This is a genomic window from Corynebacterium sp. HMSC075F02 (assembly GCF_001838335.1).
Taxonomy (GTDB): Bacteria; Actinomycetota; Actinomycetes; order Mycobacteriales; family Mycobacteriaceae; genus Corynebacterium; species Corynebacterium jeikeium_D.
The window spans coordinates 115,343-173,013 of sequence record NZ_KV836311.1; the positions used below are offsets into that span (position 1 = coordinate 115,343).

Annotated in this window: 48 protein-coding genes and 1 tRNA gene (2 of these 49 running past the window's edge); 22 read left to right on the forward strand and 27 right to left on the reverse strand. The window is 58.4% G+C overall.

Annotation, left to right across the window (positions count from 1 at the left end; all coding sequences use genetic code 11):
- The 4 genes in view from metH to HMPREF2920_RS05105 are tightly spaced (at most 49 nt apart) and all read right to left on the reverse strand, a layout consistent with a single transcriptional unit that may run on beyond the window.
- A protein-coding gene (gene metH / locus HMPREF2920_RS05090) for a methionine synthase (RefSeq protein ID WP_070567075.1) crosses the window boundary here: on the reverse strand, nt 1-1,037 show its 5' portion. Its footprint begins 2,623 nt before the window's first position; only the first 1,037 of its 3,660 coding nucleotides appear in the window; the start codon lies at nt 1,035-1,037; its stop codon lies off the left edge, out of view.
- Nucleotides 1,038-1,086: 49 nt separating this feature from the next.
- The gene (locus HMPREF2920_RS05095) at nt 1,087-1,494 is read right to left on the reverse strand and encodes a hypothetical protein (protein ID WP_016422788.1); all 408 of its coding nucleotides are present in this window, start codon (nt 1,492-1,494) and stop codon (nt 1,087-1,089) included.
- 2 nt (nt 1,495-1,496) lie between these two features.
- On the reverse strand, nt 1,497-2,852 hold the full coding sequence (gene mshC / locus HMPREF2920_RS05100; protein WP_070567078.1) for a cysteine--1-D-myo-inosityl 2-amino-2-deoxy-alpha-D-glucopyranoside ligase: 1,356 nt from the start codon (nt 2,850-2,852) through the stop codon (nt 1,497-1,499).
- Between the two features lie 18 nt (nt 2,853-2,870).
- The gene (locus tag HMPREF2920_RS05105) at nt 2,871-3,752 is read right to left on the reverse strand and encodes an undecaprenyl-diphosphate phosphatase (protein ID WP_040361409.1); all 882 of its coding nucleotides are present in this window, start codon (nt 3,750-3,752) and stop codon (nt 2,871-2,873) included.
- A gap of 132 nt (nt 3,753-3,884) precedes the next feature.
- Between HMPREF2920_RS05105 and HMPREF2920_RS05110 the strand changes: the two genes are divergently transcribed.
- The 3 genes from HMPREF2920_RS05110 to HMPREF2920_RS05120 all read left to right on the forward strand — a co-directional run bounded on the left by HMPREF2920_RS05110 (nt 3,885) and on the right by HMPREF2920_RS05120 (nt 7,193).
- Nucleotides 3,885-4,820, forward strand: a complete 936-nt coding sequence (locus HMPREF2920_RS05110) for an aldo/keto reductase (protein ID WP_070437473.1) — start codon at nt 3,885-3,887, stop codon at nt 4,818-4,820.
- A gap of 108 nt (nt 4,821-4,928) precedes the next feature.
- Complete coding sequence (locus HMPREF2920_RS05115) at nt 4,929-6,092, forward strand: hypothetical protein (protein WP_179078157.1); 1,164 nt, start codon at nt 4,929-4,931, stop codon at nt 6,090-6,092.
- On the forward strand, nt 6,093-7,193 hold the full coding sequence (locus HMPREF2920_RS05120; protein WP_016422783.1) for a quinone-dependent dihydroorotate dehydrogenase: 1,101 nt from the start codon (nt 6,093-6,095) through the stop codon (nt 7,191-7,193). It abuts the gene before it with no gap.
- 141 nt (nt 7,194-7,334) lie between these two features.
- Here HMPREF2920_RS05120 and HMPREF2920_RS05125 read toward each other — a convergent pair whose 3' ends face one another.
- A complete protein-coding gene (locus HMPREF2920_RS05125; protein WP_049170574.1) occupies nt 7,335-7,907 on the reverse strand; it encodes a YbhB/YbcL family Raf kinase inhibitor-like protein in 573 nt (190 codons plus the stop codon).
- 226 nt (nt 7,908-8,133) lie between these two features.
- Here HMPREF2920_RS05125 and HMPREF2920_RS05130 point away from each other — a divergent pair.
- Nucleotides 8,134-8,219 (forward strand) — tRNA-Leu (locus tag HMPREF2920_RS05130).
- A gap of 77 nt (nt 8,220-8,296) precedes the next feature.
- Here the strand turns inward: HMPREF2920_RS05130 and cls are convergent.
- Nucleotides 8,297-9,790: a cardiolipin synthase gene (gene cls / locus HMPREF2920_RS05135; protein WP_070854074.1), complete on the reverse strand. Its 1,494-nt coding sequence runs from the start codon at nt 9,788-9,790 to the stop codon at nt 8,297-8,299.
- Between the two features lie 186 nt (nt 9,791-9,976).
- Between cls and HMPREF2920_RS05140 the strand changes: the two genes are divergently transcribed.
- A complete protein-coding gene (locus tag HMPREF2920_RS05140) occupies nt 9,977-10,309 on the forward strand; it encodes an ArsR/SmtB family transcription factor (RefSeq protein WP_048734120.1) in 333 nt (110 codons plus the stop codon).
- Nucleotides 10,310-10,369: 60 nt separating this feature from the next.
- Here the strand turns inward: HMPREF2920_RS05140 and meaB are convergent, their stop codons facing one another.
- The 3 genes from meaB to HMPREF2920_RS05155 form a co-directional block, all read right to left on the reverse strand.
- Nucleotides 10,370-11,482, reverse strand: a complete 1,113-nt coding sequence (gene meaB, locus HMPREF2920_RS05145) for a methylmalonyl Co-A mutase-associated GTPase MeaB (RefSeq protein ID WP_048734122.1) — start codon at nt 11,480-11,482, stop codon at nt 10,370-10,372.
- A 66-nt stretch (nt 11,483-11,548) separates the two neighbouring features.
- Nucleotides 11,549-13,768, reverse strand: coding sequence for a methylmalonyl-CoA mutase (gene scpA / locus HMPREF2920_RS05150; RefSeq protein ID WP_005510731.1), 2,220 nt, complete (start codon nt 13,766-13,768; stop codon nt 11,549-11,551).
- An 8-nt stretch (nt 13,769-13,776) separates the two neighbouring features.
- Entirely contained in the window at nt 13,777-15,669 is a 1,893-nt protein-coding gene (locus tag HMPREF2920_RS05155; RefSeq protein ID WP_048734125.1) for a methylmalonyl-CoA mutase family protein, read from the reverse strand.
- A gap of 386 nt (nt 15,670-16,055) precedes the next feature.
- Between HMPREF2920_RS05155 and HMPREF2920_RS05160 the strand changes: the two genes are divergently transcribed.
- Together HMPREF2920_RS05160 and HMPREF2920_RS05165 are read left to right on the forward strand one after the other, a co-directional pair.
- On the forward strand, nt 16,056-16,727 hold the full coding sequence (locus tag HMPREF2920_RS05160) for a TVP38/TMEM64 family protein (protein WP_070601441.1): 672 nt from the start codon (nt 16,056-16,058) through the stop codon (nt 16,725-16,727).
- A gap of 127 nt (nt 16,728-16,854) precedes the next feature.
- Nucleotides 16,855-17,427, forward strand: a complete 573-nt coding sequence (locus HMPREF2920_RS05165) for a hypothetical protein (RefSeq protein ID WP_049190712.1) — start codon at nt 16,855-16,857, stop codon at nt 17,425-17,427.
- 4 nt (nt 17,428-17,431) lie between these two features.
- Here HMPREF2920_RS05165 and HMPREF2920_RS05170 read toward each other — a convergent pair whose 3' ends face one another.
- The 3 genes from HMPREF2920_RS05170 to HMPREF2920_RS05180 all read right to left on the reverse strand — a co-directional run bounded on the left by HMPREF2920_RS05170 (nt 17,432) and on the right by HMPREF2920_RS05180 (nt 20,276).
- Nucleotides 17,432-18,832, reverse strand: coding sequence for an SPFH domain-containing protein (locus HMPREF2920_RS05170; RefSeq protein ID WP_048734130.1), 1,401 nt, complete (start codon nt 18,830-18,832; stop codon nt 17,432-17,434).
- A gap of 91 nt (nt 18,833-18,923) precedes the next feature.
- Nucleotides 18,924-19,361 (reverse strand): NfeD family protein, encoded by a 438-nt coding sequence (locus tag HMPREF2920_RS05175; RefSeq protein ID WP_042388696.1) that lies wholly within the window; start codon nt 19,359-19,361, stop codon nt 18,924-18,926.
- A gap of 60 nt (nt 19,362-19,421) precedes the next feature.
- Nucleotides 19,422-20,276: a DUF3097 domain-containing protein gene (locus HMPREF2920_RS05180; protein WP_049170585.1), complete on the reverse strand. Its 855-nt coding sequence runs from the start codon at nt 20,274-20,276 to the stop codon at nt 19,422-19,424.
- Nucleotides 20,277-20,341: 65 nt separating this feature from the next.
- On the opposite strand from HMPREF2920_RS05180, the gene HMPREF2920_RS05185 reads away from it, so the two are divergent.
- Entirely contained in the window at nt 20,342-21,199 is an 858-nt protein-coding gene (locus tag HMPREF2920_RS05185; RefSeq protein ID WP_016422771.1) for a hypothetical protein, read from the forward strand.
- 40 nt (nt 21,200-21,239) lie between these two features.
- On the opposite strand, the gene HMPREF2920_RS05190 is transcribed toward HMPREF2920_RS05185, so the two are convergent.
- From HMPREF2920_RS05190 to HMPREF2920_RS05215, 6 genes are all read right to left on the reverse strand, one after another.
- Nucleotides 21,240-22,298 (reverse strand): ferrochelatase, encoded by a 1,059-nt coding sequence (locus tag HMPREF2920_RS05190; protein WP_070567084.1) that lies wholly within the window; start codon nt 22,296-22,298, stop codon nt 21,240-21,242.
- Between the two features lie 119 nt (nt 22,299-22,417).
- On the reverse strand, nt 22,418-23,410 hold the full coding sequence (locus HMPREF2920_RS05195; RefSeq protein ID WP_049190713.1) for a VWA domain-containing protein: 993 nt from the start codon (nt 23,408-23,410) through the stop codon (nt 22,418-22,420).
- Between the two features lie 115 nt (nt 23,411-23,525).
- Nucleotides 23,526-24,374, reverse strand: coding sequence for a DUF58 domain-containing protein (locus HMPREF2920_RS05200; RefSeq protein WP_070567087.1), 849 nt, complete (start codon nt 24,372-24,374; stop codon nt 23,526-23,528).
- The gene (locus tag HMPREF2920_RS05205) at nt 24,374-25,378 is read right to left on the reverse strand and encodes an AAA family ATPase (RefSeq protein WP_070601442.1); all 1,005 of its coding nucleotides are present in this window, start codon (nt 25,376-25,378) and stop codon (nt 24,374-24,376) included. Before HMPREF2920_RS05205 ends, HMPREF2920_RS05200 begins: the two co-directional genes overlap by 1 nt.
- Nucleotides 25,379-25,432: 54 nt before the next feature.
- Nucleotides 25,433-27,052, reverse strand: coding sequence for a DIP1281 family NlpC/P60 protein (locus HMPREF2920_RS11020; RefSeq protein ID WP_016422766.1), 1,620 nt, complete (start codon nt 27,050-27,052; stop codon nt 25,433-25,435).
- Nucleotides 27,053-27,686: 634 nt separating this feature from the next.
- Entirely contained in the window at nt 27,687-28,196 is a 510-nt protein-coding gene (locus tag HMPREF2920_RS05215) for an Rv1476 family membrane protein (RefSeq protein ID WP_049190717.1), read from the reverse strand.
- Nucleotides 28,197-28,563: 367 nt separating this feature from the next.
- On the opposite strand from HMPREF2920_RS05215, the gene acnA reads away from it, so the two are divergent.
- From acnA to HMPREF2920_RS05245, 6 genes are all read left to right on the forward strand, one after another.
- Nucleotides 28,564-31,350, forward strand: coding sequence for an aconitate hydratase AcnA (gene acnA, locus HMPREF2920_RS05220; protein ID WP_080971469.1), 2,787 nt, complete (start codon nt 28,564-28,566; stop codon nt 31,348-31,350).
- Between the two features lie 222 nt (nt 31,351-31,572).
- Nucleotides 31,573-32,139, forward strand: a complete 567-nt coding sequence (locus tag HMPREF2920_RS05225) for a TetR/AcrR family transcriptional regulator (RefSeq protein WP_016422763.1) — start codon at nt 31,573-31,575, stop codon at nt 32,137-32,139.
- 142 nt (nt 32,140-32,281) lie between these two features.
- Entirely contained in the window at nt 32,282-33,031 is a 750-nt protein-coding gene (locus tag HMPREF2920_RS05230; protein ID WP_049170598.1) for a glutamine amidotransferase-related protein, read from the forward strand.
- A 48-nt stretch (nt 33,032-33,079) separates the two neighbouring features.
- Nucleotides 33,080-33,826 carry a glutamine amidotransferase gene (locus HMPREF2920_RS05235; protein ID WP_080969614.1) on the forward strand — a complete coding sequence of 249 codons (747 nt, stop codon included), beginning with the start codon at nt 33,080-33,082 and terminating at the stop codon, nt 33,824-33,826.
- Between the two features lie 45 nt (nt 33,827-33,871).
- Entirely contained in the window at nt 33,872-36,148 is a 2,277-nt protein-coding gene (locus HMPREF2920_RS05240; RefSeq protein WP_049170602.1) for a sensor histidine kinase, read from the forward strand.
- A complete protein-coding gene (locus tag HMPREF2920_RS05245) occupies nt 36,141-36,899 on the forward strand; it encodes a response regulator transcription factor (RefSeq protein WP_224433497.1) in 759 nt (252 codons plus the stop codon). Before HMPREF2920_RS05240 ends, HMPREF2920_RS05245 begins: the two co-directional genes overlap by 8 nt.
- Here the strand turns inward: HMPREF2920_RS05245 and HMPREF2920_RS05250 are convergent.
- Complete coding sequence (locus HMPREF2920_RS05250) at nt 36,896-38,527, reverse strand: ABC-F family ATP-binding cassette domain-containing protein (protein WP_070567100.1); 1,632 nt, start codon at nt 38,525-38,527, stop codon at nt 36,896-36,898. The genes HMPREF2920_RS05245 and HMPREF2920_RS05250 overlap by 4 nt on opposite strands.
- A 20-nt stretch (nt 38,528-38,547) precedes the next feature.
- On the opposite strand from HMPREF2920_RS05250, the gene HMPREF2920_RS05255 reads away from it, so the two are divergent.
- Both HMPREF2920_RS05255 and HMPREF2920_RS05260 read left to right on the forward strand, forming a co-directional pair.
- The gene (locus tag HMPREF2920_RS05255) at nt 38,548-39,756 is read left to right on the forward strand and encodes a lycopene cyclase family protein (RefSeq protein WP_070567103.1); all 1,209 of its coding nucleotides are present in this window, start codon (nt 38,548-38,550) and stop codon (nt 39,754-39,756) included.
- 98 nt (nt 39,757-39,854) lie between these two features.
- The gene (locus HMPREF2920_RS05260) at nt 39,855-41,318 is read left to right on the forward strand and encodes an amino acid permease (RefSeq protein ID WP_070567106.1); all 1,464 of its coding nucleotides are present in this window, start codon (nt 39,855-39,857) and stop codon (nt 41,316-41,318) included.
- A 405-nt stretch (nt 41,319-41,723) separates the two neighbouring features.
- Here HMPREF2920_RS05260 and HMPREF2920_RS05265 read toward each other — a convergent pair whose 3' ends face one another.
- From HMPREF2920_RS05265 to HMPREF2920_RS05295, 7 genes are all read right to left on the reverse strand, one after another.
- Nucleotides 41,724-42,188 carry a metal-sulfur cluster assembly factor gene (locus tag HMPREF2920_RS05265; RefSeq protein ID WP_070438420.1) on the reverse strand — a complete coding sequence of 155 codons (465 nt, stop codon included), beginning with the start codon at nt 42,186-42,188 and terminating at the stop codon, nt 41,724-41,726.
- A complete protein-coding gene (sufU, locus tag HMPREF2920_RS05270; RefSeq protein ID WP_016422754.1) occupies nt 42,181-42,696 on the reverse strand; it encodes a Fe-S cluster assembly sulfur transfer protein SufU in 516 nt (171 codons plus the stop codon). The genes HMPREF2920_RS05265 and sufU overlap by 8 nt, the downstream gene beginning before the upstream one ends.
- 20 nt (nt 42,697-42,716) lie before the next feature.
- Nucleotides 42,717-43,970, reverse strand: coding sequence for a cysteine desulfurase (locus HMPREF2920_RS05275; RefSeq protein WP_016422753.1), 1,254 nt, complete (start codon nt 43,968-43,970; stop codon nt 42,717-42,719).
- A complete protein-coding gene (gene sufC, locus HMPREF2920_RS05280; protein WP_016422752.1) occupies nt 43,963-44,724 on the reverse strand; it encodes a Fe-S cluster assembly ATPase SufC in 762 nt (253 codons plus the stop codon). Before sufC ends, HMPREF2920_RS05275 begins: the two co-directional genes overlap by 8 nt.
- A gap of 92 nt (nt 44,725-44,816) precedes the next feature.
- On the reverse strand, nt 44,817-46,007 hold the full coding sequence (gene sufD / locus HMPREF2920_RS05285; RefSeq protein WP_070567116.1) for a Fe-S cluster assembly protein SufD: 1,191 nt from the start codon (nt 46,005-46,007) through the stop codon (nt 44,817-44,819).
- Between the two features lie 5 nt (nt 46,008-46,012).
- Entirely contained in the window at nt 46,013-47,479 is a 1,467-nt protein-coding gene (gene sufB / locus HMPREF2920_RS05290) for a Fe-S cluster assembly protein SufB (RefSeq protein WP_016422750.1), read from the reverse strand.
- A complete protein-coding gene (locus HMPREF2920_RS05295; protein WP_048734176.1) occupies nt 47,476-48,174 on the reverse strand; it encodes a helix-turn-helix transcriptional regulator in 699 nt (232 codons plus the stop codon). Before HMPREF2920_RS05295 ends, sufB begins: the two co-directional genes overlap by 4 nt.
- Before the next feature lie 185 nt (nt 48,175-48,359).
- On the opposite strand from HMPREF2920_RS05295, the gene mptB reads away from it, so the two are divergent.
- From mptB to HMPREF2920_RS05315, 4 genes are all read left to right on the forward strand, one after another.
- The gene (mptB, locus tag HMPREF2920_RS05300; protein ID WP_070854075.1) at nt 48,360-50,099 is read left to right on the forward strand and encodes a polyprenol phosphomannose-dependent alpha 1,6 mannosyltransferase MptB; all 1,740 of its coding nucleotides are present in this window, start codon (nt 48,360-48,362) and stop codon (nt 50,097-50,099) included.
- 25 nt (nt 50,100-50,124) lie between these two features.
- Entirely contained in the window at nt 50,125-51,093 is a 969-nt protein-coding gene (locus tag HMPREF2920_RS05305) for an ABC transporter ATP-binding protein (RefSeq protein ID WP_049193479.1), read from the forward strand.
- Complete coding sequence (locus tag HMPREF2920_RS05310) at nt 51,093-51,896, forward strand: ABC transporter permease (protein ID WP_049190730.1); 804 nt, start codon at nt 51,093-51,095, stop codon at nt 51,894-51,896. Before HMPREF2920_RS05305 ends, HMPREF2920_RS05310 begins: the two co-directional genes overlap by 1 nt.
- Before the next feature lie 93 nt (nt 51,897-51,989).
- The gene (locus HMPREF2920_RS05315; protein WP_016422745.1) at nt 51,990-53,003 is read left to right on the forward strand and encodes a COX15/CtaA family protein; all 1,014 of its coding nucleotides are present in this window, start codon (nt 51,990-51,992) and stop codon (nt 53,001-53,003) included.
- Between the two features lie 382 nt (nt 53,004-53,385).
- On the opposite strand, the gene HMPREF2920_RS05320 is transcribed toward HMPREF2920_RS05315, so the two are convergent.
- Nucleotides 53,386-54,300, reverse strand: a complete 915-nt coding sequence (locus HMPREF2920_RS05320; RefSeq protein WP_172954651.1) for a heme o synthase — start codon at nt 54,298-54,300, stop codon at nt 53,386-53,388.
- Between the two features lie 289 nt (nt 54,301-54,589).
- On the opposite strand from HMPREF2920_RS05320, the gene tkt reads away from it, so the two are divergent.
- Together tkt and tal are read left to right on the forward strand one after the other, a co-directional pair.
- Entirely contained in the window at nt 54,590-56,689 is a 2,100-nt protein-coding gene (gene tkt, locus HMPREF2920_RS05325) for a transketolase (RefSeq protein ID WP_070854076.1), read from the forward strand.
- Nucleotides 56,690-56,859: 170 nt separating this feature from the next.
- Nucleotides 56,860-57,671 carry the 5' portion of a transaldolase gene (gene tal / locus HMPREF2920_RS05330; RefSeq protein ID WP_070567121.1) on the forward strand. It continues 304 nt past the right edge of the window, so the window shows 812 of its 1,116 coding nt (coding positions 1-812); its start codon is at nt 56,860-56,862; its stop codon lies off the right edge, out of view.

A 57,671-nucleotide genomic window follows, 5' to 3' on the forward strand; every position in this document is an offset into this window, starting at 1 on the left:
GAGTACAGAGAAGCGACCTCATCGATTGGCTTTGCGTCCGGATCCGTCGATGGGCGTGCTGCCTGAACAGCAGGGCCCTGCTCAGCGTAAGCGCCTGCACCGGTAATAGCATCGCGAACAGCGGAAACATGCTCCGGTGTGGTACCACAGCAGCCACCGACCATCGCCAGGCCAAACTCTTCAACAAAGCCGCGCAGCGCTGTGGCCAGCTCTGGGGCGGTCAGCGGGTAGGTCGCACCGTTCTTACCCAGCACTGGCAGACCCGCATTCGGCATTACCGATACCGGGATGGAGGCGAAATTGGACAGGTAGCGTAGGTGCTCGCTCATCTCGTCCGGACCCGTTGCACAGTTCAGGCCAATCATGTCGATACCCAGCGGCTGTAGCGCTGCCAGGGCTGCACCAATCTCCGAGCCCATCAGCATGGTGCCTGTGGTCTCGACGGTCACGTGGACGACGATCGGAATCTTCTTGTCAGCCTGTCGCATGGCGGCCTTGACGCCGTTGACGGCCGCCTTTACCTGCAGCAAGTCCTGACAGGTCTCAATCAAAAACGCATCCGCGCCACCGGAAATCATGCCGAGTCCGGCCTCCGTGTATGCGTCGCGAAGCTGAGCGTACGGAGCGTGCCCCAACGATGGCAGCTTCGTGCCCGGGCCCAGCGAACCGAGGACAAAGCGTCGCATACCCTCGCGCCCCGGCCCCATTTCGTCAGCGACCTTGCGGGCGATTGCGGTGCCCTTGTGCGCTAGCTCCTGGATACGGTCTTCAATGTCGTAATCCGCGAGGTTCGGGAAGTTGCAGCCGAAGGTATTGGTTTCCACCAGGTCGGCGCCGGCCTCGAAATAACGCCGGTGAATCGTCTCGATGATGTCGGGACGAGTGTCATTGAGAATCTCATTACAGCCCTCGTAGCCGAGGAAGTCCGCGTCAACGTCGAGGTCAAAAGACTGCAGCTGGGTACCCATGGCGCCATCGCCAATGAGTACACGGCTGTGCAGTGCGGTGAGGAACTCGGAAGAGTGGCGATCAGTCATGAATAGACACCTTAGTCTACTTTCATAACCGCGCCGTTAATCGGGCTGGTTATTCCATCTCAAAGTAGCTTTCCGCCTTCACCGCAGGCAGGTCCAAACCGACAGCCTTCGTTGCGGAATTGATAATCGCGAGAATCTCGTCGAGCTCCTCATCAAAAATCGAGCCACCGTGCTCATGCTCAATCGCAGCCACGCGCTGTAGGCAGTTCTCTACCGCCTGCGTTGCGGCTTCTTCTCGCTTATCGACGGCCAGTTCCGCCGCCTGATCAATACCAGCGGCGGCCTCACGGAGGGCTTCCCCGACCTGGTCGGCTACCGATTCGTCAAAAAGTGGCTCCCAGAACTCGCGTTCCTCGGGCTGCAGGTAGCTGCCGGTGGCAAACATGCGCAAATCGGCAACTAGCTTATCGATGTTCTCTTGCGTTACTTCGACAGCAGACAGATCTGAGTTGCTCATGCTCAAATTTTAACGCCAAGCAGCGCGTCCAGCGCGGCGGCAACGAATTCTCCGGCACCCGCTGCGCCGGTTACTGTGCCAGCATCTGCCTTGTTGCTGGTATCCGAGGACCACTCCGCAGCCCAGGCATCGATAGCGGCCAGAGCAGCCGGCGTATCCAGGTCATTGGCCAGGCTTGCGCGCACATCGGCAACCAGTGCCGCTGCTGCGCTCACAGCCTTCTCATCGGTGGCAGTCTTTGTAGTTGCGCAAGCCGCACGCCAGGCCTCGTGACGTGCCTTGGCCGCCTCCAGCACCTCGTCCGACCAATCGCGATCAGAGCGGTAATGGCTGGCGAAGACGCCAATGCGAATAGCACTCGGGTCGACGCCGGCGGCCACCAGCTTGGAGACAAACACCAGGTTGCCCAGCGACTTGGACATCTTCACGCCGTCGAGCGCAATCATGCCAGCGTGAACATAATGGCGCGCCATACGTGCACAGCCAGTAGCGGCTTCAGCGTGAGCCGCCGAGAACTCGTGGTGCGGGAACGCGAGATCCGAGCCACCGCCCTGAATGTCGAAGCTCTTACCCAGGCGGTTGGTGGCAATCGCCGAGCACTCAATGTGCCAACCCGGCCGGCCCGCACCAAAAGGAGCCTCCCAGCTTGGCTCCCCGGGGCGAGCGGCACGCCACACCAGCGCGTCCAGTGGGTCCTCCTTGCCCGGGCGATCCGGGTCGCCACCGCGCTCCGCAAAGAACTCCGCCATCTGCTCTGCCGAGTAATTGGACTCGTAACCAAAGTTCTCAGTGGCACTCTTGCGGAAGTACACATCCGGGTACTCGTCATCGGTGAGCTGGTAGGCCGAGCCATTCTCCAGCAGCTTCTCGACCATTTCCACGACCTCGCCCACGGACTCAATGGCGCCGATGTAGTCGCGCGGTGGAATCACCGACAGGTTTTCCATATCCGAGCGAAACAAATCAATCTGCGAGGTGCCCAGCTCGCGCCAGTCCACCCCATCGCGCTCCGCACGTTCGAACAACGGGTCATCGACATCGGTGATGTTCTGCACGTAATGCACCGAGTGTCCATTATCCAGCAGCTGACGGTAAATCAGATCAAAGGTGAGGTAGGTTGCTGCGTGCCCCAGGTGCGTGGCGTCATAGGGTGTGATGCCACACACGTACATGGTCGCCTCCGGTCCCGCTTCCACCTGGGAGACCTTCTGATCCGCGGTGTCGTAGAGGCGTAGGGGTACCGATGTTGAGTTTTCGTCGTCAAGCGAATGCGCCTTACCTGTATTGCTGGCGCGGTTGAACACATCGAAACGCGCATCGCCGAGACTGGGAACCTGTGGTTGGGGCCACGAATGCATTAAATACTCACTACCTCACTAAACAGCGTTGATCGTGCCGAAGCCGAGCAACACCATAACAATCAAACCGACCGGGATGCGGTACGCGGCGAACCAAGCGAAGGAGTGGTTCGACACGAACTTCAGCAGCCATGCAATAGACGCATAGCCGACGACGAAGGCAATCAGCGTACCGATGGCCAATTGCGCTCCACTAGCGGCCTGTCCCGCCGCAGGGTCAAACGCGTCTGGAAGCGAAAAAATTCCAGCAGCGAAAACAGCGGGGATAGCCAGCAGGAAGGAAAAGCGCGTTGCAACCTCTCGGTCCAAGTGCAAGAACAGGCCGGCAGACACCGTACCGCCCGAGCGCGACACACCCGGAATGAGCGCCAGGCACTGCGCGAAACCCATGACGATGGCATCTCGCATGGTCAGCTCTTCATAGTTGCGCTCACGACGGCCGAACTTCTCTGCGGCGATAAAGACAAAGGAGAAAAGCACCAACACAGCGGCTGTAATCCAGAGATTGCGCAGGTTATCGCGGATGAGGTCCTTCCCCAGCACACCGATGATGGCAATCGGCAGCGTACCGACAATCACCATCCAACCCATGCGGTAGTTGAAACCGCGGGCTTCCTTATTGAACAGACCGGCAAACCAGCCAGTGAGGATCTGCCAGATGTCCTTGGCGAAGAACACCAACACAGCCAATTCGGTGCCAAGCTGCACCACAGCGGTGAAGGATGCACCGGCGTCCTGGCCCCACAGCAGCTCGGAGACAATCCGAAGGTGCCCCGAGGAACTCACCGGGAGAAATTCCGTCAGACCTTGCACTACGGACAGGATGATTGTCTGCGCCCAGGTCATACCGGTGCCGGCGGTATCGGCAGCGGTATCTGCTGAGGCGCTTAGTGTCGTCATGATAGTCACGGGTGTATAGGCTACTCGTCCGGTTTGTGTTGTGGCTATAGCGAGGTTTCGGTGCGGCGATAGCGAGACCTCTCCCGCGGAACTTTTCCCGCGACCGCACACGGGTGTCCTAAAGTAAAAATCGTGCAACAACGAATTCTGGGCAACAGCGGTTTACGCGTCTCCGCCTTGGGGCTGGGTACGGCCACCTGGGGTGCGGGTACCAGGCAAGACGAAGCCGGACGCATCCTGACGGACTTCCTCGACGCCGGAGGCAACCTTGTCGACGCTTCCCCACTCCACGGCGGCGACACTGTTGCCGACATGCTGGGTGCAGTCATCGCAAAGCGCGGTGTCGCCGACGAATTGGTGCTCTCGGTCGCATCTGGCATACACCCCGAGCGGCCCGTCGGCAGGCGCGTGGACTGCTCGCGTAAGACACTGCAAAAGGACCTCGACGATACGCTCGCACGCCTCGGCGTCGAACACATTGATCTGTGGTCGCCCGGCTACTGGGATGGGCTGACCCCACCGGAAGAGGTCGCCGATACCCTGGAATGGGCTGTGCGCACGGGGAAAGTACGTTACGCCGGAGTGCGTGGATACAGCGGTTGGCAGGCGGCGGTGACGCATGCCGCCGCGGATCGAATCGCTCCGGTGTTCGCACAGCATGAGTACTCGCTGCTCCAGCGAAGCCCTGAGGCTGAACTACTGCCCGCCTGTGAGCATTTGGGGCTCGGCTTTATCGGTGGCGCCCCACTGGCCCAAGGCGTTTTGACCGCCAAATACCAGCACATCATTCCCGAGGACTCCCGCGCTGCTTCCGAACACGCCGACGCAGAGGTACAGGACTATCTCGACACGCGCGGCGTCACGGTTGCAGGCGCGCTGACCACCGCAGCCAAGGGGCTCGGCGTCAGTGCTGCCGTCGCAGCGATTTCCTGGGCACGCGATCGGCCGGGCGTCACCTCGATCCTCGTTGGCGCTCGAGACCGCGCTCAGCTACGCGAAAACCTCACCGCCGAACAACTCACGCTGCCACCGCAGATTTGCAACGCGCTTGACGACGTCACGCTGTAATCAGTAACCGCATTCTTATAAAGACTTATAAGGCACAACGAATGCGAGAGCCTCCCACGGCTGGAGGCGTCCACAAAGTAATCAGGCCGGGGTGGTAGTTTCTATAGCGTGAGTGAAAACAGTCGTCGACGTGTCATAACCTCCCTTCTAGCGGGGCTTTCCGCTAGCGCAGTGGTCCTGGCAGGGTGCTCCTCCGATGTGGAAGGAGACATCGATGCCGGAATGGGCAACGCCACGCCAGTGCCGGCCGCTTCACCCGCTGCTCCCGATACTGCTATCGGGAGGGCCAAGAAGATTGATGAGGACGTTACCGATGCCGTGCTGGTCGGCGACCGAGTTGTCCTGAAGGCCGGGGACAAAATCTTTGCCGGTCCGCTGAATAACCCAATTGAGCGATCAATGAAGCTGGGCGCGAAGTGTGGTGAGCTCGCGCCGGGCGGCCCTAACGCTTTGCTGCCGTGTGAAGATGGCATCCACGTCATTACTGACCAGGCTACGGAAACGGCCGTTGTCGGCCGTGGCACCAACTACTCCGCCGCAGTTGGCCTGGAAGGCGGCCGCATCATCGGTGCCCATGCGGATAGCAATGTCGTCGATGTGTTCGGCGCTGATGGTGAGTTGGCCAGTGACTTCAAGGCTGCCAATAACGGGTCGCAGCTCGTTGAGATTCCCAAAGCGGACAATGACGCGGACGTCAAGCTGTTAGAGGTCAACCGTCCGGAGACTTCGGTGCATGAGCTCAAGCTCGATGAGTCCCGCGCTGGCTCTGCGCTGCGTGCGGGTATCGGCGTCGGCAAGGTAGCTTCCGGTGATCATGTCATTGCTGCCGCAGACACCAAGGGCAACCAGCTTCTTATTTACACTGCCACTGACGTCATTCGCCTCCACCAGGCAGCTCCGGCCCCGGAGGCTCCGTGGGCGGTAGCGGTCGATGAATCGCGCGGAATTGTCTGGGTGACTTCGACGAAGGTGAACAAGCTGACTGGCTACGACATCAGCTCGGGTACCCCAGTCAAGGTCGCGGACATCAACACGGTTGCAGATCCACAGTCGATTGTTGCCACCGAGGATGGCCAGATTGGCGTCTTCTCGGCTACCGGTGACGGGGCCCAGATTTTTGACTCCGCGGACGTCGATAAGGCAATTGCTGATTTCAAGCAGGATGCAGAGAAGATTCGTGAGGAGATGTCGGTTCGGGAACCAGCCGATAAACTACCGACCGGTGCAGGTGACACCAAGGGAGCAGACGACTCCGAGGGAGAGACTAAGTAGATGCCTTCGAAACTTCGCGCCAAGTCCTATCAACTCGCGCTAAAGGCAATGTTCCAGGTCCCACCGGAGCAGATTCACGAGGCCATCTCGAAGACCCTGAAGGGGCTGCAGAAGTCGGAGAGTCTACAGCGGGCGGTGAGCAAGCTACTCGTTGTTGACGATGCTGTGCTGCGTCAAACCGTGTTCGGTGTGGACTTCCCGCGTCCGCTGGGGCTCGCCGCGGGCTTCGACAAGGCTGCTATTGCCCCGGATTGCTGGGGGCCAATTGGTTTTGGCTACGCGGAACTGGGAACCGTGACTGCCAAGCCGCAGCCGGGCAACGATCGCCCGCGTCTGTTCCGTCTGAAGGAAGATCGCGCCATTTTGAACCGCATGGGTTTCAACAACCCCGGCGCCGCTGCTGTAGCGGAGAACTTGCGGGCGCGTCGCAGTGACGACGTGATTGGTATCAACATTGGTAAGACCAAGGTGACTCCGCTGGAAGAGGCCGTCGATGACTATCGAGAATCGGCTAGCCAGCTCGGCGGCTTGGCGGACTACGTTGTTGTTAACGTCTCCTCACCGAACACGCCGGGTCTGCGCGACCTTCAGGCGGTGGAGTCACTGCGCCCGATTCTGGCAGCGGTGACTGAGGAGACCGACTCGCCGGTGCTGGTCAAGATTGCTCCTGATCTCTCCGACGATGATGTCATCGCAGTTGCTGACCTGGCTGTTGACCTGGGGCTGGCAGGCATTGTGGCTACCAACACCACCATTTCTCGTGAGGGTCTGCGTACGCCCGCGGATGAGGTCGCGGAGATGGGGGCCGGTGGAGTCTCGGGTGCTCCTGTGGCAGCTCGGTCACTAGAGGTGCTGAAGCTGCTGCACGAGCGCGTCGGAGACAAACTAGTTCTCATCAGCGTCGGCGGCATTGAAACTGCTGAGCAGGCGTGGGAGCGGATTGCCAACGGCGCATCCCTGCTGCAGGGCTACACACCGTTGATTTATGGCGGTCCAGACTGGATTCGTGACATCCACCAAGGGTTGGCTCGCCAGATTCGAGCTCAGGGCTTCTATTCCATTTCGGAGGCTGTCGGCTGTGGTCTGCCGTGGCGTGGTTAACTGCTGAAAGCGGTTGAGGCTTCCTAACCCAAAAATAAACACGTGACCCCGGGTCCTGCGGCCATGAAGGCGCTGGCCCCGGGGTTTTCTGTATGAGTAGCGTGCCCGGTCGGTTGAGTTGCCCGTGTGGGCGCCGTATCCCTACTCCCCGACGTTCTCCCACCACGGCGTGATAATGGCACGCGCAATCGAGTGGAAGTACAGGTTGAAGCCAAGCACGGTCGGCGTCGCATCTTCCGGAACTTCAAGCTTCTCCACGTCGACCGCGTGCACCGCATACATGTAACGGTGTGGGGCATGCTGCGCTGGTGGGTTAGCTCCGTAGTGACCACGCATGCCCGAGTCGCCGACAAGCTGGATAGCGCCTTCTGGCAGCTTAGAGCCGTCTTCGGAGCCAGCTCCCTGTGGCAGACCCTTTTCGGTCGCTGGAATGTTGAAGACAGCCCAGTGCCAGAAGCCCGAAGCGGTCGGAGCATCCGGATCGAAGCAGGTCACGGCAATGGATTTAGTGCCCTCCGGCAGATTTGCCCAATCCAGTTGTGGGGAAACATTCGACGGAGCGCGGAATTCATCCGCAATCTTCTCGCCGTCCTTGATATCTGGCGAGGACAGCTCGAAGGTTGGCAAATCCTTCAGCGGTGCGTACGGATCTGGGCCCGGGAAAACCGGAGCATTTGCAGTGTCGTTTGCGGTGTCGTTGGAATTCGTAGTCATAACTACCAGTGTGCCTACTTTATGAGCGCGCTGCAGGGACTTCACAAGACTCCCTATCTGCAGGGCCTGATTCTCAGTGCGAATCCAAGGCGGATGCGGGGCTAACACCGCTGATGTAATTACACCCAGGTTTGGCGCGCTAATGCCCCGCTGACCTGCCAATTTGTGTTTCATTATGTAGTCGGGATAGAGTATCACAGGTCAGCACGGAAGTGCTTCCTACCCGGTCCGGGTGGCGGAATGGCAGACGCGCTAGCTTGAGGTGCTAGTGCCCTATTAACGGGCGTGGGGGTTCAAGTCCCCCTCCGGACACAAGATAAATCCCGAGAAACTGCAATTAGTGCAGCTCTCGGGATTTTTGCTTTGTCTGTCGGACCAATGGGACTGCCCTATTGCAGCGCCGAGGTCAAGCGGAAAACAGAGTCCAGGTAGCGCTGGCGAAGGGGCCTGTCATTCCATTCCTCCTGGGTGAGCAGGAAAGATTTGTCGCGGTACTCGTCGGCAAGCGTGATCAGTTTGTCCACGATGGAACCGGCGGCGGAAAGAAGCGTGATCTCGTAGTTGAGGCCGAACGAGCGCATATCCAGATTGGAGGAGCCGAACATGGCCATGCGGTCGTCGATAACCATGAACTTGGAGTGCAGGACCGCAGGTGCCGGATAGCGGTAAATCTTCACACCAGCGGTTAGCAGTGCCTGGTAGTAGGACTGCTGCGCGTGGCCGACCATGAACTGATCGGACTCTTCGTTGACGTAGAGTTGGACGTCGATGCCTCCATATGCGGCGGAGGTCAGCGCCATGAGCATGGATTCGTCGGGGACGAAGTACGGGCTGACGGCGATGATTCGCTTGTGCGCCTGGTAGATCATGTTATTGAAGACGCGCAGGTTCGGCTCCGTGCTGAAGCCCGGGCCCGACGGCAGCACCTGGACAACGTTGTAGTTGTCGTTGACTTCGGTGTTGTGGAGTGAATAGTCCCTGGTGGCGTCTGGGGTCTTGTATAGCTCGCTGGTCCAATCAACCGCGAAAATTGCGTCGAAGGCCAGCGCAATATCGCCCTCGAGCTCAATCCACGTGTCCACCCAGCGACGGCCGATCTTATGGTTCTTTTTCTTCTGATATTCGGGCTCAATCAAATTCTGCGAGCCCATGAATACAATGTCGCCGTCAACAACTACGAGCTTGCGGTGATTACGCAGATCCAGGCGGCGCCAGGTGAGCTTCAGCAAGCTCACGGGCAGCATCGGGTGCCAGGAGATTTTAGCCTGGTCCAGGCGCTTTTTCAGCTTGTAGTAGCCGGGGTACTTCCACGAACCAATTGGATCGACCAGTACCTTGACCTCTAGTCCCCTGTCGTGCGCGCGTTCAAGAGCCTGTATGAAAGGCTCCGTGCTGGAATCCAGTGCAAAGATGTAGGACTGCACGTGGATTGATTTCTGGGCCGCATCGATGGTCTCAATCATGCGGTCAATGGAGGCGTCGAATTCGGTGAAAAGTCCCTTTTCCGCGCTGGCAATTGCCGGCATTCCCGTGAGCTGGCGCGAGAGCTTGAATACGTTGACAACGTCATCTTCTATCTCGGCATCGTCCGGTACGTCGGGCAGATGCTCGGTACGTTCCGCAATGAGCTCCTGTGCCAGTGCCTGTACCTCATGCCGACGGCCCGTAATCTGCTGCGAGCCCAGGAAGAGGAACAGAGGTAGGCCGATAAATGGAATCAGCAGAATCAGCAGCAGCCACGCCGTCGAAGCCGATGGGCTTCGGTTTTCCGGCACCCATCCAATCGCGATGAACTTAATCGTGTAGTCGAGTGCGAAAAATAGTACTTGCCACCACGTTAAGTCCTCCACCAGCCACGGGAAGGTACCCATCAACCAATCCATGCAGATGATATTACTGAAGGAATTTTCAGTACCTTTGGTCGCGGCCCCTTAGGTGCACTCTCCCCTTTTCGTGACAGCCTATTGTGACATCTGAAATTGAATACTGGTATCAATACGTAGTAAGGTTCAACTCATTGAACATCGCAAGCGTTTGGCATGTCGACTTCGAAAGGACTACCCCTCCAAATGACTGAGAAGGCTCCTACGAGCACCGAGTTCGACGTTGCCACTAACGTACTGAAGTTGATGGCCGACAAGACGCGTCTCTCGATCCTGTCGCTCCTCCGTGACGGGGAGATGACCGTCACCGCCATCGCTAGCGCGCTCGATCGCCCCGTCCCCGCGATTTCTCAGCACCTGGCGAAGTTGCGCATGGCCAATATGGTGCAGACCCGCAAGGAGGGCACGTCTAGCTTCTACTCTCAGCCCGACGAGCACCTTACCAACCTCGTGGTCAACGCTCTCCACTTCGCCGAACACACGCTCTACAGCGATCCGCCCCATCACCGCGGTCAGTAGGCGCACACGGATACGCCCGCTTTACTCGCTTTACGACGAAAACCCCGCGCCTTTCTGAACCTAGTTGGCGAGCCCGGCGTTCGATGCCCTTCCCTGGTCAAATGCCTCCATGATGCGCTGGGCGGCGAGCGTCGGTGTGAGCAGCCCCGAGCGGAGTTGTTTTTCCACCAGGGTGCTCTCTGTCTGCACAGCCTCGTTGGTGTTGAGCCGCTGCAAGAGCGTCTCGTGAACCATGGACCACATCCACTTAATCTGCTGGTTAGCGCGGTTTTCATCAAAGAGATGATTCTCGTGCATAGCCTCGACATGGTCTTCGATGGCTTGCCAGAACTTGTCGATGCCGTCGTCCTCCAATGCCGACATAGTCAGTACCGGTGGCGTCCAGACTTGGTCTGAGGAACGAACCATCTTCATGGCCGTCATCAGATCACGCGCAGCGCGCTTTGCCGGGCGCAAGTTCTTACCATCCGCCTTGTTGATAGAAATCACGTCGGCCATCTCCAGCACACCCTTCTTGATGCCCTGGAGCTGGTCACCAGCGCCGGCGAGTGCCAGAAACGCAAACGTATCCACCATCTGGGCCACCGCGACCTCGGACTGACCGACGCCGACAGTTTCGACGATGACAATGTCGTAGCCTGCGGCCTCGAGCACCACCATGGCCTCACGCGTTGCCTTGGCGACACCACCGAGTGTGCCCGCAGAGGGCGACGGACGAATGAAGGCTTCATCCGCGGCCGAGAGTCGGGACATACGGGTCTTGTCGCCCAGAATCGAACCACCGGACTTCGTCGACGACGGGTCGATGGCCAGCACTGCAACGCGGTGGCCCTCCTCGATCAGCTTCAGTCCGAGGGTTTCAATCGTGGTTGATTTACCGACGCCGGGGACGCCGGTAAGGCCGACACGCATGGCCTTGCCGGAAAATGGCAGCAACTTCACCAGTAGCTCTTGAGCCAGCACCTTATGCGCCGGAGCAGTCGACTCCAGCAGCGTGATTGCCCGGGCCAACTTAGTGCGGTTTCCAGCCCGCACGCCCTCAAAGAGGTCGTCGACATCGATCCGTCGTCGCGCACGGCGGACGACTTCGGGGGCTACAGCGGTCTTTCCCTCAACGACCGTGCCAGCGGTAGTGACGAGGGTGCCCAGGTTTTCTTCAAGATACTCGTTCATCGCTAGTTCTCAATTCCGACAACGCGCTGAGCTGAACAGTCAGCCCAGCGCGGATGCGGTAGTTATTTAGGACTCTTCGTCAACGGCAAGGTCGAGGCCCAGCTCGTTAGAGAGCTTGGTCATCATGTCGATTGCCGAATCAGCGATGACAGTGCCCGGCGGGTAAATAGCCGCGGCGCCGGCATCGTAGAGTTCCTGGAAGTCGCCCGGTGGGATAACACCACCGACAACAATCATGATGTCCTCACGACCCAGTTTTGCCAGCTCATCGCGCAGGGCAGGAACGAGCGTCAGGTGTCCGGCGGCCAGCGAAGAAACACCGACGACGTGGACATCCGAGTCGACTGCCGACTTGGCGGCCTCCTCCGGAGTTTGGAACAGCGGTCCCACGTCAACGTCCATGCCGAGGTCCGCGTAGGCGGACGCGATGACCTTCTGGCCACGGTCGTGACCATCCTGGCCCATCTTGGCCAGGAAGATACGGGGACGGCGACCTTCCTGCTCTTCGAACTTATCGGCCATGGCGATGGCCTTGGAGACGTTGGACACGGCTCCCTCCTTGCCAACTTCGTCCTTGTAGACGCCGGAGAGAGTACGGATCTCGGCCTGATGGCGGCCAAAGACCTCTTCCATGGCGTCGGAGATTTCACCGATGGAGGCCATGGCGCGAGCACAGTCGACAGCGAGCTTCAAAAGGTTCTTGTCCAGGTCCCCCGGTTCACCCGGGTTACGGCAAGCGTCGGTCAGAGCGGCCAGTGCCTTCTGAACCTCTTCCTCGTCGCGCTCGGCGCGCAGGCGAGCCAGCTTGTCAATCTGCTCCTGGCGCACGCGGGAGTTCTCAACCTTGAGAACCTCGATGGCCTCGTCCTCTTCGACCTGGTACTTATTCACGCCGATGAGAGCCTGACGACCCGAGTCAATACGGGCCTGCGTACGAGCTGCAGCCTCTTCAATACGCAGCTTCGGAATGCCCTCGATGGTGGCCTGTGCCATACCGCCGGCCTCTTCGACCTCGTCGATGTGCTGGCGTGCACGCTTGACCAGCTCATTAGTCAGCCACTCGATGTAGTAGGAACCAGCCCACGGATCAACCGGACGCGTGGTGTTGGACTCCTGCTGAAGCAGCAGCTGAGTGTTACGAGCAATACGGGCTGAGAAGTCAGTCGGCAGTGCCAGAGCCTCGTCCAGTGCGTTGGTGTGCAGCGACTGGGTGTGGCCCTGTGTTGCGGCCATAGCCTCAACAGCAGTACGCGCGACGTTGTTGTAGACATCCTGAGCGGTCAGCGACCAACCAGAGGTCTGCGAGTGAGTACGCAGGGACTGGGACTTCGGGTTCTTCGGGCCAAACTTGCCAACCAGCTCGGACCAGAGGATGCGGCCTGCACGCAGCTTGGCGATCTCGGTGAAGGTGTTCATCGAGATGCCCCAGAAGAAGGACAGACGCGGAGCGAACTTATCAACTTCCAGGCCAGCGTCAATACCGGCCCGCAGGTACTCGATGCCGTCGGCAAGCGTGTAAGCGAGCTCAAGGTCGGCCGTCGCGCCCGCTTCCTGAATGTGGTAGCCGGAAATCGAAATCGAGTTGAACTTCGGCATCTTTGCCGAGGTGTACTCGAAGATCGAGGAGATGATTCGCATCGAAGGCTTCGGCGGGTAGATGTACGTGTTACGAACCATGAACTCCTTGAGAATGTCGTTCTGGATCGTACCGCGCAGCTGCTCGGTCGAAACGCCCTGCTCTTCAGCGGTGACAATGTAGAAGGCCAGAATCGGCAGCACAGCGCCGTTCATGGTCATAGACACCGAGACGCCGCCCAGGTCAATGCCCTGGAAGAGCTCACGCATGTCGTAAATCGAGTCAATTGCCACGCCGGCCATACCGACGTCGCCGGACACACGCGGGTTGTCCGAGTCGTAGCCACGGTGGGTAGCCAGGTCGAAAGCGACCGAAAGGCCCTTCTGGCCGGCCGCGAGGTTGCGGCGGTAGAAGGCATTGGACTCAGCTGCGGTGGAGAAGCCAGCGTACTGGCGAATAGTCCACGGTTGGTTGGTGTACATGGTCGGGTACGGCCCGCGCATGAATGGGGCGATACCCGGGAAAGAATCTACCGGGTGGCCCTCGGCAGCAGCGGCGTCGCGGTCAGCGCGATCGTAGACGCGCTTGACATCGATGCCCTCTGGAATGGTCCACACTTCACCAGCTTCCGCGGCAGCTGCCTTGTTGGTGGCAGCGGCTGCGTCGTCGGTGTTGCGGGAGATGTCAGCGAAATTTGGGATGGTGGTCATTACTTCCTTCACGCTCCCAGTTCGTTCAGCAGTCGGGACAGCTCCGCGACAGCATCGATGGTCATGTTCAGGTATCCGTCGGGGCGAGCGTCCTCAGCGGCATTGGCGAAGCTCTTCTCGGAGCCGGCCACCAAGACCTCCTTAGCGCCGGCGGCGCGGGCGGCCTTGACAGCGTCCTGGCCCGAGGCCTCGTACTCGCTGTCGGCTGCGCACAGCACGACAATCGGAGAGGCCTTCACTGCCTCTTCGAAACCTGCCTCGCCCGGCACAACCTGGCCGGGGTTGGCGACGGCGATACCGCCGGAAGCCAGCAGGTTGGAGGTAAAACCAGTGCGGATGTTGTGCTTGGCCAGCGGACCCAGCGGCAGCATGGCAATCAGCGGACGGTTGCCCTTTTCAGCCAGGAAGTCATCGGAGCGGTTGCGCAGCGCCTCGAAGTCGCTGGCCCAACGGCGAATCGGGTCGCCCTCCGGGCGGGCCTCAGGAGCCAGTGGGGCCTCAGCCAGGTTCGGGAACTCGTTGATGGCGGTGACCTTGGTGCGGCGGTGTGCGATGTCGGCGCGGCGCTTTTCCCAGGTAGCGTCCAGGGCGGCGCGAATATCGGCCTCCGCGGAGGCGAAACCGCCGCCGGCCTCAGTGCCGGTAAAGATCTCCCATGCCTTGTCGGCCATTTCTTCGGTCAGGTCTTCGACGAAGTAGGAGCCACCTGCTGGGTCGGCGACGTAACCAAGGTGAGACTCTTCCAGCAGCAACAGATTGGTGTTGCGAGCGATGCGAGCCTTGAAAGTCTTGGAGACGTTCGGCATGCCGCCGACAACTGCGTAATCAAACGGCAGAACCTCAACTGAGGAGGCACCGCCGACACCTGCGGCGAAGGAGGCGACAGTCACACGCAGCATGTTGACCCACGGATCGCGCTGGCTGAACATGACCGGGGCTGTCACGGCGTGCATCGGAGCGCGGCCAGCTTCAGGGGCGCCGATAACCTCAGCAACGCGGGCCCAGAGAACGCGAGCGGCGCGGAACTTCGCAATGGTGTCGAACTGGTCGTCGGTAGCGGCAAAGCGGAAAGCGATCTGGCCGAGGGCTTCTTCAGCGCTCAAGCCCGCGTCGGTCAGCGCACGCAAGTAGGCGACACCAACGGCGAGACTGTAGCCAATCTCCTGGATGTTGTTTGCACCCAGGTTGGAGAAAACAACGCCGTCGACAAGCAGGGCACGGACGTCGCCCGGCTGCTTAGCCGCCTTGACGGCCAGCTGCGTGGCCTCGTCGAGAGAAATATCGTCAATACCGGCAAAAGCGGAGGTCAGCGGAGCCGCGGAAAGCTCGACTGCGACGGCGTCCGGATTAGTCGGGTTTGCCTGCTCGATGTAGGACGTCAGTGCTTCCGCAACCTGCGCAGTCTTCTTACCGGCATGCACGGCAATCGGAGCAAGGTCGACGTAGACGTTGTTGAGCAGAGCCGGCACATCAGCGGCTTCGAGGGAGCCGGTGAAGTCCAGGCGGATGTCCGTGGTGCCGTTTTCCAGTGCAGTCAGCAGAGTCTCGTTGACGGCCTTTGGGTCAAGTGCATCCTCACCTGGGTACTGGCGACCGAAGGTTTCCCGAACGCCCCAACCGTTGGTGTTGTCCGAAGTGACCTTTGCGCCACGGACGAATGGGAACTGGCCCGGAGCTGGGCTTTCCGCGAGCTCGTCCGCGCGGGTGTAGAGCGGGCGAACATCGACACCGTCATAGGTGGTCTGAATCAGTCGTTTCCAAATATCGAGCGGTACATCTGCAACGTCTTGCTTGTGCACCCGCGCGAATACCTTGGCCACGCCCTGATACCAGGAATTCTGCAATTCCTCGAAGTTTGGTGGCAGCGTGGAAGGTGATTCGGGGGTCGTTCGGTCAGTCACGACAGACCTTCTCCCTTACATGTTCTAAGCAACGCCTCTATCAATCCATAACCGAGGAAATTCGGCTGCGACAATTTCCGAATTCTCCGCGACGGAAAGGGATTTAAAGGCGTTGGCTTCCTCCAATAGTCAATAAGAGCCACTAGTCAGACGCTAAGACTCACCCGAGTGTCCATGCACTGAACTTTTCAGCTATTTGTGCAATACCCTTACGTTCGGTTTTGTGCTGACGGGCACGTCAAGTGCTCGAGCCAAGGCATAGTGACCTTGATTCCCATCCTAGTGAAATAATGGGCAAACGCCTTTAGCCGCTGACTAGCCCTCCTCGCAGAGCCTCCAACGCGCAGGTCACACGCTTCCCCGCAATCCCCGGTAACCTCAAATGGGTGAACGTATCCGATGTGCGAATTACCCCTACACTCAAAAAGGTTCTGCTGGTGCTAGCCGTAGGTGTGGGGGTCGTCGTCACGCTGTACGTCGATGTTCCCACCGTCGCTACCATCCGGCAGTGGTCCATCGATGCCGGTGACTGGTTCCCGCTCCTCTACTTTCTCGCATACGTTGCACTGACTCAGTTCCCAATCCCCCGCACCGTATTCACTTTGGCTTCCGGAATTCTCTTCGGGCCAGTGCTCGGTTTCCTGCTGGCAATTACTGCGACGACGGTTTCTGCCCTTCTCTCCCTCTGTATTGTGCGGTTTTTGGGACGCGATTGGTTTCGCACGCACCTGACCAACCGCCGTCTTCTCAGTCTCGACCATCGGTTGGAGCAACGCGGCTGGCTCACAGTGCTCAGCTTGCGCATGATTGCTGGCGTGCCATTTTCGTTTCTCAACTACGCCTGTGGACTGTCGTCGATACGCATCGTGCCGTATATCATCGCCACTGCCCTAGGTTCGGCGCCGAACACACTCGCCGTCGTTCTGCTTGGCGACGTGCTGTTGGTCGGCTTCGACGTGCGCTTTGCGGTGGCCACGGGAATTCTGCTCGTGCTTGGCTTGCTGGGACTTCTTGCGGACGCCAAGTTCCCTGTCGTAACCGGTTCTTCGAAACGTTAAAACACCGCTTGGCGCTCTTGAGCTAGACGTGAGTTTTCGGCGAGTTGGTGTGGGGCGCCCGTGAGTGTGCGGAGGGAAGGAAAGTGTCTTAGCCCAACTGTCAAGGGGTGGGGCTAGACTAGAGCGTATGTATTCAGTCTTTGCCAGGTATCGCGGTCGATCTACTCGCAGGGCAGATCACGTTCAGGCCTCTGCGCAGGCACTTTCCGGCCTGGAAGGCGTAGGAACTGTTGAGGTTGCAGGTATCGAAGAGCTTCGCGCAGCTCCTGAAAATGCTGTGGGAGTCACCACGCTTGTGCTGGCGCTATTGGCCGCAGGTGACTGGGCGATAGGTATCGGTGTTTGTCCTCAGGACGACATTGAGCAAGCGCATCTGGCATCGAGCTCAGTCATCGGTAAGGGAGGCAGGGCCGGCACGGTAAAAACCCGCATTCGGACTAACAATCCGCGTGGTAAGGATTACTCGGAGGATATTGGTGCAGCATTCACATTGCTGCACCACGTTATCTCTCGCAGGTCCCCCGAAGGCCGCGAGGCAACTGGTTTGGTTCGCGCTGGTTATTCACAGGTAGAGGCCGCGGAAGAATTGGGAGTTTCAAAGCAGGCCGTCAATCAGCGCCTCGCAGCAGCTGGCTGGCAGGCGGAGCTGGCCGGATGGAACCTGGCCGTCCACCTGCTTCAGCGAGCTGATGAGTTATAAAAGCTTACTGCCCATTTTCTGGGGCGTAAGGGTCACGTGACCATCCTGAAAAATCTGGACGCTCGGCGGAGTGTGTACCGCCGCCTGCATTGGTATTGCCGGTGCCAGGAGCCGAGGGCAGGTCACGTTTGCCGGAAGGAACTGACGGCGCAGCCGGTGTGGCCGGCGCAGCGGGCGCAGCCGGTGTCGCAGGTTCAACCGCTGCCGGGCCGTTCTGGCCACCCAACTGTTCAGGCTGAGCGGGCTGAGCCGAATCAGCGCGGCGATTCTTCTTCCTCTCAGGGGTATTACCAGCTGCTGCAGCTACCGGATCATCAACCGGGCGGTTAGCGACCTCGTTCGCCGCGGCAACTGCACGAGCCAACTCCGGATTAGTCGACATGTCGAACCAGTTCTCGTCGCGGCCCTGCTCAGCCTCTTCCTTGGTCTCTCGGCTCACGGCCGGAGGCTCATAGCGGAAGACACCGTCGGCATCCTTCTTGCCGAAAGCCCTAGCGAAGCTCTCGAGACTGTCGCCAAACTGCGACGGAATCATCCAAACAGTATTGCCGTCCTTATTTGCCAGCTCAGGCAGCTTCTCCAGGTACTGCCAGGCAAGAATCTCAGGTGTCAACTGTGAAGCCTTAACAGCTGCGTTGACCTTCTGGATAGCGCGAGCATTACCCTGTGCCTCAAGGTAGGTAGCGGCGCGAGTACCCTCAGCGCGCAGAATGGTTGCCTGACGCTCAGCTTCAGCAGCCAGAATTGCTGCGTGCTTGTTACCTTCGGCGGCGAGAATCTGTGCCTGCTTACGGCCCTCAGCAGTTTTAATGTCGGCTTCGCGGGTACCTTCCGCAGTCAGAATCATGGCGCGCTTCTCGCGATCGGCCTTCATCTGCTTTTCCATCGACTGCTGAATCGACGGTGGCGGCTCAATGGCCTTCAGCTCCACACGAGCGATACGAAGACCCCACTTGGCAGTGGCCTCGTCCAGCTCGCCGCGCAGACGGCGGTTGATGTAGTCACGGGAAGTCAGTGTCTCTTCCAGTGTCAGGCCACCCACGACGTCGCGAAGCGTTGCGGTGGTGATCTGTTCGACGCCGAAGATGTAGTCGTCGATACCGTAAATTGCCCGATCCGGTTCGTTGACCTGGAAGGTCACGACGGTATCGATAGCCACAGTCAGGTTGTCTTCGGTGATCACTGCCTGTGGCGGGAAGGTAACCATACGCTCACGGGTATCAACCTTCTCGCGCACTCGGTCAATGATCGGGATGATGAAGTTCAGGCCGCTGTTCAGTGTCTGCGTGTATCGTCCCAGTCGCTCTACGATTGCCGCTTCACCCTGAGGAACCAGGACAATCGCTTTGAGAACCAAGGTAACAACCACGAGAATGAAAACGACGAGGATGATAAAGCCTTCCATGAGATTCCCCCGTAGCTAGAAACTGTGTGGTCAGTTATTTAATGGTCAGTAACTAAGAGTGCTCCGAGCGCCCTTTAAGTGAGTTGACTGCTCAGAGCAGCTTGTCCACTACTGCGGTATTGCCCGAAATCTCTACAATCGTGACTCTTTCCTTCGCATCGAAGGTCTGCGCAGTCAGAAGACTGCGCGCGCTCCACAACTCGCCGTTGACCTTAATCAGACCCGCTGACGAAGAAACTGGCTCGATGACCTCAGCATGACGGCCCGCTAGCAGTTCCGGACGCGACTCCAGTTCGGCGGACTTGTCCGGTTTTGCCATCTTTTTGCGCAACACAGGGCGAACTGTCAGCACAAGTGCGGCGGACACAACGGCGAAGATAACCACTGATAGCCAAAGCGGCGCTCCAAGCTGGCTCGCACCGGACGCTGCCAGTGCACCACCTCCGAGCATTAACAGTGCTAAATCTCCGACTGCGAGTTCACCGAGAACCAGTAGGAGGCTTGCTCCGAGCCAAAGGAGAGGAATCACGCCCTCACCCTACCTACTTTGCAGAACAAATGTGGGGCGAGTGGAGCCAGTATTCCGGGGTCAGTACTGCATATGTGGCTCAGTTACGAAGTCGACCAGGCGCTCAACTGCGCCAATCAAATCTGACTCCAGATCACGGTAGGTGTGTACACCTGCGTAGACACGTCGCCAGCCCTCCTTGGGGTCGTCTCCCCAGCCCAAGCGACGGCAGATTCCTGTCTTCCAGTCCTCCCCGTAGGGAACTTCCGGCCATGCCTCGATGCCTACCGACGAGGGTTTGACCGCTTGCCAGACATCGATAAACGGGTGGCCTGTGACCATCACGTGCGGGCCGAGCTGCTGAGTCATGCGGCTTTCCTTACTGCCCTCCACCAAGTGGTCTGCCAGGACTCCGACGCGGCGCTTCGGACCCGGACCAAATTCGGCCAAGCGTTCTGGAAGGTTGTCCAAGCCCTCCAGATACTCCACGACTACGCCCTCAACACGCAGATCGTGGCCCCACACCTTCTCGACGATTGCCGCGTCATGAATACCCTCGACCCAGATACGGCTGGGGAGAGCAACCTTGGCCTTGACGTTGTGGACCTTGCGCGAGCCCGATGCCGACAGATCCTGCGAGGGCTTTTTGGGTTGTGCTTTCGGACGCACCAGAGTCACAGGTTTGCCGTCGATGAGAAAACCGCGCTCGTGCATGGGAAACAGCCGAGACTTGCCGTGGCGGCCCTCCAGCCGGACGCACCAGCCGTCGAAAGTTTTCTCCAACCCGATAATGGCACCGACGAATCCGTCATAGGACGCCTCGACGACAACACCATTTTCTGCTGTCACCTCGCGTGCCGGCTGTGGGATACGGCGGCGGTGGCCACGTGCGCCAGCGAACACGTCCTGATTGCGGTACGGGTCTTGAAAGCTCATGGGTACTGAGATTAACAGCATCGGTTACGGGACCAACGACACGCTGCACTAGGATGAGCTGCACTATGCAGCGCAGTGTTCTCGACCAGGTCTGGAGTCCAACTCAGCACATCGCCCTTTGGCTGGGCGCGTGGTTGTCGGGTTTGGAAAACTACGATCATCTCCTCGACGCGCTAGACTCGCTCGGCGGACCCACGTCAGTTCCGGGGACGTTCGTGCTTGCCGACGCCACGGTTCCGAATGTCATCGATTGCGACGCTGATCTCGATCGAAGCGACATGCTCCGCCTTCTTCGAGCGGTTACTGAAGCGGGAGATTGGCACAGTGACCACCGTCCCCTCGTCCGCCTCATTCTCTCCGGGCCCGGTGATGCACCTGCACTGCCTGCGGGAACCGACGCCGCTGAAGCTGCACGCGCAGCAGGCTCGGCCATTGTGATTGCGGATGCGGAGCCGGGCTGGAACCATGTGCTCATACCAGTGACAACGCCGGTGCCAGGCCTACCGCAGTGGCATTGGTACACACTGGAAGGCCACATTCCCGAGCCGGCCTATCTCTCCCCTGGCGAGGCGGATTTACAGCTGGCAGATGCGGCGCGGGTTGCGGCTGCCACGATTGCGGCGATGCCGCGTTCACCGCTGACGTCGTCAAGCAGTGGTGCCCCGAAAGTGGATCCCCGGCTGATGGTCGGCATGCTCGATGACCACCTGGACATGGCCTTTGTGCCGGATGATGTGCCACGCCGTGCACTGGGAGTGCTCGCCAGAGCTGATCGGGTGTCGTCGATTCTGGCGGTGGCACAGGGCAGCGAGTCGGGGCACGGCAGCGCCGCGTTTGATGCGCAGCTCATCCCGCTGTGGCGGAAGATTCGGCAGGCGCGGATGAGCGCGGTGGAATACGCGATTCAGGAGTGGACTCGCTAGGGATTTGCCTTGCCCCGCGGCCCCATTGCCGCCAAAGGAATCAGTGTGGGCGGCGCTTTGCCGGGGTACAACAGGATGCGGCGCAGGGGGCGCCGTTGCAGGCCGAGCCGAGTAGCGGTTCACTTCCCAGACGGCGGGGCTTGACATCTGCGATGCGCTCTTCGATGAGCTCCACGAGCATGTCGGTGAAAGTAGCCGTCGGACCAGGCGTTGCGACCCGCTCGATGACGATGTCGTGATGAGCCATTTCATCCTGAAGCTCAGCATCCAAATCCCAGGCGACCTCAACATGATCCGAGATGAAGCCAATCGGGCACACTATTGCGGATCGGAGGCCGTTGGCGACCTTCGCTTCAACGTGGTCGACGATGTCAGGCTCCAACCACGGCACGTGCTCCGGGCCAGAGCGGGACTGCCAGACGACGTCAAAGTCGGTGATACCCACTGCGTCGGCGACGAGCCGTGCTGCTTCGTTGACCTGGCGGGAGTAAAGATTTCCGCCGAGCTCTACCGACCCGGATGCCTTGTCCGCAGAGACCGGAATAGAGTGAGCGGTGAAAATAAGCCGGGTGTCCTCACGGCGGTCATCCGGTAGCTTGGCAAACGCCTCACGCACTGCGTCTGCATAGGCTTTTATAAAGAGCGGATGATCGTAGAAGCTCCGGATTTTCTCCATGTCAAAAGCACGGTCGCCCAGAGATTCGCGCATCCGAGCAATGTCTTCGTGATACTGGCGGCAGCCGGAGTAGCCGCCCCAGGCGCTAGTGGCGAAAACGAGCGCTCGCTTAACACCGTCATCAGCCATCTTTGCCGCGGTGTCTTCAGCCATCGGATGCCAATTGCGATTGCCGAAATAAACAGGCAAGTCATAGCCACGGCGAGTGAGCTCAGCCTTAAGGTTGGAGACAATTTCGCGGTTTAAATCGTTGAGCGGGGACTTACCGCCAAAGTGCGCGTAGTGTGCACCGACTTCGTCCAACCTCTCCGGCGGAATTCCGCGGCCGCGGGTGACATTCTCCAGGAAGGGACGCACATCGGCCATCTTTTCGGGACCGCCGAAAGACAACAGCAAAATAGCGTCAAAATTATCAGAAGACATAGCTAATCATGTTAGTAGCGCAGTCTGAGGACTCCATAAGACGACTGCTCAATGCCCCCGGCGTCTCCTGCCAATCGGGTTCCATACAAATCGCTTTACGACGGCACCCTAACCCAGCCCTACTGCGGAATTCGACGATTGGTCACAAGCAGTGAGCCCACGGTCACTAGCAGCATCGCGAAGGCTGCGATCAGATAGGGCCTCGGATTCTCGGCCCGCTTGAGTTCGTAACCGATGTCATCTTCCAGTGAGCCATAGGCATCGCGGAGCTGCTCGAGGGAACCAGCGCTGAAGAACTCACCTTTTGTTCGACGGGCGATCTCTCGCAGCGAATCGTCGTCGTTAGGCACTGGAATTAATTCGCCCTGAACCGTGATTGCGCCTTGCGCGGTACCGAACGAAATCGTGTTGACTGGCACCCCGGCCTTGGCGGCTTCGGCGGCGGCGGTATATGCGCCGCGGGGATCGTCGAGTTCTTGTGGGACGGTCTGTTTGCCGTCGGAAAGCAGCACGATTGTAGCTGGTGGGGCGCCTTCTCCCCCGCCCTGAACTGAGTCGCTGAACTGATTGATGGCATCGAGCGCGGCTGCGATGGCATCACCGGTCGCAGTCGCCTGATCTAACTCAGCAGCCTGGAGCGCTCGATTCACGGTGTCATGGTTGGTAGTCGGGCTAACAGCAGTGCGAGCGCGACCAGAGAACGTCACCAGGCCGATATTGAGGTCGTCGGGAAGGTTCTCCACGAACTCTTGGCCGGCTTCTTTAGCGGCAGTGATGCGGTCTGGCGCAACATCTGTCGCCGACATAGACAGCGAAACGTCGACCACCAGCATGACCGTCGCTCGGTTGCGGGCGACTTTGGTCTCCGAAATCGGACCAGCCAATGAAATGATGACCAGAACTAGCGACAACAGCGCACTGATAGCCACGACATGGCGCAGGCGTGCCGACGACTTATTCCCCAGTGACCCAACGATGGTGAAGTTGCCAAAGGCAATGGCACGTTGCTTTCGCTGCTTAGTGCTGATCCAATAGGCCACGGCTGCCACGAGAGGCAGAGCGAGTGCGAGCAGCCACCCTGGGTGCGCAAAAGTTGAGTTTAGGAACGTCATCGCGGTATCAGTTTCCTCACATCCAGTCGCCTAAACAGCCGCGTATAAACCAGTGGCTATAGCCGGTTAGTCGGTGGCCCAAAAAAGATAGCACTAACAAACGGTTACTCAGACGCTAATGTTGGCCAATTTGTCGAGCAAAATCCAGTACCCAATCGGAATCCGTACGCAAGGTAATAACGCGAGCACGGCATTTGCGCAGTTCATTGATTACACGCTCGTGGTGGGCACGAGCCTGAGCCGCATACTCGGCGCGGGTCTTGTCGTTGATGTTGAGTTCAATGGTCTCGCCGGTTGCTGAATCCGCCATGACCACCGGGCCTTCGCCGGGTAAGGCTTCATCGGCTGGATCTACCAGGCGAATCGCCATAATCTCTGTCGAGGCCGAGGCAACGCGCAGCGGGCGCGCCCAATCGAGTGATCCAAGGAAATCCGAGATGACAACCAACAGCCCAGCGCGCGGAGCCTGAGTCATTACTGTGTCAATATCCGCTGCGAGGTTATGCTCAGCAGTCGCGTCAGCCAACTGCTTGAGCAGCATCAAGCTGTGGGCACGGCCCTGGCCCGCGGGCACTGGAGTGCCGCCGGCGATTAATCCAGTTCGGGACCCCGGGGCGTCGTTAAGCATCGTTACAGCGCCGGCAGCGGCGGTGAGCAGATGTCGTTTGGTGGTATCGGCCAAGCCCGTGGACAGACGTGCGGCGGGTTCGGCGACAATCCAGCACTCCAGCTCGCGCTCGGCCTCGGAGGTGCGAACATGCGGCACTCCAGTACGGGCTGTCACTGCCCAGTTCATCTGGCGAACATCATCGCCGATGACATATTCGCGGGAGCCAACCGGCTCAGAGCCATCTCCAGTAGCGGTGGAGAGAAAGCTGCCGCGCAAAAGTCCGTTGAGCTTACGCGTAACAGTTAGCTCTAAGTACGCCAGGACGCGTGGAAGATCGTCTTCACGAGCTGACATTAGGAGGCAGTGCCCTCATCGGAGCCAGTGCTCGCGCCTTGGGGAAGGCGCACGTGAGACAACACGATGTCAATAATCCGTTCGGGAGTAACGCCATCGGCCAGGCCCTCATAGGACAGGACCAAGCGATGACGCAGCACGTCGGGAAGCACGGAAACCACATCGTCCGGCACGACATAGTCGCGACCGGAAAACAGCGCGTGGGCGCGGGCAGCCGCGACAGCACCAAGAGTTGCACGCGGTGATGCGCCATAGGAAAGCCAGCGGTCGACATCCTTCAACTCCGCCCGCATCGGATTGCGGGTGAGTTCGATGACGGCCACGATGTAGTCAATCAGTGTGTGGTGGACAAAGACTTCGCGGGTAGCGCGCTGCAGTTCCCGAACACTCTCTGGGGTGAGAATCTGCTGCGCGACTGGAGGGGTGGCTCCCATGCGGTAGACAATCTCCCGCTCTTCCGCCGGAGTGGGGTAACCCACGAGGACCTTAAATAGGAAACGGTCCCGCTGGGCCTCCGGCAGTGGGTAGACACCCTGGTTTTCGATTGGGTTTTGCGTGGCCAGAACCAAAAACGGCTCCGGTACTGGCGTGGACTCCCCTGCGATGGACACCTGGTGCTCTGCCATGACTTCCAGCAGAGCCGACTGCACCTTCGCCGGTGCGCGGTTGATTTCATCAGCGAGCACGATATTTGACATGACCGGGCCGGGCTCGACAATGAACTCCGAGGTGTCCTGGCGGAAAACCCGGGTGCCGACAATATCTGATGGCACCAAATCCGGAGTGAACTGGATGCGGGAGTAGGACCCACCCATCACTGTGGCAAAAGTAGACACTGCCAGAGTTTTCGCAACACCCGGAACACCTTCGAGCAGGACATGACCTCCTGCGAGCATCGCGATGAAGAGCTGCTTAATCAGGTGCTCCTGGCCAACCACAATCTTCCCCAGCTCCGCGTATGCGCGCTCGAGGTCCGTGTGGTCAGTGGGCGTTGGGTAGGTCACAGAGAAACCCTTCTTTAGGTCGGTCGCCCGACCTGTAGAACACGTCGTTAGAAACTAGACGAGGCGGACAACGTTCGGTGTCATTCCGTTATAACGGACTGGCGAGATCTTAACCACAGAACCGGACTGCGGTGCCTCAATCATCTTGCCATCGCCCAGGTAGATAGCGACGTGGCCATGACCATTCGGGCCCCAGAACAGCAGGTCACCACGCTTCATCTGAGATGCCGGGTAGTGCTTTCCGCGCTGGTACTGGTAGCCGGTGTAGTGAGGCAGGTCAATGCCGACAGCGGCGTAGGCGTACAGAGTCAGGCCCGAGCAGTCGAAACCAATCTTGTTGTAGTCGCCGTGGGAGTCAGCTACTCCGCCGTCGCGGATGCCCTTGGTCGGGCCGTTGGCGTTGCCGCCACCCCATGCGTATGGGACACCGAGCTGCCCCATCGCACGTGCGATGACAGTCTCAACCTTCTGGCTGGAAGAACCCGAGGTGCTCTGACCGGTCTCCGGATTCGTTGGCGCCACAGTCTGTGCCGGGGTGCCGCTTGACGACGAGCTGCCGGTGCTAGACGATTCCGAAGTCTCGGTGGACTCAGAGGAGTCCGAAGATTCGGTCGTCTCAGAGGAACTGGTGGAGCCGGTGGAGCTGCTAGAGCCAGTGGAGCCGGTGGAGCTGTCAGAGCCAGTGGAGGCCGTAGAACCAGTCGAGTCGGTAGAGCTAGTGGAATCAGTCGAGCCCGTAGAACCAGTGGTGCTAGAGCTTTCATCTGTGGACTCAGAAGAGGAATCCTCATCAGTCTGGTTCGACTGCGCCTCGGCGCGAGTCTTAGCTGCGGCTTCCTCAGCGGCCTTCTTGGCAGCGGCGTCTTCCGCTTCCTTGCGGGCCTGCTCGTTCTCATAATTCTGGCGCTGGGAGTTCAGCTCGTTGACCGCGTTTCGGGCTGCATCCAAAGATGCCTTTGCGGCATCGCGATCGACCTGAGCCTGCTGGTAATCAGCTTGCTCCTTTTGAAGCTCCTCGTTTGCCTCGGAGTACGCGTTCTGAGCATCGGTGTTTCGCTGGTTTGCGGTGGCTTCCGCCTGCTGAGCCTCGTCACTCTTCTTGCGAAGCGTGGACTCTTGGTTAGCAGCCTCGGTTCGATTCTTATCCAGAGAGTCAACGGTCTGCTCTTGACGATCAGCTTCGCGACGCAAAGCGGACAGGCGGTTAATAGCCTCGGATGCATCTCGCGCACCCTCGAGAATCGAGCCGCTGGAACGTCCCTGGCGCATGATGGTGCGTGCTAGCTCGTCGAACTGCTTCTGGGCACTAGCGAGCTCAGCGCGGGAACGGTCGAGTTGGATCCGTGCCTCGTCGACCGCCTCGCGCGCACGGTTAGCGGCATCTCGAGCGTTCTCAAGGTCTACCATGGCCTTGTTGACATCCTCGCGGAGAGTGCCCATGCGTAGCTCGAGGTCAGATACCCGGCGCTCGCTGGAAGTTACCTCGGCGACCAGGGACTGCAAGTACGACTCGGCGTTAGAGGCCGCCTCGCGCGCTTGACGGATCTGGGCGTCGCTCGGATTTAGTGGTTGTGCAGCTGCGACCTGAGTGTTCGTCGCCAGAAGACCCGCCGTGATAATACCGGCAATTGGACGAGTCCAATATGATGCACGGACTTTGCGATTACTCGGCACCGCGTTACTCCTACATTTCTCCTATGGGTGCGTTCACGCCTCAGAATCGACACCAGCGACTTCCCCATCGTTGGATATCTTCCTGTTGTTGCCTCCAGGTCTTGAGTGGAACTTCGAAAAACGTCGAACCGAAACCAGAACCAAAAGCAACAGCGGCGCTCCCGCGAGTTTTCTTCGGTCAATACTGGACCCTTGAGTCCACTATTGGCATCACGAAGCACTTTACGGGTCAAAAAGCTCTAAAAAAACATAAGTAACAAAATTACCAACTGTCCCCCACTTTGTGACCGTTTCGTTATATGTCGTGGCCTGCGGTTATGGTGAGCCCTAGGTTTCTATGTGAATTATGTCACTATTAGATGACTTATCGGCGTGCCGGAGTGTCGTAGGCCTTTACCTGGGGTACCGGACATAAGAAAAGGTCAAGCTTTAATGCTTGACCTTTGTGAAAATCGTTGACACGGTTACGGTGGCTGCAACAGTGTTATCCAATTCAGATAGTGGCTGATTTCTCTACTGCTACCAGTTTTTGGGGCATTTGCCCTGTCTTTCGCCTGGGGGGGGGGTGGAAAACCGGGGACGGTGAATGTTTCAGTGAGACCGTTAGCTTCAGCGTCCGTCGTAAAGCGAACTCTTAGGCGGTTGGGCGTGTGCGTAGCCAGTAGAACGTCAGTCCGACGAAGAGTGCGACGATAACGACGCCTGCGATGAGGCTGTAAAGAGTCCACGGAACGACGTAGTTAGTGAGCTCGTGCAAATAGGCATCGAGACCCGCCGGATAGTCTCGTGGAGTCTCCATCATTGCGTGGTCGGCGCGTTCAATGGCTGCGCGGGGGAAATCGGCAGATGCGGTGGCCACATTGCCCGGTGTGCGCACGACAGTGGTGCCGCCGACTTGGTCCGCTACTTGGCGGGCAAAGGAAAAGATGTCGGTGTTCTTTTGTTCGGCGACGGGGTAAATCTTCTCGCTATCTAGGTAGATGATATTGAAATTGGGCACCCCCCGATTTGCTGCATCGTCGACAATTGGCTGGACCGCTTCTCGGAGCTGTGGGTTATTTGTCACGATGTTGTCGGTGCGTAGCTGAGCGACCACCTTCGCGACGGTTTCTTTCGCTGCCTGTGAATCTGCTGGCGTATGCATTAATTGCCTTCCGTATCGTGCTCCTGTTTTGCGTGAGAATGGTTTCCACGCGCCCCAATTTGGCGGAGATGCTGCTTCGTTTGTCCTATCTATAATGGCCTGCTCTGGATGTGAACGGGGGTAGCGTGACTCGGCGCGCCGCGAGCAATCTACATACAGAACGTTCGTACTGTTATTGTTGATGCAAGGACGGTAACGCTTCCTTAAAAACGTGTGTGTGGGCTCGTGTGCCCCGCGTCGTGATTATTGCTTTAATTGGTTGATAAGGGGCGGCGTGATCGCACCTATGCCTTGTGGAGAGCCGAAATTCGAGTGCCGGACTCTTCAGTTAAGGCGACAATTCACCCGAATAGAAATGGAGCTGACTGTGGCTGAAAGCAAAAACTCTTTCAACGCCCTGCGCAAGCTTGAGGTCGGAGACAAGTCTTATGACTACTTCGCTCTTGACGCCGTGCCGGGTATGGAGAAGCTGCCTTACTCGTTGAAGGTTCTCGGTGAGAACCTGCTGCGCAACGAAGATGGCGCCAACATCACTGAGGAGCACATCAAGGCTGTCGCCAACTGGGTTCCTTCGGCTGATCCGTCGATCGAGATTCAGTTCACCCCTGCTCGCGTTATTATGCAGGACTTCACCGGCGTCGCCTGTGTTGTTGACCTGGCTACCATGCGTGAGGCTGTTAAGACTCTCGGCGGCGACCCGGATCAGGTTAACCCGCTGAACCCGGCAGAGATGGTCATCGACCACTCGGTCATCATCGAGGCCTTCGGTAGCGAAGACGCTCTGGCTAAGAACGTCGAGATTGAATACCAGCGCAATGATGAGCGCTACAAGTTCCTCCGTTGGGGTACTGGCGCATTCTCCAACTTCCGCGTTGTTCCTCCGGGAACCGGTATTGTCCACCAGGTCAACATCGAGTACCTGGCTCGCGTTGTCTTCGAGAACAACGGCCTGGCATACCCGGACACCTGTGTTGGTACTGACTCCCACACGACCATGCAGAACGGCCTGGGCATCCTGGGCTGGGGTGTCGGTGGTATTGAGGCTGAGGCCGCAATGCTTGGCCAGCCGATCTCCATGCTCATTCCGCGCGTCGTTGGCTTCAAGCTGACTGGTGACATTCAGCCGGGCGTTACCGCAACCGACGTTGTGCTCACCGTCACCGATATGCTGCGCCAGCACGGCGTCGTCGGCAAGTTCGTAGAGTTCTACGGCGCTGGCGTCTCCAAGCTGCCGCTGGCTAACCGTGCGACCATCGGTAACATGTCGCCAGAGTTCGGTTCCACCGCTGCTATCTTCCCGATCGACGATGAGACCGTCAAGTACCTGGCCCTGACTGGCCGTGACAAGGAGACCCTGGAGCGCGTCGAGGCTTACGCCAAGGCTCAGGGCATGTGGTTGGACGAGAACACTCCGGAGGCTGAGTACTCCGAGTACCTCGAGCTGGACCTGTCCACCGTCGTTCCGTCCATCGCTGGCCCGAAGCGCCCGCAGGACCGCATCGAGTTGGCTTCCGCCAAGGAGCAGTTCCGCAAGGACCTGCACAACTACTCCGACGGCGAGATTAAGGGCGCTGTCAAGGCTTCCGCACCGACCTCCGAGCTGGCCGCAGACTACAACGAGTCCCGCGAGGGCCACGGCGAGTCCGCCGCTAACGGCGCTGAAGGTCGCCCGAGCTCCCCGATTACCGTCACTTCCCCGAAGGGCGGCGAGTACACGCTCGACCACGGTATGGTCGCTATCGCTTCCATCACCTCTTGTACCAACACCTCCAACCCGTCGGTCATGATTGGTGCTGGTCTGTTGGCACGCAAGGCAGTCGAGAAGGGTCTGCAGGCTAAGCCGTGGGTCAAGACCATTTGTGCTCCGGGCTCCCAGGTTGTTAACGGCTACTTCAAGCGTGCTGACCTGTGGAAGGACCTCGAGGCTCTGGGCTTCTACCTGTCCGGTTTCGGTTGTGCAACCTGTATCGGTAACTCCGGTCCGCTGCCGGCTGAGATTTCCTCCGCCATCAACGAGGCCGACCTGGCTGCTACCGCGGTTCTGTCCGGTAACCGTAACTTCGAAGGCCGCATCTCCCCTGACGTGAAGATGAACTACCTGGCCTCCCCGATCCTGGTTATCGCTTACTCTATCGCCGGTACCATGGACTTCGACTTCGAAACTGACGCCCTGGGTCAGGACGCAGAGGGCAACGATGTCTTCCTACGCGACATTTGGCCGTCCACCGAAGAGATCGAAGCAACCATCGAGGCCTCCATCTCCTCCGAGCTGTACGACGAGGACTACAAGGATGTCTTCGCTGGTGACGAGCGCTGGCAGAACCTGCCGACCCCGGAGGGCAAGACCTTCGCTTGGGACGACAAGTCCTCCTACATCCGCAAGGCACCGTACTTCGACGAGATGGAAATGGAGCCGGCACCGGTTTCCGACATCAAGGGCGCTCGCGTCCTTGCTGCCCTGGGTGACTCGGTGACCACCGACCACATCTCCCCGGCTTCCTCCATTAAGCCGGGCACCCCGGCTGCTCAGTACCTCGACTCCATGGGCGTTGAGCGCAAGGACTACAACTCCCTGGGTTCCCGTCGTGGTAACCACGAGGTCATGGTGCGCGGCACTTTCGCTAACATCCGCCTGCAGAACCAGCTGCTTGACGGTGTTACCGGTGGCTACACCCGCGACTTCACCCAGGAGGGTGGCCCGCAGGCCTTCATCTACGACGCTGCCATGAACTACAAGGAGGCTGGCACTCCGCTGGTCGTCGTTGGTGGTAAGGAATACGGCACCGGTTCCTCCCGTGACTGGGCAGCTAAGGGCACCCTGCTGCTGGGCGTCAAGGCTGTTATCGCTGAGTCCTTCGAGCGTATCCACCGCTCGAACCTCATCGGCATGGGCGTTGTTCCGCTGCAGTTCCCGGAGGGTGAGTCCTGGAAGTCCCTGGGCATCGATGGCACTGAGACCTTCGACATCGCTGGTCTGGAGGAGCTGAACAACGGCTCCATCCCGAAGACCGTCAAGGTTACGGTTACCAAGGAAAACGGCGAGTCCTTCGACTTCGACGCTGTGGTCCGCATCGATACCCCTGGTGAGGCTGACTACTACCGCCACGGCGGTATTCTGCAGTACGTCCTGCGCAACATGATCAAGGGCAACTAGTTTCCCTTTGACTCGTGCGCGCTAGGGCTTGTTACAAGCAGCGCTTCTAGAGGCCGGTAGGTAGCGCTAGCCCGCGGATTCATACCCCACGGGCTAGCGCCCTGCCGGCCTCGGGTTTCTCTACCCCAACCAAAATGAGGCTTGGGAAGTATAGGAATGGCGCTGCCACGTCATGCAGTGAAACATGTCCCTGGGCGTCGCCGGCAAGAAAAGAGTTTCCTTATGCCAAAAGTGAGTAACCAGGATTTAGCTCAACGGCGGCACGAAATTCTCGACGGCGCTCGGCAGTGCTTTGCAGAATTCGGCTACGACGGCGCAACGGTCTCTCGTCTGGAGTCCGCTACCGGTAAGTCTCGCGGTGCTATTTTCCATCACTTCGGATCCAAAGAAGGTCTGTTCTTAGCATTGGCCGAAGAAGATGCCGCAAATATGGCGGAAGTCGCGGAGGCTTCCGGCTTAGTGGAAGTAATGCGTGACATCGTGGCGAACCCAGACAAGCATGGCTGGCTGGGAACTCGCCTTGAGATTGCCCGTCGCCTTCGCAGCGATCCGGAGTTTAAGGGCCAATGGTTGGGTCATCAGGATCAATTGGATGACGCTGTTGCCCACCGATTGACCCAGACATCCTCATCCGGCTCCCTACGGTCGGATTATTCGGTTCGCACGATGCAGCTTTTTCTCGAGCTGATGCTCGATGGCATCATCGTTCGTCTGGCATCTGGTCGCACTGTCGACGAATTGGATTCCGTGCTTGATTTAGTTGAAGACAGCTTACGGCGCAAGGACTAGCCACTCAGGCTAGGCCTGATAGCGTTACGTACCACCCGCTCCCCTAATGCGGGAGCGGGTTTCGGCTTTCTGCCGTGCATTTACCCCGTTTGACCGGTGACAATGCATAGATTTCACCCAATATGGACTAAGCTGTCTATTTATGAGTGTGGGTAAGTTTTTGTTGGTGGCGCTCCGCCCCGCAGATGGTGCGGGGCAAGCCGAGTACCAGGACTTTCTGGATTCCACCGGGCTTGAGCCCAGCCAGTTGGATCTGTTTACCATCGACGCTGTCGGCGCTAAGTTGCCCGACCTGACCTCCTATGACGGCGTATTCGTCGGAGGCAGCCCATTTAACATCACCGACCTTGAGCATTCGGGGCTGCAGAAGTATTCGCACGATGTGCTTTACGACGTACTTAGGAGTCCTGTCCCCGCACTGCTTATCTGCTACGGCGCTAGCTACACGGCCTTTACTTCGGGCGGTTTGGTTAACCTGCGTCACGGCGAAGTAGCGGGTTCTACCCGGGTAGAGCTCACCGAAGCTGCCACTCAGGATCCAATAGCTTCGGTGTTGCCTCCGGTTTTTTATGCGTTGACTGGCCACAAGGAATCCGTTGCGGAACTTCCAAATCACGCGACTTTGCTTGCCACAGGTCCAACCTGTCCGGTGCAGATGTACTCGATCGGACCGAATAACTGGGTTACCCAATTTCATCCGGAGATGAATGCTAACGGACTGCTCCGCAGAATGTCTTTCTACACCGACGTCGGTTACTTTGACCCGTTGGAAGTCGACGCGATTCGACTAAAGGTATCTGATGTGGACCTCCAGGCCGTCTCGTCAATCATCCCCCGATTTATGCACGTATGTACGCATGCAGCCAATCCGAGCCTGCTAGTGGTGCAGTAGTCTCCGTCCCCCCTCTAGCTCCCTTTTTCACGAAATTTGTTCCCGCAAATGTCTACCTCCGCCAAGCCCTTCCTCTTGCTTTCCACACGCGGCGAAGATGCCGCAGCTCACGCTGAACATCTCTCATTTGCCAGGAGGTGTGCATTGGCGCCGGCAAAGTTGCATCAAATTCGCCTGGAACAGTCTCGTCCGGGGAATCTGAATCTAGATAACTACTCGGGCGTAATCGTTGGCGGAGGACCCTTTAACGCCTCTGATGACGATAAGAGCTATCTACAGAAGGAAGTCGAGACCTGGTTCGAGGATTTGTTGGCAGAAGTGCTCGAACGAGACTTCCCCTTCTTCGGAGCTTGTTATGGCGTCGGCCTGCTCGGTACTGCTGGCCATGGCCGTGTCTCCCGCAAGCACGGGGAGCAGGCAGCTGTAATCGAAGTAGCTGCAACTCCAGATGGCGAATCAGATCCAATTCTTGATGGTTTACCGGCCCACTTTCACGCCATCGTCGGCCACAAGGAGGCCATCGAAGAACTGCCTGGCGACGCTACGTTGTTGGCAACTGGTAAGGACTGCCCCGTACAGATGTTTCGGTTGGGCCGCAATGCATATGCGACGCAGTTTCACCCGGAATTAGATGCCAACACATTTGCCCAGCGTCTCCAGATTTACGCAAATGAGGGCTACTATTTACCAGGAACAGATCTTAAAGCGGTGTCGGCCGCGCGACAGTTGGATGTTGCTCGAAGTGGGCGTATTCTTCAGAATTTCGCTCGGCTCCATACCGCATGTAGAGACTAATTAGTTTTATCTAGTGGCAATAAGCAAAAGGAATGTGATTGTCGCATGGAGAGGTGGAATCCCGATTCGGCACTTGCCGGACAGTCACCATCAATTGAAATGTCTGTGCTGCGATCCGGCGCGATTATTATTGCCGTCACCGGCTTTTTGTGGCAGGTTGAATCGGCTGTTCGTTCTGTCCCCTTTGAAAACTTTCTGAGCCACTGGTTCCCTTTTGCATCACTGCTCATATTCATTCTCAGCGATATGTTGTTGATTTGGGCTGTGATTAATAATACGCGGCGAGGCCTTATTACCGCACTGCGTGTGCCGATGTACATCATGTTGGTTTTCCTGATGTTGGTTTCAACCTATTGGGATCTCCCTCATAACCTCGTTGGAAATGCGCTCTGGTATAGCCCATTTTCAGGTTTAGCCCTCGCTGCATTTGCTCTGACAGTGCCACTCCACATCAGTTTGTCCGTGATGGTATTTGTTCCCGGACTTATTGCGGTCATTAATTCGTGGTTGCTGGGACACACTTTTTGGCTCGACATGTTGTCGGATGTTGGTTTCAATCTCATCAACACTTTTCCATTTGTGATTATTGCAGGCTCTGCACAACCCGTCGCAAGGCTTATTGACTTCACCTACGAGAACTCTCGGAAGGTCAATGAGAGAGCGGAGCGTATGCGTGTCCGCGGCGAGGCGATGAGCAGCTTCAACGCCTATGTCCATGACTATGTATTGGCCGCACTGTCTGCAATCGGTAAGGGCTCTAAGATTGACTTCTCGCTAGACGAGCAGACTGGGCTGTTTTTCTCGCCTCGGCAAACAGTAAGCGGTAGAGCTTTTGCTGAGGCTGTACGGGCGCAATTGATGTCGGTGAGCCCCGACATTTCGGTAACGCTAGACACCAGCGAAGAAGGCGGTCCAGTTCGGCTGCCAGGAGAAGTTGCTAACACGTTCCTATTAGCCGCAACCGAGGTGGCAAATAATGCCAAGCGTCACGCAGGTGCCGCAGCGGAAAAGAAATGCCACATTCGTGTTGCCTCGGGAGAGGTGTCCATTGATTTTCGTGACGATGGCACCGGGTTCGACCCCGAGGGAATTGACCCGCATCGTGCAGGTATCCGGTTGAGCGTTAAAGGGCGAATGGAGGCCCTTCGCGGTGGAGATGCTCTCGTTAATTCAAAGCCTGGGAAAGGTACTCAGGTTATTCTCAAATGGCACGGTAATACCTCTCCTGTGGAAGAGGAAGATGTAGTCGATTCCTCCGCTCACACGACATCGCTGTATGACCTCATGGGAATGTCAATTGTTTTTTCCTGGCAGTTCTACGGCGCGATCGTCGGCGTGTTGTTCATGGTTCTAGTCAGTAATGGACAATTATTTACCGCGGCCGGGCAAATCAGTCTGGCATTAGCGATCGGCCTTCTCGGGCTGATTATGTATGGCCGCCATTCACAATTGCCGTTAGCCCGTGCAATCGTAACTGGTGTCGCGATCGTTGTATTAGCTGTGGTGGGGCTCTACCAGCCCATTCCAAATAATTTGGAATGGTCGTATTTCTGGCACTTTAGCTTAATTTCTTTTGCATCTGCATTGCTCTCCATCCGCGGCCGCCCCTGGGTTGCGCTGAATTCAGTGCTCGGTGGCGCGATCATGGTGGAGCTTCTCAAGTTCTTCCCCTTTGCCCCCTCGGATACGACCCACATCAGTATCTCTGGAGTTGACCTGTTAGTTCGCTCCGTGATGTTGGTCGCGGGAATTTTGACGTCCATCATGGTCCGCTTTTTTATGCGCACCGTTCCGCAGTCTATTCAGGATTATAATCGTGCGCTGTACGCTGCCGGGGCCGCCAAAGAGTACGAAATTAGCAGCCAGAGTAACTACGAATGGCTGCAGCGCCGGGTCGGCCCCATTTTTAGCGCCGCTGCAGTTTTGGAAGAACCGACCCCGCGACTGCAGTTGCGTGCGCGGCTTACAGAGCAGCTTCTCCGAGACGTCCTACGTTCGCCGCATCTAAATGTTGGGTCCCTTCACCAAGCTGTTTGGGACGCCCGCGCAAGAGGTGTTCATGTCCGGCTCCTCGATGACCGCAATCACACGCAGGCCGTTTCCGATAGCACCGATGTGCGCCGTATTCCGCTTGTCGACGACGATTCCGCGGTGGCCAAGTTGATGCCGAACTTCCTCGAAGCAATCGATAACGCCGAAGAAGGATCGGTAACAATTCGCCTATTGCCCCCGGGCAGACGTGCATTTGCATCTATTTCTGATGACAATGGAGTGCAAAGGTTTGATGAAGCCGGTGAGAGGATAGTGATGTCACGTGACTAGGGAGAATATTGCGGGAATGAGCAATGCTTCCATCGACGTCTCGGCTGCAATTGACTCCGACAACATCGGAGATTACAGCGTGCAGTCGGATCGTTTGCTTCGCGTTGCTGCGATTGATGATCATGCCTTGACTCTGCAGGGGCTCGAAACCCTGCTTTCTGCAGAGCCAGACTTTGAGCTCGTCGGCTGTTATCAAACTGTGCCGGAGCTACTGGCCGATGTGGGCACCGATGACCGCCTGGATGTGGTCGTGCTGGATCTACGGCTGGCGGATAATTCAGATCCAGCGCAGAACGTTCTGTCGCTGGAATTGGTTACCGATCACGTGCTCATCCTCTCGTCAGCTGAAAGCCCATACCTTGTCCGAAAGGCAGTGCGTACCGGAGTAATGGGGGTTGTGCAGAAATCGGAAACCCCGGAGACAATCGTGTCTGCAGTACGGCTGGCGGCACTTGGCAAGGGCGCGCTGACTACAGAATGGGCATCGGTAGTTGACTCTGATCCCCTGCTCGACTCTGTCGATTTGTCAGAACGCCAGCGTGAGGTACTGGAGCTTTACGCCTCCGGTGAGTCGACGAAGCGAGTCGCGTCGATGACAGGGCTGACACCGAACACCGTGTTGGACTACTTGGGTCGTATTCGAGCCAAGTATGCGGCAGCTGGCCGGGCCGAGAACAGCCTTAACAAGTCGGAGATGTATAGGCTCGCTCAGCAGGACGGTTACCTGCCAGGGCCAATGGATCCGTCTTAAGCCAGCTCGACGATTTCCATGTAGTCGTCGCTCCAGAGGTCTTCGGTGCCGTCGGGAAGCACGATGACACGCTCGGGCTCGAGAGCCTTGACCGCACCGGGATCATGGGTGACCAGTACGACGGCACCCGTGTAGGTGCGCAGCGCGTCGAGAACCTGTTCGCGGGACTGCGGGTCGAGGTTGTTAGTGGGCTCGTCGAGAAGCAAGACGTTGGCGCGAGAGCTAACCAGCGTCGCCAGCGCCAGGCGTGTCTTCTCACCACCGGAGAGCGTTCCCGCAGGCTGCTGCAGTTTGTCGCCGGAGAACATAAAGGCACCGAGCAGGCTCCGCAGTTCCGGTTCGTTGACGTCGGGGCAAGCGTAGACGGTGTTTTCCCAGACAGTCTTGTCCGGGTCAATCGTGTCATGCTCCTGGGCGAAATAGCCGATGCGCAGGCCGTGGCCGGAGACAATGCCGCCTTCGCCATCGGTGCGCTCCACACCGGCGAGTAGCTTCAGCAGCGTCGTCTTACCAGCGCCATTGAAGCCGAGGACAACCACGCGGGACCCCTTGTCAATCGCAAGATCCACACCGGCGAAGACTTCCAACGAACCATACATCTTGGTCAGTCCCGTGGCGTTGAGCGGAGTCTTGCCACAGGGGGCCGGTTCTGGGAAGGAAATATGAGCGACCTTATCCTCGACACGGACCTCGTCGAGACTGTCCATCATGCGCTCAGCACGAGCCACCATCTGCTTGGCCGCACGGGCCTTCGTCGCCTTCGCGCCTAGCTTCTCGGCCTGCTTGCGCAGTGCGCTGGCCTTCTTCTCCGCGTTGGCGAACTCACGGCGACGTCGAGCCTCATCGGTCGCGCGTGCCGACAGGTAGTTCTTCCAGCCCATGTTGTACACATCAGCTTCGGCGCGCACCGCATCGAGGAACCAGACTTTGTTACACACGGCCTCGAGCAGCTCGACATCGTGCGAAATCATGATCAAGCCGCCCTCATGCTTACTGAGTAATTCGCGCAGCCAGGTAATCGAATCCGCATCGAGGTGGTTCGTCGGCTCGTCGAGAAGCAGCGTCGTGGCGGACTTGCCCGAGCCTTCGGTAGCGGCGAAGAGAATCTGAGCAAGCTCGACGCGGCGGCGCTGACCACCCGAAAGCGTCTTCAGCGGCTGGTCGAGTACGCGCTCCGGCAACCCCAGCGCGTCGCAAATGCGGGCTGCCTCGGCGTTCGCCTCGTAGCCGCCGAGGTCGTGGTAGCGCTCCTCGAGACGCGAAAACTTCCGAATCGCCGCATCGCGTTTCGTGTCAGTGGTCGCGGTCTCCATGATCTCCTGTTGGCGATCCATGCTGCGGCGGATTTGGTCAAGACCTCGCGCCGACAGCACACGGTCGCGGGCGGAGATGTCGATGTTGCCCTCGCGCGAGTCCTGTGGCAGGTAACCAATCGAGCCAGAGCGCACTACTGAACCGCCATAGGGTTCAGTTTCACCGGAGAGAATACGCATAGTCGTCGTTTTGCCAGCACCATTTCGCCCGACGAGTCCAATCCGGTCTCCCGGCTGGACGCGCAGCTGCTCACCCGGAGCAGTGAGCAGGGTACGGGCGCCGACTCGGACTTCAAGGTCATGGGTCACAATCACGAACGAGTAGCCTACCAGTTATGACTTCATTTCCCGTGACCGCCTCCGTCGTCGGCCTCGGGCCCGCCGGAAGAATCGCCGCCCACCGTGCATCCGCTCGCGGCTGGGATGTCACCGCTTATGACCCAGCCGGTGGCACACTGCCCTCGACGATTGGTCTCTGGTGCGACCAACTCCCCGACTGGTTGCCCAGCGACTTCCTCGCCGCCACCTTTCAACCCAGCGTCATTCTTGCCGACGGCACCGAACGTCAGCTCGCCCGCAACTACGGCGTTGTTAACAAGGACTGCCTGCAAGAACTTGGCGGTTTCCACATCGAACGCCGCGCACTCACCGATTCCGAAACCACGGGTACTGACATCACAATTGTCACCACCGGGCGCACGCACGCCGCAGTCGGGCGAGGTGGGCAGGTACGGCAGCTCGCCATCGGGCACATCTTTTCGCTTGACGACGTCCCCAGCGCCCACCGCCGCGCAGTCCTCATGGACTTCACTCCGGCCGAACCGGTTGCCCCAGTGACAGAGCCGGCTAGTTTCTCCTATCGCATTTTCTTGGATGACAGGACCTTCCTCATTGAAGAGACTATCCTCGCTACTCCGACTCCTATGGTTGACGGGTATCGTGGCGAAGCCGGTGCGCCAGTCGGCAGCGGCGGTGAGGCCGATGACTCCGTACTTCTAGCGCTGTTGCGTAGACGCCAAAGTGTACGGTTGAAGTCCCTGGGGCTTTCGGAAGATCTGGCCATCGACGAAGAAGTGGTGTCCTTTCCCCTACTGGCAAACCTTCCCTCTCGCTGTGGCGCCTTGACGCACAGTGGACCATCCATGGGCACTCTCTTCGGCTTTGCTGGTGGTTGGATGCATCCTGCCACTGGTTACTCGGTGGGTTCGGTTATCGAAGATGTCGACCGCTTCTTGGCCGATATGGAAAAGAAGGGAAGCCGGACGCTGGGGACGTCGTTAAGCATGCGATTGCAGCGATGGCTACGCGAACGTGGGCTCGCGGCGTTGCTGGGGTTCGATGCACGACAGACGGGTGCGTTTTTCCGGGCGTTCTTTTCGTTGCCGGAGAAGGACGTTTTTGCCTATTTGATAGGGACATCCCCACTGACGACGCTTCGCGCTATGGCGAAAGTGGCCGTGCCTTTGCTGAAAATGAGTCCGCGTACGTGCGGAAAGCTCATCGCTGGGTTTGTGCGGGGACCTGGGAGATGGAGAACTCGTTGACCGGGAGCATATACATCAGCCGATTTGTGGGGTGATACCAACAATTAAAGCGGTGTGGTTTTTGCATTCACCGGAGTACAAACGCTTATGATAAATGAATGACTTCGACGCAATCTGAGGAGACTTCCTCACAAAACCATAAGCTTCAGCGCAGGCTGAGAGCTCGCCACCTGAACATGATTGCCATTGGTGGTGCCATTGGTACGGGCCTGTTTGTTGCCTCCGGTGCGACCATTTCGCAGGCCGGTCCAGGCGGTGCGCTTATCGCTTACGCTCTTATCGGCATCATGGTGTGGCTGGTTATGCAGTCTCTCGGCGAGATGGCCGCTTACCTGCCGGTGCCCGGTTCCTTCCAGGAGTACGGTCGCCGATACGTCTCAGAATCCTTCGGCTTTGCCATGGGCTGGAACTACTGGTTTAACTGGGCGATTACTGTGGCCGCAGAGCTCGTCGCTGCTGCGCTGGTGATGCGCTATTGGTTCCCGGATGTGCCTTCAATCATCTGGTCCGCGCTCTTCCTCGCGATTCTATTCGGGCTGAACGCCCTGTCCGCACGTGCATTCGGCGAGGGTGAGTTCTGGTTTGCGACCATCAAGGTCATTACCGTCATCGTCTTCCTCGTTCTTGGTGTCGGCATGATTTTCGGTATCTTGGGCGGCTCCTCCCCCGGCTTCGAAAACTGGACCACGGGCGACGCCCCATTCGTCAATGGCGGAATGGGACTGTTGGCTGTCTTCGTTGTAGCTGGATACTCCTTCCAGGGCACCGAGATGGTTGGCGTAGCAGCAGGTGAGGCTGAAGATCCTGAGCGTACGATTCCCCGCGCGATTCGCACTATCTTCTGGCGTATCCTGCTGTTCTACATCGGTGCCATCGCTGTTATTGGTTTCCTTATTGCGTACACGGACCCGAATCTTCTGAATGCCGCCGAGGACAATATTTCCATTTCACCGTTCACCCTGGTCTTTGAACGCGCAGGTATCGCGATTGCCGCTGGCCTGATGAACGCCGTTATTCTGACTTCGGTGTTGTCCGCGGGTAACTCCGGTATGTATGTGTCCACTCGTATGCTGTTTTCCCTGGCCCGTCAGGGACACGCTCCGCGTTACTTTGGCAAGCTTTCTGGGCATGGCGTTCCGCTGCGCGCTCTGATTGCCACCGCTGTCATCGGTATGGCTGGCTTCATTACCTCATTGGTAGGCGATGGTGTGGCGTACACCTTCTTGCTGACGCTGTCTGCGCTCGCGGGCTTTATCACCTGGTTTGGTATCTCTTTCAGCCACTACCGCTTCCGCAAGTGTCTGAAGGCCCAGAATATCCCGTTGGATTTGCTTCCCTACAAGGCGAACTTTTTCCCCGCCGGTGCTGTGCTGGCACTGATTATGTGCTTCTTTGTGGTGGCCGGACAGGCACTTGATCCGATTCGCACTGGCGAGAATATCTTCGCTATCCTCACTCCGTACCTGGGTATCCCGGTCTTCGTCCTGCTGTGGTTTATCCATAAGAAGGTCACGGGCTCCAAGCTCGTTGACCCGGCCACCGCAGACATGACTCGCGAATAGCTGCGAAGAGCTGTGAATAGATGCGAGTAGCTATGCATCTCGCATCTAACTCTCACAACTTGGATTAGCAGTCGAAGACAATAGCGACCCCGCTTGGCACTTTTCAGTGCCAGGTGGGGTCGTTTTTAACTCCGAGTCGGACAGCTTGAAAAAATTGCGGGGATGCTCGTGTGAATACGGGCTGCAGATGTGAAACTGTGCAAGTTTATGACGCTTTCAGGCCATTTTTTGAGCCATTTTTGACATAAATGCAGTCAGTAACTCGCATCGCCCTACCGATCCCGGCCATAAACGCAGTCAGCAACTCAAAAAACAAACGAAAAAGTGCCTAGCTGAACGAGCCAGGAGCTCGTCGCCAAGCACTTTTAACGTAGCGGTTCTCTAATCACCGCTGTCACTGATCATCTAGACCGAGAAACCGAGAGCGCGCATCTGCTCGCGGCCGTCCTCAGTGATCATGTGTGGGCCCCATGCCGGGGACCAGACCCAGTTGAGGCGGAAGTCGCGGATACCCTCGACCTTCATAACCTCGGAGGCAGTCTGGTCGGTGAGCATATCGGTCAGCGGGCAGGCCGGGGACGTGAGTGTCATGAAGATAGCGGCAATGTCGCCTTCTTCAATCCAGATGTCATATACCAGGCCCAGGTCCACGACGTTGACTCCGAGTTCCGGGTCAACAACCTCGTACATTGCCTCTTCAACCTGGATAGCCAGCTTGTTATCGGCTTCGGTCTGCTCCGGTGCCGGCGGGACGGTGATGGACTCGTACTCATCCCCCTCATCAATGGGAGCACCAGTAGTCATGGTGTCCTCGTCGACAGCATCAGGCTGTGCGGGCGAGGTGGCGTCATTAGCGATTGGTTCAGTCATGGCGATGGCCTTCCTCGTCATTGGTAACGGTTACAGTCGCGGTACCAACGCCGTTGCCTTCAGCAGCGTTGGCCAGGGCCTCAGCGGTTGCGGCCTGGAAAGCTTTCCATCCGAGAAGTGCGCACTTCACGCGGGCGGGGTACTTAGAAACTCCAGCGAAGGCAATCCCATCGCCGATAATGTCCTCATCGCCCTCAATCTTGCCTCGGGAGGTGACCATCTTCTCGAACTCGGCAAGCTTGGCCATGGCCTCGTCGACAGTCTTGCCGACAATCTCCTCAGCCATAACTGAGGTAGAGGCTTGCGAGATAGAACAGCCCACGGCGTCATAGGAGACGTCATTGACAACGGTGAGGTCGTCGTTCAGAGTGACGCGAAGCGTGAGTTCATCGCCACACGACGGGTTGACGTGATGCACTTCCGTATTGAAAGGCTCCCGCAAACCCGCATGCTGCGGATGCTTGTAGTGATCCAGGATAACTTCCTGGTACATCTGCTCGAGCTTCATGTCCTTCTCCTTTCTTAAAGCTACGGGGTGACACCGAAGAACTTCTGTGCATGGCGCACTGCGTCGGCAAGCGCTTGAACGTCCTCTTCCGTGTTGTAGATGTAGAAGGATGCCCGGGCGGTCGACTGGGCGTTGAGGATTTGGTGAATTGGCCACGCGCAATGGTGACCGACGCGGATGCACACGCCCTGGTCGTCTAAAACCTGGCCAAGATCGTGCGGGTGAATGCCCTCGACCTTGAAGGAGACTGCAGAGCCACGCTGTTCTGGAGTAGTCGGACCGATGATGGTCACGCCATCAATTTCCTGCAGCTTCTCCAGTGCGAGCGCGGTCAGGTGGTGCTCATGAGCAGCTACCTTATCCATACCGATGGCATCCAGGTACTTCACCGCAGCACCCAGGCCGACGACCTGGGAGGTCATCATGGTACCCGCCTCGAAGCGCTGCGGAGGCGCCGCGAAGGTGGTCTTCTCCATGGTGACGACCTCAATCATCGAGCCACCAGTGAGGAACGGCGGCAGTGCCTCGAGCAGTTCCCGGCGACCGTAGAGCGCGCCGACCCCGTTGGGGCCGAGCATCTTGTGGCCGGAGAACGCCAGGAAGTCCACATCGAGCTCCTTGACGTCGACAGGCATATGCGGCACCGACTGGCAGGCATCGAGGACTACCAGCGCTCCGACCTCGCGAGCACGGCGCACCATTTCCTTCACATCGGTTACTGCACCGGTGACGTTTGACTGATGGGTAAAGGCCACAACTTTGGTCTTCTCGCTGAGCTCCAGCGAGTCCATATCAATGCGGCCGTCTTCAGTCACGCCATACCAACGCAGTGTCGCACCAGTGCGGCGAGCCAGCTCCTGCCACGGCACCAAGTTCGCGTGATGCTCCAGCTCAGTGACGACAATCTCGTCACCCTCGCCGACCTGGTACTGACCTGCGCGGTCGTCGCCAAGCACGAATGCCACTGTGTTCAACGCTTCGGTGGCGTTCTTGGTGAAGACCAGCTCGTCATAGTCGGCGCCGATGAAGCCTGCAATGGCTTCGCGGGCATCTTCGTAGGCGTCCGTGGCCTCCTCAGCAATCTCGTAGGCACCGCGGTGCACCGGTGCATTGTGGTGGGTTAGGAACTCCACCTCAGCATCGATGACTTGCTTGGGGCGCTGCGAGGTCGCTCCGGAATCCAGGTAGACCAGCCGCTTTCCGTCACGGACAGTGCGCGACAGAATCGGAAAGTCCTCGCGGAGTGATGGGCTGAGTAGTTCGGCGTTAGGCATTGATGTACTTCTCGTAGCCGTGCTCTTCCAGCTCGTCTGCAAGCTCCGGGCCACCGGAGGTGATGAAGCGACCATCGTGGAAGACGTGGACGAAGTCCGGCTTCACGTAGTTCAGGATGCGCTGGTAGTGAGTAATGATCAGAATGCCGCCGTCGTTTTCGTCCTGGTAGCGGTTAATGCCGTCAGAGACAACGCGCAGAGCGTCGACGTCCAGGCCGGAGTCGGTCTCGTCCAGGATGGCGAACTTCGGCTTCAGCAGGTCGAGCTGCAGAATCTCGTGACGCTTCTTCTCGCCACCGGAGAAGCCCTCGTTGACGGAGCGCTCGGAGAACGACGAATCGATCTCCAGGTCAGCCATTGCCTCACGGACCTCCTTGACCCAGTGGCGCAGCTTCGGAGCCTCGCCGCGGACAGCGGTTGCTGCAGAGCGCAGGAAGTTGGACATGGACACGCCGGTGACCTCGACCGGGTACTGCATTGCCAGGAAGAGCCCAGCGCGAGCGCGCTCGTCGACGCTCATCTCCAGCACGTTTTCGCCGTCGAGGAGAATCTCGCCCTCGGTGACTTCGTAACGCGGGTGACCTGCGATGGTGTAGCTCAGGGTGGATTTACCAGAGCCGTTCGGCCCCATCACAGCGTGGGTTTCGCCGGAGTTGATCGTCAGGTTGACGCCCTTCAAAATCTCCTTGGGCTCGGCGGACTCATCGGTCGGCAGCACCTGCGCGTGGAGGTTACGGATTTCCAAAGTGCTCATAGTGAAATCTTTTCCTTTAATCGGTGTAAGTGGCCTGTCCCCCGGCACTTCCGGGTTGACAGGACGGAAAGGGTGAGAAAGAAGATAAGCGGTTAGAAGCCAGCGGTGTTGAGCTCTTCGTCAACGAGCTTTTCAAGCTTCTCGCGAACGGACTCGACCGGAATCAGGTTGATGACCTCGCTGAAGAAGCCGCGAACCACCAGACGGCGAGCGGCCAGCTCCGGAATACCGCGCGAGAGCAGGTAGAAGAGCTGTTCCTCGTCGAAGCGGCCAACGGTGGCAGCGTGCCCAGCACCGGCAATCTCACCGGTTTCAATTTCCAGGTTCGGAACTGCGTCGGCACGCGCGCCTTCGGTGAGCAGCAGGTTGCGGTTGAGCTCGTAGGTGTCGGTGCCCGTCGCTTCTGCACGAATGAGCACGTCTCCCACCCACGCGGTGCGGGCCTCACGATGAGCGACATTCGGCTCGCCCTGCAGCGCGCCCTTGTACATCACGTTGGAGCGGCAGTTCGGCACAGCGTGGTCGACCAGCATGCGGTTTTCAAAGTACTGACCGGCATCAGCGAAGTACACGCCCAGCAGATCGACGTCGCCGCCGGGTGCCGTGAAAGCAACGCGCGGAACGATACGGACAACCTCGCCGCCAAACGTTGCGACAGTGTGGCGCAGCGTAGCATCCCGGCCGACACGAACGTGGTGCGCCGAACCATGAACGGCATCTTCGTTCCAGTTCACCATGGTCACGACGCCCAGCTTGGCGCCGTCGCCGATTACGAACTCGATGTTGTCCGCGAACGTGCCACTGCCTCGGTAGTTAATGACGCAGACGGCCTCGGCATGGGACTGCACGTCAATGACAATGTGGCCGTAGGACACCTTGTCCTCGCCCGGACCATCGATGTCGATGACGACAGGCTCCTTGGACACCGAGTTCTTCGCGAAGGTCACGATGTGCGCATCGTCGAAGTTGGAGTACGCCTGTGCTGCCACGCGGTCCGTTGGGGCGCCGGCGCGACCAAGGCGCTCGTCGTCACGCTTGACGACGTCCACAGCGACGCCATCCTGACCAGCAGTCTCGACCGAAATTGAGGCTGCAACCGGCTCTGCTGCGGTGCCGTTGTGGAGACCGCGGAGCTTACGCAGCGGCGTGAACTTCCACTCTTCATCCTTGCCATGCGGCACGGCGAAGTCCTCCACGTTGAAGGATGTGAAAACGTCGCCCTTGTTCGCCAGCACGCGGCGGCTATGAGCAGCCTGGTTTTCGTTGTTAATCGTCGTAGTCATTGGTATTAACCGACCGAACCTTCCATCTGCAGTTCAATGAGGCGGTTGAGCTCGAGGGCGTATTCCATCGGGAGCTCCTTGGCGATGGGCTCGACAAAGCCGCGCACGACCATGGCCATTGCATCTTCTTCCTCGATGCCGCGGCTCATCAGGTAGAAAAGCTGATCGTCAGAGACCTTGGAAACCGTTGCCTCGTGGCCGAGGGTGACGTCGTCCTCGCGGACATCCACGTATGGGTACGTGTCCGAACGTGAAATCGTGTCCACCAGGAGTGCGTCACACTCGACGTTGGAGTGCGAGTGCTTGGCACCCTTGTTGACCTGCACCAGACCGCGGTAGGCAGCGCGTCCACCGTTGCGGGCCACGGACTTGGACACGATGTTGGAGCTCGTGTGCGGAGCCATGTGCACCATCTTGGCGCCGGTGTCCTGGAACTGGCCCTCGCCAGCCATAGCCACGGACAGCACCTCGCCCTTGGCATGCGGACCGGTCATCCACACTGCCGGGTACTTCATGGTGACCTTGGAACCGATGTTGCCGTCAATCCACTCCATGGTTGCGCCCTCTTCGCACTTGGTGCGCTTGGTAACCAGGTTGTAGACGTTGTTCGACCAGTTCTGGATCGTGGTGTAGCGGCAGCGGCCACCCTTCTTCACGATGATCTCCACAACAGCCGAGTGCAGCGAGTCGGACTTGTAAATCGGAGCGGTACAGCCCTCGACGTAGTGCACGTAGGCATCTTCGTCGACAATAATGAGCGTGCGCTCGAACTGTCCCATGTTTTCCGTGTTGATACGGAAGTATGCCTGCAGCGGGATGTCCACGTGGACGCCCTTCGGCACGTAAATGAAGGAGCCGCCGGACCAGACTGCGGTGTTAAGAGCGGAGAACTTGTTGTCACCGGACGGAATGACGGTGCCGAAGTACTCCTTAAACAGCTCCGGGTGCTCCTTGAGAGCGGTGTCGGTGTCCAGGAAGATAACGCCCTGGGCCTCCAGATCCTCGCGAATCTGGTGGTAGACAACCTCAGACTCGTACTGAGCGGCGACACCTGCGACCAGGCGCTGCTTCTCAGCCTCCGGAATGCCGAGCTTGTCGTAGGTGTTCTTAATATCCTCCGGCAGGTCTTCCCAGGTCTGGGCCTGCTTCTCGGTGGAGCGAACGAAGTACTTAATGTTGTCGAAGTCGATGCCCGACAAATCCGCGCCCCAGGTGGGCAGCGGCTTGCGGTCGAAGATTTCCAAAGCCTTCAAGCGACGTTCAAGCATCCACTCCGGCTCGTTCTTCTTAGCCGAAATATCGCGAACGACCGCTTCAGACAGGCCACGCTTCGCGGAAGCGCCAGCGGTATCCGGGTCGTGCCAACCGAACTGGTAGGCACCAATGGACTCGATAATCTCTTCGTCAGTCTGCGGAGTGGCAGCCTTCGTGGATTCAGCCACGTCGGTGGAGTTCTCATGGGCGAGGGTCATTCTCCGCTCCTTTCTTGTGGCGATTCAGTAAGTGTCTTTGTTACGGGAGTGAGTGGGATATTCGTAGTGCAGATACCGTTTCCATCAGCGATAGTCGCCAACGGTTGGGTGTGCTGACCTAATAATTTACTAACGGCTTCATGCTCCGCCGCGCAGAGCTCCGGAAACTCGGAGGCTACGTGGCTAATTGGGCAATGGTGCTGGCAAATTTGCACGCCGCCAGTGTTCTGGTTGATAGTTGCCGCGTACCCGGCCCGTCGGAAAGCATCGACGACGGCCTCTACGACCTCTTCCTTCTCTGCGTCCTGCCCCACTGGCGTGACGCCGAGCAGAATGTCATCAATGCGCTGACGGGCAAACTGGGCAACTGCCTGCTCACCACCGGCCTTGCGCAGTGCGGTCAGTGCTGCACTGGCAAGATCGTCGTAAGCGTGCCCGAATCTAGCGCGGCCCCGATCTGTCAGGCGATAGGACTTTGCTGGCCTGCCTCGGCCCCGGGGGCCGGTGCTGGGTGCCGGAGCGGTTTCGGCAAGACCTTCGTCCACCAGAATGTCAATATGACGGCGGACGCCTGCAGCGGATAGTCCCAGGGTGTCTGCGATAAAAGTCGCGGACGCCGGGTTGTGTTCCAGAAGCAATTGGAGAATGCGCTTGCGCGTATCACCATCATTGACTGTCGGCTTCCGATCTGCCATGACTGGTGAGTCACCTCCTGCGATTGGACTGCTGGATAATAATGGGTGTCTAGGTGGCTCAGCGAGGCAAGTATCCCACTTGCGCCGCTGGTGTATTAGACAACATAATTGTGTCGTAATTGGGTCACAATGTCCAACGCATTTAAATATCAATGCAACGTCGCTGATTAGAACGCCCTTTCGGCGTGTCGAATCGTCTACTATGTGACCTTGTGAAAACTAACCGACCTACCCCGCGCCGCTCGTCCACCTTCGACGACGCTCTCGGGGTGCGTGACGCCATTCCGAAGATTGGTCTGGCCGGTTCTAGGTCGGCAACCCTCCACCAGGGCTCAGAACAGCCGCTCCAACACCGCATCAATTACCGCGAACTCCGACGCTTCACCTGGCTGCGTTGGCTGGGTGCTCTCGGGGCGGTCTTTATTATGGTCGCCGGGATCGGCGCAGGCGCGACACCGGTGGTTGGAAATGAGTTTTGGGGTACACCACTTGGGCTAATCCTCGGTCGAATGTTGGTGGCAACGACAATCGTCACCTTCGTGGGCATTGGCATGTTAGTCACAGCCTGGTTGGGTGTCGGCGCTTTCGTTCTGGCCGGTGCGCGGACTCGCGTCACCGCAGTGACTACTCCGATGCTCATACGCACCTACGCGGCATGGGTATTGCCCTTGATGTTTACCGCTCCCCTGTTTACGCAGGATATCTATTCCTATTTGGCGCAGGCTGCAATTGTGGAGCGGGGTATGGATCCCTACCTCGCAGGGCCTGTTGACCTATTGGGAGCCAACGACCCACTTGCCCGATCGGTGCCATTGATTTGGTCGCACTCTCCGAGCCCATACGGCCCCACAGCCCTCGCAGTGGCATGGGGTATCGCCAAAATAACCAGCGACGGGGTGATCGCTTCCGTCTTTCTGCATCGACTCGTCGCCATTGTTTCGCTTCTCGTGGTGTCCTGGGCGCTGGTGCAGCTTGGTCGCCGCTGCGGCGTTAGCTCTCAGTTCACGCTCTGGCTGGGCACGCTCAATCCGCTGGTATTGCTGCACCTGGTGGGCGGTATCCACAATGAGGCCCTGCTGCTGGCTCTCCTGCTCGTTGGTCTCGAACTGTGTCTGCGAGCTATCCACGGCCCTGCGCAATCGATGGTGCCCGATGAGCTGCCAGAACCCGGACCAATCGGACACGAGAACCAAAGCCGAGGTAGATCGTGGGCAATGTATGCAGGCGGTATTGTGCTCATCAGTCTCGCCGGAATGGTCAAAGTCACTGGTTTCGTGGCGCTCGGCTTCGCCGGCATGTGGCTGGCTCGAAAGTTTGGCAGTACCTGGAAGGCCGTTGCTCTTTCCGCGGTAGTGACGGGCGCAATGACCGTCGTCACGGCAGTCGTTGTTTCCTTAGGAACTGGTCTGGGCTTTGGTTGGATCACCGCGCAGGGTGGCGCCGCAACGGTGCGCAGTTGGATGTCGTTGACTACCCTGCTCGGGATCATCGCTGGTTTCTTCGGCAGGCTTCTGGGGCTCGGCGATATCAGCGACAGTGCTTTGCTGTTTACCCGCGGCATTGGCGTAGTGCTGGTGGCTGCCTGGCTCCTGCGCATGCTGTTAGCGACGTTCCGTGGGCGCATTCACCCGCTCGGCGGCTACGGCCTCGCGATGTTCGCTCTAGTAATCCTCTTCCCCGTCGTGCACCCCTGGTACCTGCTATGGGCCATCGTGCCCCTGTCCGCTTGGGCCAACCGGGTACAATTTCGCATTGCCGTGGTTCTGTACTCGGCAATTTTCAGTTTTGTAGTACTACCACGCGGCCTGGGGTTGCCTCCGGGCACCGTCGCTCAGATTTACCTACTGGCGTTGGTATTCTTCGTCGCAGTCATGTTCGTCATCTTGGCGTACTCGACGCGATCTAAGGTATTTCGCCTTCATTAAAACTGTGAGATTAGACTGACTAACCGTGAATAACGCTGCCAATTCTCCTGCTCTGCGCCTTGAGAACGTAACGAAGAAATTCGATGACGTTGAGGCTGTATCAGACCTTTCGCTTTCCCTGGATCGAGGTAGGGTTCTTGCGCTCCTCGGCCCCAACGGTGCTGGTAAGACCACAACCGTTGAAATGTGTGAGGGCTTCATCAAGCCGGATGAAGGGCGAATTCGCATTCTCGATCTCGACCCGGTCGCTCAAACCACAGCACTGCGCAGTCGCATTGGCATCATGCTCCAGGGCGGAGGCGCCTACCCCGGTGTTCGCGTTGGCGAAATGCTGAACCTCGTTGCCAGTTACTCCGCAAACCCGCTGGACACTGATTGGCTTCTTGAAGTCGTTGGCCTAGAACGCCATCGTAAGACGAACTACCGCAGGCTCTCTGGCGGTCAGCAGCAGCGACTGTCGCTCGCATGTGCCCTGGTCGGACGCCCGGAGCTTGTGTTCCTCGACGAGCCGACAGCAGGCCTCGATGCTCAGTCCCGTCTAGCCGTCTGGGATCTCATCTCGTCGCTGCGCCGTGATGGGGTCACCGTGGTCCTGACAACGCACCTCATGGACGAGGCCGAATCGCTTGCCGACGACGTTGCGATTATCGACCGGGGCCATTTAGTTGTGGCCGGTACCACCGAGGAGATCACTAGCGCAGGCGCATCGGCTCTCCAGGGAACGTCGTCAAGCACTGCTATGAAGATCAGCGTTCGAGGCAGCCTTGACTTCGAAGAGGTCAACCGCAACTTCAGCGAGTCCGGTCTTCCACAGCGTCTGCAGCGTTCTGGCGGTGGAGAGTTTTCCCTGATTGGTGAAGCTTCACCGCGCGCCTTGACTGTCTTGGCGCAGAGTTGCGAGCAGCAAGAGGTGTTGATCACCTCGTTGAATAGGGCGACGCAATCGCTTGAAGATGTCTTCTTGCAGATCACTGGAACGGAGATGAGGAGCTAATGACTACCGCACCGAGGGCCGATGCTTCCCGCTTTGCAAAGGGCACTTTCGCCCCAGCGCCACAGCGTTCGGACATGGCGAAGTTGGTCATGTCGCAGGCGTGGTTGGAAACGAAGCTCTTCTGGCGACATGGTGAGCAAATGCTCCTCACCATCATTATCCCGTTGGCGATGCTCATCGGCCTGGTGATGGTGCCGGTGTTGGAGCTCGATGATCCGCTCGAGCGTATCTTCCCCATGGTGCTGGCGATTTCCGTCATGTCTGCAGGGTTTACCGGACAGGCAATTGCCGTGGGCTTTGACCGCCGTTACGGAGCCCTGAAGCGCATCGGCGCCTCAGGCGTGCCACCCTGGGGCATTATCGCAGGCAAGATTGTGTCGGTCTGCACCACCGTCACGTTGCAGTACGTACTGTTTAGTCTCGTGGGGCTCGCCCTTGGCGCAGAGCTGTCGATTGGCGGCTGGCTGCTGGCTTATGTGGGGATGCTTCTGGGAACGTTCGTCTTTACCTCATTGGGCTTGCTCATGGGCGGTACGTTGGGAGCCGAGCTAATCCTAGGTCTGGCCAACCTGATCTGGTTCATCCTCATTGGTGCTACTACGTATGTGGCCGTTGCGCCATCGTTAGATGACATCAGCTCTGTACTGCTACACCTCTTGCCGTCCGTCGCGCTTACCGACGTGATCTCCGCGGCATTGGCCATGTCCGTCCATTGGTCAGCTGTCGGGGTGCTGATTGTGTGGGGTGTCCTTGGCGCTGCACTGGCGGCTCGCTGGTTCCGTTTTGATATGCCGAATGACTAGGAATCTATCGGGGAGTCTGCATAGAAAAGCGCAGCCCAACGCAGGGGTTTCGCTTATTACCATTTTCCGCCAGCATGGGTAGAATTTCTTAATGTGAATACTGCAGATCGAAGTTTGCCCCTATCGTTTTTGCCGCTGACACCAATCGGGCGCCAGAAGCTCTATGCCCTGCTGGTTTTGATTGCACAGGCGGCAATTGCGGTAACCGGTTCTATCGTCCGTGTTACTGGTTCAGGTCTCGGTTGTGCTTCGTGGCCTGAATGTCACCCAGGCAGCTTCGTTCCTGTCGCGGGGGAAGCAGAAATGCTCCATCAGATTATTGAGTTTGGCAACCGGCTGCTCACCTTTGTGCTGGTTGCTCTGACACTTCTGCTCTTTCTTTCGGTTATGCGTGTCGGTCGCCGTCAGGAAATCAAGTTGCTGGCCTTCCTCAACGGTCTCGGCGTTATCGTCCAGGCTGTTATCGGCGGTATCTCCGTTTGGGTTGACCTGAAGTGGTACGCCGTAGCGCTGCACTTCCTGCCTTCGATGATTCTGGTCTGGCTCGCTGGCATGCTTTTCGTCAAGATTTCTGAGCCTGACGACGGCACTGCTACCCGCATGTACCCGCGCTATCTGCGCTATCTGGCTGCCGCCTCCGGCTTGGCCCTGACGATGACGCTGATTACCGGAACTATGGTCACCGGTGCCGGACCACACGCTGGAGATGCTTCGGTGCTCCCGGAGGATCGCCTCCAGCTACCGATTGTTGACCTGGCGCATATCCACGCTGGTTTTATGTACCTCTACCTTGGCCTGGTTATCGGCCTCATTTTCGGTCTGCTGGCCTCGGAAGCCTTTGCACCTGTGCGTAAGGTTGCCATCGCACTCGTTGTGTTCATTTTGGCTCAGGGCGTAGTTGGAATGATTCAGTATTGGTCCGGTGTACCGGAGGCATTGGTGCCGGTTCACGTTGCCGGATCTGGTATCTGCACCGCTTTGACTGCAGTACTTTTCCAGCACGGTTACCGCACTGTCGGTGGGAGCGCAGAAGTCACTGGCTCGCTTGAAGGCGATGCGGCTGCCGCCACTGTTGCTTCGGAGAAGAACGTCGAGGTTACCGCGTAGCTAGCTGCCGGTCAGCGGCTGTATTAACCACTGTGGTTACCGGCTGTTGATTCCTGCTTGAACCGCCTAAACACGCGCTTTGGTTGTGCGTGTTTAGGCGGTTCTGCTGTCTGCTCGGCTCCGTGTGCTCGGATGTGCGTTTCCCAGTGGCTAGCGGGCTGCGCGGGCGGTGCGGGCTGCGCGGGCGGTGCAAGGGGGCGGTCTGCCCACCTATCGATCCGAGTTACTGACTATGTTTATGACAGAAATCGCGCGAAAAATGGCCTGAAAGTGTCATAAACTCGCACAGTTTCACATTTGCAGCCCGTGCCCATCTCCACACACAAAAAGAGACCCTTCCCGCAACCGGAAAGGGCCTCTTCAAAGGAGCTCAGCAACTGCCCTAGAACATGCTCGAAATTGTCTGCAATCCGAGTACGGCATCGAGAGAAAGCGCCACACAGACGATAGACAAGTAGTTGTTCGACATGAAGAACAGCTTCATCGGCTTGATCTTGCCACCGGTCTTAACGTGGCGGTGCAGGTCAATGGCGCCCCACAGGAACCAGGCACCAGCGCCAACGGCGCCAATCAGATAAATCCAACCCGCGTACGGAACCAACAGCAGAGTGGTAATCACGGTCGCGGCGGTGTAGTAAATAATGCGCTTGGAAACGACGATTGCCGGCTTGACCACTGGCATCATCGGCACGCCAGCGGCCTTGTAGTCCTCCTTGTAGCGCAGGCCCAATGCCCAGGTGTGCGGCGGAGTCCAGAAGAAGATAAGCAGGAACAGGATGAATGCCTGCCACCAGTGAGCGAGCCCCGTAATCTCCGGGTTGTTGTCAGTGATTACGGCCCAGCCGACCATCACCGGCATACAACCCGCAGCGCCACCCCAAATTACGTTCTGATCAGTACGGCGCTTCAGCCACAACGTGTAGACGAAGATGTAGAAGGCAATCGTAATCAGAATGAAAACGGCGGCCAGCAGCGAGTTACACAGCAACCACAGCCATAGGAACGACGCAATCATCAAGACAGTGCCGAAAATCGCTGCCGCTCGACGGCTAACCTGGTTGCGCGCGAGCGGGCGACGGCGAGTACGGCGCATCTTCTGGTCAATGTCGTAATCCATGACCATGTTGAAGGTGTGCGCAGCTGCGGCACCCAACCAACCACCGAACAAGGTGAGAAGAATCAGTCCAACGTGAACATGACCGCGATCAGCCTGAAGCATTGCGGGAATGGCCGCGACGAGCAGGAGCTCGATAATTCTTGGCTTAGTCAGTGCAATATACGCCTTGACTGTTTCCAACAAAGCAATGTCCCTTTCACGCGCCATAAACAAACCCCCCGTTTACAGATAGTCGGATGTAACGGTCGGAAAGTTCCCGACGAGTTTTTCCGCAAAATTAAATGAGGGGCAGGCAATCAGTTTACCGGTAATCATAACGGTTCCAATAATGACCGTCGTAAAGCATGTGCGGCGCGCCCTCTGAGACTTATCTCTCAGCTATTCGGCCCGGTTTGAACCGGGAGCGCGCAATCCTAGTTAGTATGGAAGAGAATTTTACTAATCCATTTGGATACTAGGAGTCATTCACGTGACACTGTCGACTGAGCATGAAGCACGGGTTGTGCGCAACTACCCCTCGGACTGGTCTGACTTGGATACGAAGGCCGTTGATACGGCCCGTGTGCTGGCTGCAGACGCCGTTGAAAAGGCAGGTTCGGGGCACCCCGGCACTGCGATGAGCCTCGCACCGCTGGCTTACTCTCTTTACCAGCGCGTTATGCGCCATGACCCGAAGGATACGAAGTGGATCGGCCGTGACCGTTTCATTCTCTCCTGTGGTCACACCTCTCTGACGCAGTACGTCCAGCTGTACCTCGGCGGTTTTGGCCTGGAGCTCGATGACCTGAAGGCGCTGCGTACGTGGGACGCTCTCACCCCGGGTCACCCGGAGTACGGCCACACTGACGGCGTGGAAATCACCACTGGCCCGCTGGGTCAGGGGCTGGCGTCGGCTGTCGGTTTTGCCATGGCTTCGCGACGGGAACGTGGGCTGTTCGACCCGGAAGCTGCTCCGGGTGAGTCTCCGTTTGATCACTACGTGTACGTCATCGCTTCTGATGGTGACGTTCAGGAGGGTGTCACTGCCGAGGCCGGCTCGCTGGCCGGCACTCAGCAGCTGGGCAACCTGATTGTCTTCTGGGATGACAACGGCATCTCCATCGAGGACGACACCACTATTGCTTTCACCGAGAATGTCGCGGACCGCTACCGTGCTTATGGCTGGCAGGTCATTGAGGTTGACGGCGGCGAGGACGTCGCGGCACTCGAGGCTGCTGTCGAGGAGGCCAAGAAGGATACGGAGCGTCCGACATTCATTCGCGTTCGTACTGTGATCGCTTACCCGGCTCCGACGAAGATGAACACCGGCGCTTCGCACGGTGCTGCTCTTGGTGGCGAGGAGATTGTCGGCATCAAGGAAGCTCTCGGCTTCGATACCGACAAGAGCTTTGACGTCGCTGACGAGGTCATTGAGCACACTCGCAAGCTAGTTGAGCGCGGCGCTGAGGCTCACGCACAGTGGCAGGTCAAGTTCGACGAGTGGGCTGCGGCTAACCCGGAGCGCAAGTCTCTGCTGGACCGTCTGACCGCTGGCGAGCTGCCGGAGGGCTTCGACGCTGAGCTGCCGACCTGGGAGCCGGACGAGAAGGGTGTTGCTACCCGCAAGGCTTCTGAGGCCGCGCTGCAGGCACTGGGCAAGACCCTGCCGGAGCTGTGGGGTGGCTCGGCTGACCTGGCTGGCTCCAACAACACCGTCCTGAAGGGCGAGCCGTCTTTCGGTCCGAAGTCCATCACCACCGGCACCTGGACCACTGACCCGTACGGCCGCAACCTGCACTTCGGTATTCGTGAGCACGCCATGGGCTCGATCCTCAACGGCATTCTGCTCCACGGTGGTACCCGTCCGTACGGCGGCACCTTCCTTATCTTCTCGGACTACATGCGTCCGGCTGTCCGCCTGGCATCGCTGATGGGCATCTCCCCTATTTATGTCTGGACCCACGACTCCATTGGTCTGGGCGAAGACGGTCCGACGCACCAGCCTGTTGAGCAGCTGGCTTCGCTGCGCGCTATCCCGGGTGTGTCCACTGTCCGCCCGGCTGACGCTAACGAGACCGCTCAGGCTTGGGCCGCTGTTCTTCAGGGAGAGGCAGGCCCGAAGGCTCTGGCTCTGACCCGCCAGAACGTTCCGGTCCTGGAAGGTACCAAGGAGAAGGCCGCTGAGGGCGTCCGTCGTGGTGCGTACGTGCTTGTCGACGGTGCCAAGGAGACCCCGGACGTCATCCTGATGGCTACCGGTTCGGAAGTTCACCTCGCTGTCGAAGCTGCTGACAAGCTGGCTGAGGAAGGCGTCAGCGCCCGCGTTGTCTCCGTTCCGTGTCTTGACTGGTTCGAGCAGCAGGACGATGCCTACCGCGAGCAGGTTCTGCCGAAGTCCGTCCGCGCTCGTGTCTCGGTTGAGGCCGGTATTGCAATGCCGTGGTACCGCCACCTGGGTGATGCTGGTCGCGCTGTCTCCCTGGAGCACTTCGGTGCATCGGCTCCGTACAAGGAGCTGTTCGAGAAGTTCGGCATCACAGCAGAGGCTGTTGTCGATGCCGCCAAGGAGTCCATCGAGGCTGCTAAGTAAGTTTGTTAAAACCTGGCGCTATCGGCCGCTGTCGGGACGGGATTTGTGAAAACCGTACCGCGCTCCGGTAGCGCCAGTATTGTTTGTGACGCACAGTAGTTTAAGGACATACAACTTTTAGCGAAGTCTTTAGGCAACGAAGCGGTATTGACAGAAAGGCGTTAAACACTATGGGAAGCACCACGATGGAAGCGCTCGCCAAGGTAGGGACTTCGGCGTGGCTCGACGATCTTTCGCGCCAGCGCCTCACCTCGGGCGATTTGAAAAATCTGATTGAAGAGCTTCGGGTTGTCGGTGTCACTACTAACCCGGCAATCTTCTCTTCGGCGATGACCGCCGGTGAGGATTACGACTCTCAGCTGGCGCAGCTCACTGCAGAGGGTGCGAACTCGGCAGATGCTGTGTTCGCGATGGCAATCGACGACGTCCGCGATGCCTGTGACCTTTTCGCTGGTGTATCCGAAGAAACCGACGGTGTCGATGGCCGTGTGTCCATCGAGGTCGATCCTCGCTACGCCGACAACTACGAGGCCACGATTGCGCAGGCCCGTAAGCTCTGGGAGCGCGTCGGCAAGCAGAACGCGATGATTAAGATTCCGGCGACCGATGCTTCCCTGCCGGCTGTCACCCAGGCTCTGTCCGAGGGAATCTCGGTAAACGTCACCCTGATTTTCTCGGTGGAGCGTTACCTGCAGGTCATTGATGCGTTCATCGAGGGCATTGAGCGTGCGAAGGACAACGGCGTGGACCTGGCTTCGGTCCACTCTGTTGCGTCGCTGTTTGTTTCCCGCGTTGACACCGAAATCGATGCTCGCCTGGACAAGATCGGCTCCGAGGAGGCCCTGGCTCTGCGCGGCAAGGCTGGTCTGGCCAATGCCCGTGCAGCTTACGCCAAGTTCGAGGAGACTTTCTCGGCGCAGAATATTCGCTGGGCACAGCTGGAAAACGCCGGTGCTAAGCCGCAGCGCCTGCTGTGGGCTTC

What these genes read in the sequence shown, in the direction of transcription:
- HMPREF2920_RS05140 (WP_048734120.1), top strand. Translation starts at nt 9,977, where the DNA reads ATGACTGAGAAGGCTCCTACGAGCACCGAGTTCGACGTTGCCACTAAC.
- HMPREF2920_RS05190 (WP_070567084.1), bottom strand. Translation starts at nt 22,298, where the DNA reads ATGTCTTCTGATAATTTTGACGCTATTTTGCTGTTGTCTTTCGGCGGT.
- HMPREF2920_RS05095 (WP_016422788.1), bottom strand. Translation starts at nt 1,494, where the DNA reads ATGAGCAACTCAGATCTGTCTGCTGTCGAAGTAACGCAAGAGAACATC.
- HMPREF2920_RS05105 (WP_040361409.1), bottom strand. Translation starts at nt 3,752, where the DNA reads ATGACGACACTAAGCGCCTCAGCAGATACCGCTGCCGATACCGCCGGC.
- HMPREF2920_RS05260 (WP_070567106.1), top strand. Translation starts at nt 39,855, where the DNA reads ATGACTTCGACGCAATCTGAGGAGACTTCCTCACAAAACCATAAGCTT.
- HMPREF2920_RS05200 (WP_070567087.1), bottom strand. Translation starts at nt 24,374, where the DNA reads ATGTCAGCTCGTGAAGACGATCTTCCACGCGTCCTGGCGTACTTAGAG.
- HMPREF2920_RS05165 (WP_049190712.1), top strand. Translation starts at nt 16,855, where the DNA reads ATGTATTCAGTCTTTGCCAGGTATCGCGGTCGATCTACTCGCAGGGCA.
- HMPREF2920_RS05180 (WP_049170585.1), bottom strand. Translation starts at nt 20,276, where the DNA reads ATGAGCTTTCAAGACCCGTACCGCAATCAGGACGTGTTCGCTGGCGCA.
- HMPREF2920_RS05120 (WP_016422783.1), top strand. Translation starts at nt 6,093, where the DNA reads ATGCCTTCGAAACTTCGCGCCAAGTCCTATCAACTCGCGCTAAAGGCA.
- cls (WP_070854074.1), bottom strand. Translation starts at nt 9,790, where the DNA reads ATGGATTGGTTGATGGGTACCTTCCCGTGGCTGGTGGAGGACTTAACG.
- HMPREF2920_RS05215 (WP_049190717.1), bottom strand. Translation starts at nt 28,196, where the DNA reads ATGCATACGCCAGCAGATTCACAGGCAGCGAAAGAAACCGTCGCGAAG.
- HMPREF2920_RS05275 (WP_016422753.1), bottom strand. Translation starts at nt 43,970, where the DNA reads ATGCCTAACGCCGAACTACTCAGCCCATCACTCCGCGAGGACTTTCCG.
- HMPREF2920_RS05240 (WP_049170602.1), top strand. Translation starts at nt 33,872, where the DNA reads ATGGAGAGGTGGAATCCCGATTCGGCACTTGCCGGACAGTCACCATCA.
- HMPREF2920_RS05195 (WP_049190713.1), bottom strand. Translation starts at nt 23,410, where the DNA reads ATGACGTTCCTAAACTCAACTTTTGCGCACCCAGGGTGGCTGCTCGCA.
- HMPREF2920_RS05185 (WP_016422771.1), top strand. Translation starts at nt 20,342, where the DNA reads ATGCAGCGCAGTGTTCTCGACCAGGTCTGGAGTCCAACTCAGCACATC.
- HMPREF2920_RS05295 (WP_048734176.1), bottom strand. Translation starts at nt 48,174, where the DNA reads ATGGCAGATCGGAAGCCGACAGTCAATGATGGTGATACGCGCAAGCGC.
- HMPREF2920_RS05255 (WP_070567103.1), top strand. Translation starts at nt 38,548, where the DNA reads ATGACTTCATTTCCCGTGACCGCCTCCGTCGTCGGCCTCGGGCCCGCC.
- HMPREF2920_RS05125 (WP_049170574.1), bottom strand. Translation starts at nt 7,907, where the DNA reads ATGACTACGAATTCCAACGACACCGCAAACGACACTGCAAATGCTCCG.
- HMPREF2920_RS05225 (WP_016422763.1), top strand. Translation starts at nt 31,573, where the DNA reads ATGCCAAAAGTGAGTAACCAGGATTTAGCTCAACGGCGGCACGAAATT.
- HMPREF2920_RS05265 (WP_070438420.1), bottom strand. Translation starts at nt 42,188, where the DNA reads ATGACTGAACCAATCGCTAATGACGCCACCTCGCCCGCACAGCCTGAT.
- meaB (WP_048734122.1), bottom strand. Translation starts at nt 11,482, where the DNA reads ATGAACGAGTATCTTGAAGAAAACCTGGGCACCCTCGTCACTACCGCT.
- mshC (WP_070567078.1), bottom strand. Translation starts at nt 2,852, where the DNA reads ATGCATTCGTGGCCCCAACCACAGGTTCCCAGTCTCGGCGATGCGCGT.
- sufU (WP_016422754.1), bottom strand. Translation starts at nt 42,696, where the DNA reads ATGAAGCTCGAGCAGATGTACCAGGAAGTTATCCTGGATCACTACAAG.
- sufC (WP_016422752.1), bottom strand. Translation starts at nt 44,724, where the DNA reads ATGAGCACTTTGGAAATCCGTAACCTCCACGCGCAGGTGCTGCCGACC.
- HMPREF2920_RS05310 (WP_049190730.1), top strand. Translation starts at nt 51,093, where the DNA reads ATGACTACCGCACCGAGGGCCGATGCTTCCCGCTTTGCAAAGGGCACT.
- scpA (WP_005510731.1), bottom strand. Translation starts at nt 13,768, where the DNA reads ATGACCACCATCCCAAATTTCGCTGACATCTCCCGCAACACCGACGAC.
- HMPREF2920_RS05170 (WP_048734130.1), bottom strand. Translation starts at nt 18,832, where the DNA reads ATGGAAGGCTTTATCATCCTCGTCGTTTTCATTCTCGTGGTTGTTACC.
- sufD (WP_070567116.1), bottom strand. Translation starts at nt 46,007, where the DNA reads ATGACTACGACGATTAACAACGAAAACCAGGCTGCTCATAGCCGCCGC.
- sufB (WP_016422750.1), bottom strand. Translation starts at nt 47,479, where the DNA reads ATGACCCTCGCCCATGAGAACTCCACCGACGTGGCTGAATCCACGAAG.
- HMPREF2920_RS05235 (WP_080969614.1), top strand. Translation starts at nt 33,080, where the DNA reads ATGTCTACCTCCGCCAAGCCCTTCCTCTTGCTTTCCACACGCGGCGAA.
- HMPREF2920_RS05230 (WP_049170598.1), top strand. Translation starts at nt 32,282, where the DNA reads ATGAGTGTGGGTAAGTTTTTGTTGGTGGCGCTCCGCCCCGCAGATGGT.